Source organism: Nonomuraea sp. NPDC005983 (assembly GCF_040614375.1).
Lineage (GTDB): Bacteria > Actinomycetota > Actinomycetes > Streptosporangiales > Streptosporangiaceae > Nonomuraea.
On the sequence record NZ_JBEXUP010000047.1, the window covers coordinates 1 to 55,912 of the forward strand.

Annotated in this window: 53 protein-coding genes and 5 pseudogenes; 33 read left to right on the forward strand and 25 right to left on the reverse strand. The window is 69.2% G+C overall.

Going from position 1 to position 55,912, the window contains the following annotated elements:
* From ABZ297_RS21255 to ABZ297_RS21290, 8 genes and pseudogenes are all read left to right on the forward strand, one after another.
* Positions 1-1,076: pseudogene (locus ABZ297_RS21255) on the forward strand (hypothetical protein); the annotation flags it as partial.
* A gap of 126 nt (positions 1,077-1,202) precedes the next feature.
* Positions 1,203-3,536, forward strand: a complete 2,334-nt coding sequence (locus ABZ297_RS21260; RefSeq protein ID WP_355348636.1) for an AAA family ATPase — start codon at positions 1,203-1,205, stop codon at positions 3,534-3,536.
* Between the two features lie 88 nt (positions 3,537-3,624).
* On the forward strand, positions 3,625-4,611 hold the full coding sequence (locus ABZ297_RS21265) for an ABC transporter permease (protein ID WP_355348639.1): 987 nt from the start codon (positions 3,625-3,627) through the stop codon (positions 4,609-4,611).
* Complete coding sequence (locus ABZ297_RS21270; RefSeq protein WP_355348642.1) at positions 4,608-5,507, forward strand: ABC transporter permease; 900 nt, start codon at positions 4,608-4,610, stop codon at positions 5,505-5,507. Before ABZ297_RS21265 ends, ABZ297_RS21270 begins: the two co-directional genes overlap by 4 nt.
* Entirely contained in the window at positions 5,504-7,522 is a 2,019-nt protein-coding gene (locus ABZ297_RS21275) for an ABC transporter ATP-binding protein (protein WP_355348645.1), read from the forward strand. Before ABZ297_RS21270 ends, ABZ297_RS21275 begins: the two co-directional genes overlap by 4 nt.
* A gap of 19 nt (positions 7,523-7,541) precedes the next feature.
* Positions 7,542-9,236, forward strand: coding sequence for an ABC transporter family substrate-binding protein (locus ABZ297_RS21280; RefSeq protein WP_355348648.1), 1,695 nt, complete (start codon positions 7,542-7,544; stop codon positions 9,234-9,236).
* Between the two features lie 143 nt (positions 9,237-9,379).
* A complete protein-coding gene (locus tag ABZ297_RS21285; protein WP_355348650.1) occupies positions 9,380-10,477 on the forward strand; it encodes a winged helix DNA-binding domain-containing protein in 1,098 nt (365 codons plus the stop codon).
* Positions 10,478-10,692: 215 nt separating this feature from the next.
* A complete protein-coding gene (locus tag ABZ297_RS21290) occupies positions 10,693-11,523 on the forward strand; it encodes a PhzF family phenazine biosynthesis protein (RefSeq protein ID WP_355348653.1) in 831 nt (276 codons plus the stop codon).
* Between the two features lie 171 nt (positions 11,524-11,694).
* On the opposite strand, the gene ABZ297_RS21295 is transcribed toward ABZ297_RS21290, so the two are convergent.
* The 6 genes from ABZ297_RS21295 to ABZ297_RS21320 form a co-directional block, all read right to left on the reverse strand.
* On the reverse strand, positions 11,695-12,627 hold the full coding sequence (locus ABZ297_RS21295; protein WP_355348656.1) for a biotin-dependent carboxyltransferase family protein: 933 nt from the start codon (positions 12,625-12,627) through the stop codon (positions 11,695-11,697).
* Positions 12,624-13,247, reverse strand: a complete 624-nt coding sequence (locus ABZ297_RS21300; RefSeq protein ID WP_355348659.1) for an allophanate hydrolase subunit 1 — start codon at positions 13,245-13,247, stop codon at positions 12,624-12,626. Before ABZ297_RS21300 ends, ABZ297_RS21295 begins: the two co-directional genes overlap by 4 nt.
* A 61-nt stretch (positions 13,248-13,308) precedes the next feature.
* The gene (locus ABZ297_RS21305; protein WP_350807128.1) at positions 13,309-14,064 is read right to left on the reverse strand and encodes a 5-oxoprolinase subunit PxpA; all 756 of its coding nucleotides are present in this window, start codon (positions 14,062-14,064) and stop codon (positions 13,309-13,311) included.
* Between the two features lie 22 nt (positions 14,065-14,086).
* Positions 14,087-14,845 carry a thioesterase family protein gene (locus ABZ297_RS21310; RefSeq protein WP_355348663.1) on the reverse strand — a complete coding sequence of 253 codons (759 nt, stop codon included), beginning with the start codon at positions 14,843-14,845 and terminating at the stop codon, positions 14,087-14,089.
* An 11-nt stretch (positions 14,846-14,856) separates the two neighbouring features.
* Complete coding sequence (locus tag ABZ297_RS21315) at positions 14,857-16,350, reverse strand: hypothetical protein (protein WP_355348781.1); 1,494 nt, start codon at positions 16,348-16,350, stop codon at positions 14,857-14,859.
* A 123-nt stretch (positions 16,351-16,473) separates the two neighbouring features.
* Positions 16,474-16,698, reverse strand: coding sequence for a hypothetical protein (locus ABZ297_RS21320; protein ID WP_350807131.1), 225 nt, complete (start codon positions 16,696-16,698; stop codon positions 16,474-16,476).
* Positions 16,699-16,851: 153 nt separating this feature from the next.
* Here ABZ297_RS21320 and ABZ297_RS21325 point away from each other — a divergent pair, with 153 nt between their 5' ends.
* From ABZ297_RS21325 to ABZ297_RS21340, 4 genes and pseudogenes are all read left to right on the forward strand, one after another.
* The gene (locus tag ABZ297_RS21325; protein ID WP_355348666.1) at positions 16,852-17,421 is read left to right on the forward strand and encodes an HhH-GPD-type base excision DNA repair protein; all 570 of its coding nucleotides are present in this window, start codon (positions 16,852-16,854) and stop codon (positions 17,419-17,421) included.
* Between the two features lie 236 nt (positions 17,422-17,657).
* Positions 17,658-19,709 carry a SpoIIE family protein phosphatase gene (locus ABZ297_RS21330; RefSeq protein ID WP_355348669.1) on the forward strand — a complete coding sequence of 684 codons (2,052 nt, stop codon included), beginning with the start codon at positions 17,658-17,660 and terminating at the stop codon, positions 19,707-19,709.
* A gap of 242 nt (positions 19,710-19,951) precedes the next feature.
* Positions 19,952-21,598: an RNA polymerase sigma factor gene (locus ABZ297_RS21335; protein ID WP_355348784.1), complete on the forward strand. Its 1,647-nt coding sequence runs from the start codon at positions 19,952-19,954 to the stop codon at positions 21,596-21,598.
* Positions 21,599-21,698: 100 nt separating this feature from the next.
* Positions 21,699-21,887: pseudogene (locus tag ABZ297_RS21340) on the forward strand (LuxR C-terminal-related transcriptional regulator); the annotation flags it as partial.
* A 54-nt stretch (positions 21,888-21,941) separates the two neighbouring features.
* Here ABZ297_RS21340 and ABZ297_RS21345 read toward each other — a convergent pair.
* Positions 21,942-22,418 carry a MarR family transcriptional regulator gene (locus ABZ297_RS21345; RefSeq protein WP_355348672.1) on the reverse strand — a complete coding sequence of 159 codons (477 nt, stop codon included), beginning with the start codon at positions 22,416-22,418 and terminating at the stop codon, positions 21,942-21,944.
* Positions 22,419-22,630: 212 nt separating this feature from the next.
* Here ABZ297_RS21345 and ABZ297_RS21350 point away from each other — a divergent pair, with 212 nt between their 5' ends.
* The gene (locus ABZ297_RS21350; RefSeq protein ID WP_355348675.1) at positions 22,631-23,452 is read left to right on the forward strand and encodes an NAD(P)H-binding protein; all 822 of its coding nucleotides are present in this window, start codon (positions 22,631-22,633) and stop codon (positions 23,450-23,452) included.
* Positions 23,453-23,564: 112 nt separating this feature from the next.
* On the opposite strand, the gene ABZ297_RS21355 is transcribed toward ABZ297_RS21350, so the two are convergent.
* Positions 23,565-24,320 carry a peroxide stress protein YaaA gene (locus ABZ297_RS21355; protein ID WP_355348678.1) on the reverse strand — a complete coding sequence of 252 codons (756 nt, stop codon included), beginning with the start codon at positions 24,318-24,320 and terminating at the stop codon, positions 23,565-23,567.
* Positions 24,321-24,383: 63 nt separating this feature from the next.
* Here ABZ297_RS21355 and ABZ297_RS21360 point away from each other — a divergent pair, with 63 nt between their 5' ends.
* Complete coding sequence (locus ABZ297_RS21360) at positions 24,384-25,082, forward strand: GNAT family N-acetyltransferase (RefSeq protein WP_355348680.1); 699 nt, start codon at positions 24,384-24,386, stop codon at positions 25,080-25,082.
* A 405-nt stretch (positions 25,083-25,487) separates the two neighbouring features.
* Here ABZ297_RS21360 and ABZ297_RS21365 read toward each other — a convergent pair whose 3' ends face one another.
* Complete coding sequence (locus ABZ297_RS21365) at positions 25,488-25,718, reverse strand: hypothetical protein (protein ID WP_355348683.1); 231 nt, start codon at positions 25,716-25,718, stop codon at positions 25,488-25,490.
* Positions 25,719-25,965: 247 nt separating this feature from the next.
* On the opposite strand from ABZ297_RS21365, the gene ABZ297_RS21370 reads away from it, so the two are divergent.
* A complete protein-coding gene (locus ABZ297_RS21370) occupies positions 25,966-28,020 on the forward strand; it encodes a DNA topoisomerase IV subunit B (protein ID WP_355348685.1) in 2,055 nt (684 codons plus the stop codon).
* Between the two features lie 162 nt (positions 28,021-28,182).
* Here ABZ297_RS21370 and ABZ297_RS21375 read toward each other — a convergent pair whose 3' ends face one another.
* The gene (locus tag ABZ297_RS21375; RefSeq protein ID WP_350807145.1) at positions 28,183-28,557 is read right to left on the reverse strand and encodes an ester cyclase; all 375 of its coding nucleotides are present in this window, start codon (positions 28,555-28,557) and stop codon (positions 28,183-28,185) included.
* Between the two features lie 87 nt (positions 28,558-28,644).
* Between ABZ297_RS21375 and ABZ297_RS21380 the strand changes: the two genes are divergently transcribed.
* On the forward strand, positions 28,645-29,112 hold the full coding sequence (locus ABZ297_RS21380) for a MarR family transcriptional regulator (RefSeq protein ID WP_355348689.1): 468 nt from the start codon (positions 28,645-28,647) through the stop codon (positions 29,110-29,112).
* Between the two features lie 356 nt (positions 29,113-29,468).
* On the opposite strand, the gene ABZ297_RS21385 is transcribed toward ABZ297_RS21380, so the two are convergent.
* Together ABZ297_RS21385 and ABZ297_RS21390 are read right to left on the reverse strand one after the other, a co-directional pair.
* Positions 29,469-30,890, reverse strand: coding sequence for a DNRLRE domain-containing protein (locus ABZ297_RS21385; protein ID WP_355348692.1), 1,422 nt, complete (start codon positions 30,888-30,890; stop codon positions 29,469-29,471).
* A 285-nt stretch (positions 30,891-31,175) separates the two neighbouring features.
* Complete coding sequence (locus ABZ297_RS21390; protein ID WP_355348695.1) at positions 31,176-31,670, reverse strand: carbonic anhydrase; 495 nt, start codon at positions 31,668-31,670, stop codon at positions 31,176-31,178.
* A 139-nt stretch (positions 31,671-31,809) separates the two neighbouring features.
* Between ABZ297_RS21390 and ABZ297_RS21395 the strand changes: the two genes are divergently transcribed.
* Positions 31,810-32,124 (forward strand): hypothetical protein, encoded by a 315-nt coding sequence (locus ABZ297_RS21395; protein ID WP_355348698.1) that lies wholly within the window; start codon positions 31,810-31,812, stop codon positions 32,122-32,124.
* An 85-nt stretch (positions 32,125-32,209) separates the two neighbouring features.
* Here ABZ297_RS21395 and ABZ297_RS21400 read toward each other — a convergent pair whose 3' ends face one another.
* Complete coding sequence (locus ABZ297_RS21400; RefSeq protein WP_355348701.1) at positions 32,210-32,773, reverse strand: thioredoxin family protein; 564 nt, start codon at positions 32,771-32,773, stop codon at positions 32,210-32,212.
* 50 nt (positions 32,774-32,823) lie between these two features.
* Between ABZ297_RS21400 and ABZ297_RS21405 the strand changes: the two genes are divergently transcribed.
* Positions 32,824-33,198, forward strand: coding sequence for a VOC family protein (locus ABZ297_RS21405; RefSeq protein ID WP_355348704.1), 375 nt, complete (start codon positions 32,824-32,826; stop codon positions 33,196-33,198).
* A gap of 278 nt (positions 33,199-33,476) precedes the next feature.
* Here ABZ297_RS21405 and ABZ297_RS21410 read toward each other — a convergent pair whose 3' ends face one another.
* The 3 genes and pseudogenes from ABZ297_RS21410 to ABZ297_RS21420 all read right to left on the reverse strand — a co-directional run.
* Positions 33,477-34,697 carry an MFS transporter gene (locus ABZ297_RS21410; RefSeq protein WP_355348707.1) on the reverse strand — a complete coding sequence of 407 codons (1,221 nt, stop codon included), beginning with the start codon at positions 34,695-34,697 and terminating at the stop codon, positions 33,477-33,479.
* A gap of 476 nt (positions 34,698-35,173) precedes the next feature.
* Positions 35,174-35,318, reverse strand: a pseudogene (locus tag ABZ297_RS21415) (IS630 family transposase); the annotation flags it as partial.
* Positions 35,319-35,518: 200 nt separating this feature from the next.
* Positions 35,519-35,893 (reverse strand): annotated as a pseudogene (locus ABZ297_RS21420) (class I SAM-dependent methyltransferase); the annotation flags it as partial.
* 272 nt (positions 35,894-36,165) lie between these two features.
* On the opposite strand from ABZ297_RS21420, the gene ABZ297_RS21425 reads away from it, so the two are divergent.
* Entirely contained in the window at positions 36,166-37,290 is a 1,125-nt protein-coding gene (locus tag ABZ297_RS21425; protein WP_355348710.1) for a hypothetical protein, read from the forward strand.
* 358 nt (positions 37,291-37,648) lie between these two features.
* On the opposite strand, the gene ABZ297_RS21430 is transcribed toward ABZ297_RS21425, so the two are convergent.
* Positions 37,649-37,819, reverse strand: a complete 171-nt coding sequence (locus tag ABZ297_RS21430) for a hypothetical protein (protein WP_355348712.1) — start codon at positions 37,817-37,819, stop codon at positions 37,649-37,651.
* A gap of 80 nt (positions 37,820-37,899) precedes the next feature.
* Between ABZ297_RS21430 and ABZ297_RS21435 the strand changes: the two genes are divergently transcribed.
* The 9 genes from ABZ297_RS21435 (at position 37,900) to ABZ297_RS21475 (ending at position 45,978) form a co-directional block, all read left to right on the forward strand.
* On the forward strand, positions 37,900-38,904 hold the full coding sequence (locus tag ABZ297_RS21435; RefSeq protein WP_355348715.1) for a pentapeptide repeat-containing protein: 1,005 nt from the start codon (positions 37,900-37,902) through the stop codon (positions 38,902-38,904).
* A 479-nt stretch (positions 38,905-39,383) separates the two neighbouring features.
* Positions 39,384-40,181, forward strand: coding sequence for an IclR family transcriptional regulator (locus tag ABZ297_RS21440; RefSeq protein WP_355348718.1), 798 nt, complete (start codon positions 39,384-39,386; stop codon positions 40,179-40,181).
* 90 nt (positions 40,182-40,271) lie between these two features.
* Positions 40,272-40,775: a RidA family protein gene (locus ABZ297_RS21445; protein WP_355348720.1), complete on the forward strand. Its 504-nt coding sequence runs from the start codon at positions 40,272-40,274 to the stop codon at positions 40,773-40,775.
* Positions 40,765-41,955 (forward strand): PLP-dependent transferase, encoded by a 1,191-nt coding sequence (locus tag ABZ297_RS21450; RefSeq protein WP_355348723.1) that lies wholly within the window; start codon positions 40,765-40,767, stop codon positions 41,953-41,955. Before ABZ297_RS21445 ends, ABZ297_RS21450 begins: the two co-directional genes overlap by 11 nt.
* Positions 41,956-41,991: 36 nt before the next feature.
* The gene (locus ABZ297_RS21455; protein WP_355348726.1) at positions 41,992-42,783 is read left to right on the forward strand and encodes a fumarylacetoacetate hydrolase family protein; all 792 of its coding nucleotides are present in this window, start codon (positions 41,992-41,994) and stop codon (positions 42,781-42,783) included.
* Positions 42,780-43,712, forward strand: coding sequence for an acetaldehyde dehydrogenase (acetylating) (locus ABZ297_RS21460; protein WP_355348729.1), 933 nt, complete (start codon positions 42,780-42,782; stop codon positions 43,710-43,712). The genes ABZ297_RS21455 and ABZ297_RS21460 overlap by 4 nt, the downstream gene beginning before the upstream one ends.
* Complete coding sequence (dmpG, locus tag ABZ297_RS21465; RefSeq protein WP_355348732.1) at positions 43,709-44,848, forward strand: 4-hydroxy-2-oxovalerate aldolase; 1,140 nt, start codon at positions 43,709-43,711, stop codon at positions 44,846-44,848. Before ABZ297_RS21460 ends, dmpG begins: the two co-directional genes overlap by 4 nt.
* Complete coding sequence (locus tag ABZ297_RS21470) at positions 44,829-45,641, forward strand: hypothetical protein (protein WP_355348735.1); 813 nt, start codon at positions 44,829-44,831, stop codon at positions 45,639-45,641. Before dmpG ends, ABZ297_RS21470 begins: the two co-directional genes overlap by 20 nt.
* A 64-nt stretch (positions 45,642-45,705) precedes the next feature.
* Positions 45,706-45,978 carry a helix-turn-helix transcriptional regulator gene (locus tag ABZ297_RS21475; RefSeq protein ID WP_355348738.1) on the forward strand — a complete coding sequence of 91 codons (273 nt, stop codon included), beginning with the start codon at positions 45,706-45,708 and terminating at the stop codon, positions 45,976-45,978.
* A gap of 113 nt (positions 45,979-46,091) precedes the next feature.
* On the opposite strand, the gene ABZ297_RS21480 is transcribed toward ABZ297_RS21475, so the two are convergent.
* Complete coding sequence (locus ABZ297_RS21480) at positions 46,092-47,450, reverse strand: HAMP domain-containing sensor histidine kinase (RefSeq protein WP_355348741.1); 1,359 nt, start codon at positions 47,448-47,450, stop codon at positions 46,092-46,094.
* A 722-nt stretch (positions 47,451-48,172) separates the two neighbouring features.
* On the opposite strand from ABZ297_RS21480, the gene ABZ297_RS21485 reads away from it, so the two are divergent.
* Positions 48,173-48,643, forward strand: coding sequence for a hypothetical protein (locus tag ABZ297_RS21485; RefSeq protein WP_355348744.1), 471 nt, complete (start codon positions 48,173-48,175; stop codon positions 48,641-48,643).
* A gap of 282 nt (positions 48,644-48,925) precedes the next feature.
* Here ABZ297_RS21485 and ABZ297_RS21490 read toward each other — a convergent pair whose 3' ends face one another.
* Positions 48,926-49,279, reverse strand: a complete 354-nt coding sequence (locus tag ABZ297_RS21490; RefSeq protein WP_355348747.1) for a helix-turn-helix domain-containing protein — start codon at positions 49,277-49,279, stop codon at positions 48,926-48,928.
* 133 nt (positions 49,280-49,412) lie between these two features.
* On the opposite strand from ABZ297_RS21490, the gene ABZ297_RS21495 reads away from it, so the two are divergent.
* Positions 49,413-50,882: an MFS transporter gene (locus ABZ297_RS21495; RefSeq protein WP_355348749.1), complete on the forward strand. Its 1,470-nt coding sequence runs from the start codon at positions 49,413-49,415 to the stop codon at positions 50,880-50,882.
* A gap of 38 nt (positions 50,883-50,920) precedes the next feature.
* A pseudogene (locus tag ABZ297_RS21500) lies at positions 50,921-51,157 on the forward strand (hypothetical protein); the annotation flags it as partial.
* Between the two features lie 381 nt (positions 51,158-51,538).
* On the opposite strand, the gene ABZ297_RS21505 reads toward ABZ297_RS21500, so the two are convergent.
* The 4 genes from ABZ297_RS21505 to ABZ297_RS21520 all read right to left on the reverse strand — a co-directional run bounded on the left by ABZ297_RS21505 (position 51,539) and on the right by ABZ297_RS21520 (position 52,769).
* The gene (locus tag ABZ297_RS21505) at positions 51,539-51,712 is read right to left on the reverse strand and encodes a hypothetical protein (RefSeq protein ID WP_355348752.1); all 174 of its coding nucleotides are present in this window, start codon (positions 51,710-51,712) and stop codon (positions 51,539-51,541) included.
* Between the two features lie 291 nt (positions 51,713-52,003).
* Positions 52,004-52,282, reverse strand: a complete 279-nt coding sequence (locus ABZ297_RS21510) for a helix-turn-helix domain-containing protein (protein ID WP_355348787.1) — start codon at positions 52,280-52,282, stop codon at positions 52,004-52,006.
* A complete protein-coding gene (locus ABZ297_RS21515; RefSeq protein WP_355348789.1) occupies positions 52,279-52,458 on the reverse strand; it encodes a hypothetical protein in 180 nt (59 codons plus the stop codon). Before ABZ297_RS21515 ends, ABZ297_RS21510 begins: the two co-directional genes overlap by 4 nt.
* On the reverse strand, positions 52,452-52,769 hold the full coding sequence (locus ABZ297_RS21520) for a DJ-1/PfpI family protein (protein ID WP_355348755.1): 318 nt from the start codon (positions 52,767-52,769) through the stop codon (positions 52,452-52,454). The genes ABZ297_RS21515 and ABZ297_RS21520 overlap by 7 nt, the downstream gene beginning before the upstream one ends.
* Before the next feature lie 199 nt (positions 52,770-52,968).
* Here ABZ297_RS21520 and ABZ297_RS21525 point away from each other — a divergent pair, with 199 nt between their 5' ends.
* On the forward strand, positions 52,969-53,295 hold the full coding sequence (locus tag ABZ297_RS21525) for an HD domain-containing protein (RefSeq protein ID WP_355348758.1): 327 nt from the start codon (positions 52,969-52,971) through the stop codon (positions 53,293-53,295).
* A gap of 138 nt (positions 53,296-53,433) precedes the next feature.
* A complete protein-coding gene (locus ABZ297_RS21530) occupies positions 53,434-53,616 on the forward strand; it encodes a hypothetical protein (protein ID WP_355348761.1) in 183 nt (60 codons plus the stop codon).
* A 473-nt stretch (positions 53,617-54,089) separates the two neighbouring features.
* Here the strand turns inward: ABZ297_RS21530 and ABZ297_RS21535 are convergent, their stop codons facing one another.
* Together ABZ297_RS21535 and ABZ297_RS21540 are read right to left on the reverse strand one after the other, a co-directional pair.
* A complete protein-coding gene (locus ABZ297_RS21535; protein WP_355348763.1) occupies positions 54,090-55,319 on the reverse strand; it encodes an SGNH/GDSL hydrolase family protein in 1,230 nt (409 codons plus the stop codon).
* Positions 55,320-55,329: 10 nt separating this feature from the next.
* Positions 55,330-55,875, reverse strand: a complete 546-nt coding sequence (locus tag ABZ297_RS21540; RefSeq protein ID WP_355348766.1) for a YceI family protein — start codon at positions 55,873-55,875, stop codon at positions 55,330-55,332.
* Positions 55,876-55,912: the final 37 nt, after the last annotated feature.

The window sequence follows — 55,912 nt, forward strand, 5'->3', positions numbered from 1 at the left end:
CCCTCGACAGGGGCGGCGCCGCCCAGCTGGGCGGCCTCGCCGCGCTCCTGCTGCTCGTCCCGCTGACCGTCAGGCAGGCGCGCAGGGTGCGGGTCTGGGCGTACGTGCCCGCCATGCTGGGGCGCGACCCCTGGCTGGGGGCCGCCGTGGCGTCGGCGGCCCTGTCGGTCACGGCGTTCGCCGCCTGGCTGGCGCTGGGCGCGACGCCCGCCGTCACCTCGTCGCTCGGCCCCGTGTGGACGGGGCTGGCCGGGATCGCGGTGCTCGGCTGGCCCGCGCTGGCCGCGCTGCGGGCGCTGGCCGACACCTGGCGCGGGCGCCCGCTGCGCGCCCTGGACCAGTTCGCGCGGGCCGCCGCCGAGCGCACGGCCAGGCGGAACGCGGGGGTGACGCTCTGGATCCTGCTCGGCAGGACCTGGACGACGCTGGTGCCGCTGGTGTGCCTGGCGCTGGTGGTGCAGCCGAGAGCGGCGATGGCCGCGGTGGTGGTGCCGTACCCGCTGCTGCGCGCCTACCGGCGGGGGCCGTGGCGGGAGGACCGCTGGCTGCTCGCCGCGACCTCCCTGACGGCCCTGGGCGCGGCGGGCTGCGCGGCCGGCGGCGCCCTGGGGGACGTCTGGACGTACCGGGCCGGGCTGGCCGCGCTCGCGGCGGTGGCGGCCGTGTTCGGGGCGCGGGCGGCGCGCGCGTGGTGGCGCGGCGGCCCGGGTCCGTGGCGGACGTCACTGATCATGAGCGACCTGCCGATGGGGGCCGCGCCGTCGGTGGAGCTGAGCCCCGAGGTGCGCCAGGCGTTCAGGTACGCCAGGAGCGTCGTGCTGTCGTACGCCGGCCGCGACGGGCCCAGGGCGGTCGGGGCGACGGCGACCGTCAGCCCGTCGGGGGAGCTGCGGCTGGTCGCGGAGGCCGACGGGCCGGACGGGGACCCGCGGGTGGCCGTGTTCGCGGTGGACCCGCTGCGACAGCGGTTCTGGGTGGAGGTGCGGGGCGTCGCGGTGCCCGGCTCGGACGTCCTGAGCGTCACACCCACCCAGGTCAGCGTGGGCCGCTTCCCCGGGCGGCACCAGCGGCGGTAGCCGGAATCCCGGGTCGCCCGCCGGTGACGGTCCGCATCGCCGTGTACGCCGGGCACACCCAGCGTGTCAGGTCCGCCCAATCCCCGGTTCGGTGCGGTATAACCGGGGGCGGACCGGGGAGGCGTGATGCGTGAGTCCGACAGGGTCCGAGCTGCGGGGCGGGGTGCGGCGCGGGATCTGTTTGAGCAGGTGCGGCTGCGGTATTTCCAGCTTCCCCCCGCCGTCCGGCGGGTGCTGTACGTCGTGGTGCTGGTCGGCGCGGTCGGCCTCGGCGCCGCAGTCGGCTGGGAACTGCTCCGCACCTTCCTCATCACCCTGGTGGCGCTCGGCTTCGTCGCGCTGACCCTGCGCTTCCCCCGCGCCGCCGCGACCGTCCTGGTGCTCGCCGCCTGGGGAGCGCTCGCGCCGCTGTTCGCCGCGCTGTTCCCGCCGCACTCGGTGGCCCCGATCCTGCTGGCGCTGCTCGGCCTGCCCGTCGCCGCCGCCGCCCACCTCATCCGCTGGGTGCCGCCGTGGCAGAGCGCGCTGATGGCGCTGGTGCCGGCCGGGATGCTCGCCGCCGCCCTGGCCCTGGTCTCCGACGCCGTCGCCGTCTGGGTCGCCTACGGCGCGGCCGCGGCGGTCCTCGTCTACCGCTTCTTCGTCGCCCGCAGGGCCAGGGCCGAGATGGCCGTCGAGGAGCAGGTCCGGGTCCGGGTGCGCGAGGGCAGGGCGGAGGTCGGGTCCGACAAGCAGGCGGCGCCGCCGCAGATCTCCGTCGAGGACGCGCTCGGCGAACTGGAGAGCATGATCGGGCTGGCACCGGTGAAGGAGCAGGTCCGCTCGATCGCCGCGTCCATCGAGGCGTCCAGGCTGCGGGCCGAGGCCGGCTACACCACCGGCCGTCCCACCAGGCACTTCGTCTTCGTCGGGCCGCCCGGCACGGGCAAGACCAGCGTCGCCCGCACCCTCGCGAAGATCTTCTACGCGTTCGGGCTGCTCGAGACGCCGTACGTGGTCGAGGCGCAGCGGGCCGACCTGGTGGGCGAGTTCCTGGGCGCGACCGCGATCAAGACCAACGAGCTGGTCGACCGGGCCCTCGGCGGCGTGCTGTTCATCGACGAGGCGTACGGGCTGGTCAACTCCTCCGACGGCCAGCCCGACAGGTTCGGCGCCGAGGCCGTGCAGACCCTGCTCAAGCGGGCCGAGGACGACCGCGACCGGCTGATCATCATCCTGGCGGGCTACGAGCAGGAGATGACCTCGTTCCTGTCCTCCAACCCCGGCCTGGCCAGCAGGTTTGCCACCAGGGTCCGCTTTCCCAGCTACTCGCCCGCCGAGCTGGCCGAGATCACCGAGCTGCTCCAGCGCCGCAGGGGCGACACCATGGCGCCCGACACCCGCCAGGCGCTGCTCGGCCAGTTCGAGGACGTCCAGCGGCGCGGCCTGGTCGACGAACTGGGCAACGCCCGGTTCGCGCGCAGCCTGGTCGAGGCCGCCGCGACGGCCCGCGACGTGCGCGTGGTCGGCGCGGGGGGCACCCCCTCGACCCAGGACCTCGTGACCACCACCACCGCCGACGTGACCAAGGCGTTCGGCGAGCTGACCGCCCGCTTCCGCGGCTACGCCGACACCCCCATCCTGGAGGACGCGCTCGCCGACCTCGACGCGATGGCCGGGCTCGAACCGGTCAAACGGCAGGTCCACGCCATCGCCGCCCAGCTCCAGGTGGCGCGGATGCGCCAGGAGCGCGGCCTGCCCACGCCGCCGCAGATGCGCCACTTCGTGTTCGCCGGCCCGCCCGGCACCGGCAAGACCACCGTCGCCAGGGTGGTCGGCCGGATCTTCGCCGCGCTCGGCCTGCTGGCCAGGCCCGACGTGGTCGAGGCGCAGCGGGCCGACCTGGTCGGCCAGCACCTCGGCGCGACCGCGATCAAGACCAACGAGCTGGTCGACCGGGCCCTCGGCGGCGTGCTGTTCATCGACGAGGCGTACAGCCTGGTCAACCCGGGCTACTCCGGTGGCGACGCCTTCGGCGCCGAGGCCGTGCAGACCCTGCTCAAGCGCGCCGAGGACGACCGCGACAGGCTCGTCGTCGTCCTCGCCGGCTACGAGCGCGAGATGGACGACTTCCTCGCCACCAACCCCGGCCTGGCCAGCAGGTTCAACCAGCGCGTGGGCTTCCCCAGCTACTCCCGGAGCGAGCTGTCGGAGATCGCCGTGCTGCTGGCCGAGCAGGCGGGCGACCGCTTCGACGAGGACGCGCTGCGCGACCTCGACGAGGTCTTCGCGTGGGTGTGCGAAGAGCGGCTGATCGACGGCCTGGGCAACGGCCGTTTCGCCAGGTCGCTCTTCGAGCGCGCCGCCATGCGCCGCGACGTCCGGCTGGCGGGGCTGGGCGAGTCGGCCAGCTCGGCCGAGCTGACCACGATCACCAGCGAAGACGTCCGCACCGCCGTGGACGAACTTTCCGGACGCTAATCACACTCCTCTTTGGCACTTTGGTGCATCCTCGTACTCGCATGGTGTAGCAATATGGCTACACATCGTGCGTGTCGGAGGGGGGACGATGGCGGGGTTCCTGGCCCGCAGACTGCTCAACTACGTCGTGCTCGTGGCCGTCGCGTCCAGCCTCGCCTACCTGCTCGCGGCCAGCGCGCTCGACCCCCGCTCGAACTACGCAGAACGCACGCCCAAGCCGCCGCCCGCCGTCGTCGACGCCCAGCTCACCGCGCTCAACCTGAACGACAAGACCCCGCTCATCCAGCGGTACGCCACCTGGGCCACCGGGGTGCTGCACGGCGACTTCGGCAAGACCGTCACGGGCAGCCCGGTGAACGAGGACCTCAAGCGGCGCATGGGCGTCACGTTCCGGCTCGTGATACTCGGGCTGGTCTTCGGCAGCCTGCTCGGCGTCCTGCTGGGCGCCTTCGCCGCGGTCAGGCAGTACGGCCTGTTCGACCGGCTCTCCACCGGGCTGTCGTTCGTGGTGCTCGCCGTGCCCGTCGTCGTGCTCGCCAACATGCTGATCCTGCTCGGCACGTGGGCCAACGACCAGCTCTTCGGCACCCAGGTGTTCCTGGTCAGCGGCGAGTACAGCGTCGGGCTCGACACCGGGTTCTGGGGCGGCCTGCTCGACCGGCTGCAGCACCTGATCCTGCCCACGGTCTCGTTGTCGCTCGGACTGATCGCCGTCTTCAGCCGCTACCAGCGCAACATGATGCTGGACGTGGTCGGCGCCGACTTCGTCCGCACCGCCATGGCCAAGGGGCTGAGCAGGCGCAGCGCGCTCACCCGGCACGCCCTGCGCACCGCGCTGATCCCCGTCGTGACGTACTTCGCGTTCACCTTCGGCACCCTGCTCACCGGGGCCACCTTCACCGAGAAGATCTTCGGCTGGCACGGGCTGGGCGAGCAGATCATCAACTCGATCTTCACCAACGACGTCAACACCGTCGCGGCCATCTCCTTGATCGCCGCGATCGCCGTGCTCTTCGCCTCGCTCGCCTCCGACCTGCTGCACGCCGCGCTCGACCCGAGGGTGAGGGCCGGATGACGCTGTCGGAGGAGGAGCTGGCGGAGGAGCTCCTCGAGCTCAGGGCGCCCTCCAGGGGGAAGGTCGTCGCCAGGCGGTTCTTCGAGTCGCGGCAGGGGCAGGCGGGCTTCGCCGTGCTCGCGCTGATGTTCCTGCTCGCCTTCGCCGGGCCGCTGTTCAGCCAGTGGACCTACACCGACAAGGACTTCACCGCCTTCATGCAGCCGCCGTCCGCCCGCCACTGGTTCGGAACGCTCCAAACCGGCGCCGACGTGTTCGCGGTGACGCTGCGCGGCATGCAGAAGTCGCTGATCGTCGGCCTGCTCGCGGCCCTGGTGTCCACCGCGCTGGCCGCCGTCGTCGGCGCGTTCGCCGGGTACTTCCTCGGCTGGACCGACCGGGCGCTCACCTGGCTCACCGACCTGCTGCTCGTGCTGCCCGCGTTCCTCATCCTGGCGATCATGTCGCCGCTGTTCGGCCCCGGCGACTGGGTGCTGTTCGTGATCATGCTGGCGCTGTTCCTGTGGATGGTCACCTCGAAGATCGTCCGTGGGATGACGATCTCGCTGAAGCAGCGGGAGTATGTCCAGGCCGCCCGGTTCATGGGCGTCCCGGCGGTGCGGATCATCTTCAGGCACGTGATCCCCAACCTGTCGTCGCTGCTGATCGTCGACGCCACGCTGAACGTCAGCGCCGCCATCCTCACCGAGACCTCCCTGTCGTACTTCGGCTTCGGCATCCAGCCGCCCGACGTCTCCTTCGGCACGCTCATCGCCGACGGCTCCAGAACCGCCCTCTACGCGCCCTGGACGTTCTGGTTCGTCGCCGGGCTGCTGATCGTCACGGTCCTCGCGGTCAACCTCGTCGGCGACGCGCTGCGCGACGCGTTCGACCCCGGCGCGAAGAGGTCGCGATGACGCCCGTGCTGGAGGTCACCGACCTGCGCGTCAGCTTCGGCGACGTGCCCGCCGTGCGCGGAGTGAGCTACGCCGTGCGGCAGGGCGAGGTCCTGGGCATCGTCGGCGAGTCGGGGTCGGGCAAGTCGGTCACCTCGGCCGCGGTCATGGGCCTGCTGCCGCCCAGCGCGAGGGTCACCGGGTCGGTCAGGCTGCACGGCAGAGAGCTGCTCGGGGCGCCGGAACGGGAGCTGACGGCCTTCCGCGGCAAGACCATGTCGATGGTCTTCCAGGACCCCCTGTCGGCCCTCACCCCCGTCTACCGGGTCGGCGACCAGATCGCCGAGGCCGTGCGCGTCCACCAGAAGGTGACCAAGGAGCAGGCCGCGGTCAAGGCCGTCGCCCTGCTCGACCTGGTCGGCATCCCCGAGCCGGCGAAGAGGGCCTTGGCCTTCCCGCACGAGTTCTCCGGCGGCATGCGGCAGCGCGCCGTGATCGCGATGGCCATCGCCAACGACCCCGACGTGATCATCTGCGACGAGCCGACCACCGCGCTCGACGTCACCATCCAGGCACAGGTGCTGGAGGTGCTGAAGAAGGCGCAGCAGGAGACCGGCGCCGCGATCATCCTGATCACCCATGACCTGGGGGTGGTCGCCGGGTTCGCCGACCGGGTGCTGGTGATGTACGCGGGCCGCCCGGTCGAGGTCGGGGCCGTCGACGACGTCTTCTACCGCACGCGCATGCCGTACACGGCGGGGCTGCTCAGTTCGGTGCCGCGCGTCGACAGGGGCGAGCGGCAGCCGCTCGTGCCCATCGAGGGCCAGCCGCCTTCGCCCGCCGCGCTGCCGCCCGGCTGCCCGTTCGCGCCGCGCTGCCCGATGAAGGTCGACGCCTGCGACGACGGCGAGCCGCCGCTGTTCGACGTCGGGCCCGGCCACCAGGCGGCGTGCATCCGCTGGGAGGAGGTCAGGCCGCGCATGCCCGCCGAGCACGTCGGCCGCGCCAAGGCGCCCGCGGGCGCGCCGCGACGGCAGCAGGTGCTCCTGGTCGACGGCCTGGTCAAGGAGTTCCCGCTGATGCGCGGCACGGTGTTCAGGCACCGGATCGGCACCGTCCATGCGGTGGCGGGCGTCAGCTTCGACATCGGCGAGGGCGAGACGCTCGGGCTGGTCGGCGAGTCCGGCTCGGGCAAGACCACCACGCTGATGGAGATCCTCGAGTTGGCCAGGCCGCAGCAGGGCCGCATCGAGCTGTTCGGCCACGACACCGGGCGGCTGTCGGGCGCCTCCCGCATGGCGATCAGGCGCGACCTCCAGGTCGTCTTCCAGGACCCGCTCGCCTCGCTCGACCCGCGCATGACCGTCTACGACATCCTGGCCGAGCCGCTGCGCGCCCACGGCACGCGACGCCCCGGCAAGCGGATCGGCGAGCTGCTCGCGCTGGTCGGGCTCGACCCGTCGCACGCCGCCCGCTACCCGCAGGACTTCTCCGGCGGCCAGCGCCAGCGCATCGGCATCGCCCGCGCCCTCGCCCTGGAACCCCGGCTGGTCGCGCTCGACGAGCCCGTCTCCGCGCTCGACGTGTCGATCCAGGCAGGCGTGATCAACCTGCTCGACGCGCTCAAGGTCAAGCTCGGGCTGTCGTACCTGTTCGTGGCGCACGATCTGGCCGTGGTCAGGCACATCGCCGACCGGGTGGCCGTGATGTACCTGGGCAGGATCGCCGAGATCGGGCAGGTCGACGCCGTCTACGACACCCCCATGCACCCGTACACGCAGGCGCTGCTGTCGGCGATCCCGATACCCGACCCGGTACGCGAACGGTCGCGCACCCGGATCCTGCTCGAAGGAGACCTCCCCAGCCCCGCCGACCCGCCGTCGGGCTGCCGGTTCCGTACCCGATGCCCCCTGTTCAGATCCGGCCTGACCGACGACGAGCGGAAGGCGTGCGTCACGGTCGAGCCCGAGGTGCGCCCGCTCGGCGAGGACCACGGCGCGGCCTGCCACTACGCCGAGAAGCTCGAAGTCATCTAGATCTGGAGGGATCCGCTCGATGAAGGCATCACGTCTGGTGGTGACCGCCCTGGCACTCACGGCGGTCATCCCGCCGCTGGCCGGCTGCGGCACCCAAACCGGCCGCGGCAACACCGGCAGCCCTTCAGGGAACGTGGCGATGAAGGCGTTCGACATCAACCCGCAGCCCCGCGAGAAGGTCAAGGACGGAGGCACGCTGCGCTGGGGCATCAGCGAGTTCCCCAGCCAGTGGAACAGGAACCATGTCGACGGCAACCTGGCGATGGCCGCCGTGGTCAGCAACGCGCTGCTGCCGTCGCCGTTCATCTCCAACGAGAAGGCCGAGATCTCCCCCAACAAGGACTACCTGATCGACGCCACGATCACCGCGCAGAGCCCCAAGCAGGTGGTCACCTACACGCTCAACCCCAAGGCCAAGTGGTCCACCGGCCAGCCGATCACCTGGGCCGACTACCAGGCCCAGTGGCACGCCCTGAACGGCCGCGACCGCCGCTTCCACATCGTCTCCTCCACCGGCTACCAGGACATCCAGAAGGTCGAGCGGGGCAAGGACGACTACCAGGTGGTCGTCACGTTCGCCAGGCCGTTCAGCGACTGGCAGTCGCTCTTCGGCCCGCTGCTGCCCGCCTCCACCAACAAGACCCCCGACGCCTTCAACAACGCCTGGCTGAACAAGATCCCGGTGACCTCCGGGCCGTTCACGTTCAAGAGCTTCGACCAGACCGCCAAGACCATCACGATCGTCCGCGACGACCGCTGGTGGGGCGACCGGGCCAAGCTCGACCAGATCATCTACCGGGCGTCCGAGCAGGACGCGATGATCAGCGCGTTCAGCAACGGCGAGCTGGACCTCGCCGACGTCGGCCCGTCGGCCCCCGACTACGCCCGCGCCAAGGCCACCCCCGGCGCGCAGGTCAGGCAGGCGGCGGGCCCGGACTTCCGCCACTTCACCTTCAACGGCTCCAGCGACGATCTCAAGGACGTCCGGGTGCGCCAGGCGATCCAGATGGGCATCAACCGGCAGGCCATCGCCCAGTCGGACCTGCAGGGCCTCGACTGGCCGATCACGCTGCTGAACAACCACTTCTTCATGAACACCCAGGACGGCTACCAGGACAACGCCGGTCAGTACGGCGTGTACAACCCGCAGCGGGCCAAACAGCTGCTGGACGAGGCGGGCTGGCGACTGAACGGGAACGTCCGCCAGAAGGACGGCAAGAGCCTCGACCTGCGCTTCGTTGTCCCCTCAGGGGTCCAGGTCAGCAAGGCGGAAGGGGAGCTGGCGCAGAGCATGCTCTCCCAGATCGGGGTCAAGCTCACGATCCAGGCCGTGCCCAGCGACGACTTCTTCACCAAGTACGTCATCCCCGGCAACTTCGACATCACGCCTTTCTCTTACATAGGCACGCCGTTCCCGGTGTCGAGCAGCTACGGCATCTACGCGAACGCCCCTGACGGCAAGACCTGGAACGCCAACTTCGGCCGTACCGGGTCGGCGGCCATCGACCAGGCCATGAGCAAGGCCATCCAGAACCTCGACCCGGCCCAGGCCCACGCGGACGCCAACCGGGCCGACGTGCTGATCTGGGAGCTGGTGAACGTCCTGCCGCTGTACCAGCGGCCGCAGAACGTGGCGGCCAAGGCGACACTCGCCAACGTCGGCGCCAGAGGCTTCCAGGACCTGCGGTACCAGGACATCGGCTTCACCAGCTGACCGGCCGCCCCCACCGGCCCGGCCGCGGCCACGTGCGTCAGCGGCGTCAAGAGTGGTGTCCGGGAGGCCGGTTCGGGGGCGTCTGGAGTCGTCGGTCCATGGCCCGTCCGGGGTTGTCGGCGGCGGCGTGTAGAAGTGGACGCGTGACGATTCAGCTGACCTGGCCCCAGATCCTCGCCTGGCGCCTGCGCAGGCAGTTCGTGAGCCCCGCCGGCGGGGCCGACGCGGTGGCGGTCGCGCGCAGGCTGTGCGGCGTGCAGGCCCAGGTGAGCTCGTCGGCGCTGCTGGCCGTGGCCGTCCGCAGCGCCGAACCCGACCCCGGCGGCATCGACCGGGCGCTCTGGCACGAACGCACGCTGGTCAAGACCTGGATCATGCGGGGCACCCTGCACCTCCTGCCCTCCGACGAGCTGGCCGGCTACTGCGCCGCCCTGGCCACGCTGCGGTTCTGGGAGAAGGGCTCGTGGCAGCGCGGCCACGGCGTCACCGCCGCCGAGATCTCGGCGATCATCGAGGCCGTCCCGCACGCGCTGGGGGAGCAGCCGCTCACCCGCGAGGAGCTGGTCGAGGCGGTCGTCCAGGTCACCGGCGACGCCCACCTCAGGCAGGCGCTCACCTCCGGCTGGGGAGCCCTGCTCAAGCCGCTCAGCCGCCTGGGCGAGCTGTGCTACGGCCCGCCACGCGACGGCAGGGTGACCTTCACGGCCCCGCGCCACTGGCTTCCCGGCTGGGGCGCGGCACTCCCGCCGTCGGAGGAGGCGGGTGTGCGGCTGGCCCGCGCCTACCTCGGCGCGCACGGCCCGGCGACGCCCGAGATGTTCGACACCTGGCTGTTCGGCGGGGTGGCGAGGAAGGCCGTGCTCAAGGGCTGGTTCCGCGACCTCGGGCCGGAGCTGACGGAGGTCGAGACCGACGACGGCCGCACCCTGCTCGCCCTCACCGAGCAGCTCGACGACCTCGCGGCCACCCGGCCGTGCGGCGAGGTCCATCTGCTACCGGGGTTCGACCAGTACATCCTCGGCGCCCCGCGCAACCTGGAGCCCCTCATTCCGGCGCCGGTGAAGCCCAAGGTCAGTCGTCAGGCGGGCTGGATCTCGCCGGTGGTGGTGCACGAGGGGCGTGTCGCGGGCGTCTGGGAGCCCAAGAACACCCGGGTCGCCCTCGAACTCTTCGAAGACGTCCCGCAGGAAGCCCTCCAGACGGCGGTGGAACGCATCGAATCCCTCCTGGCCATGAAGTAGTTCAGAGCCCCGCGAGGTCGAGCGCATCGAGTGAGTAGCCCGGAGTCTCCCGCCCCGCTCACGCCGCCCGTCGTCGGCCGCTGGGGCCGGGTGGTGGTGCCACCGTGAGAACGTGTCGGCTTGCTTCACGGTGGTCGCGGGAGCTTCGCGCCTCCTGGCGGTCGTGGGGGCGAGTGGCTCCGGGCGTTCTGACAGCGTTCTGCGAGACTTGGGGCATGTCGCGCGAATTTCGTCAGGTCGATGTGTTCACCACCACGCCTTACCACGGGAACCCGCTCGCGGTCGTGCTCGAAGCCGACGGGCTGACCACCGAGGAGATGCAGCGCTTCGCCCACTGGACGAACCTGTCCGAGACCACGTTCGTGCTACCGCCCACCACACCCGACGCCGACTACCGGGTGCGGATCTTCACCACCACGTCGGAGCTGCCCTTCGCCGGGCATCCGACGCTCGGCACCTGCCACGCCTGGCTGGAGGCGGGAGGCGTGCCGCGAGAGGCGGACACGATCGTGCAGGAGTGCGGGGCGGGGCTGGTGCGGGTGCGTAAGACCGGCGACGGGCTCGCGTTCGCCGCGCCGCCGCTGCTGCGGTCCGGGACGGTGGAGGAGCCGCTGGTCGAGCAGGTCGCGGAGGTGCTGGGCGTCGAACGGGGTGAGATCGTCGACATCGAGTGGGCCGACAACGGGCCCGGCTGGGTGGCCGTGCTGCTCAAGGACGCCGACGCGGTGCTCGCACTGCGCCCCGGCAGGACGGAGCTGTCCATCGGGGTGGTGGGGCCGTACCCGGCGGGGGCGCCGCACGCGTTCGAGGTCCGGGCGTTCTGCCCGTCCGAGGGCGGCATGGTCGAGGACCCGGTCACGGGCAGCCTCAACGCCTCCGTGGCCCAATGGCTGCTCCGCACCGGCCGCGCCAGCGCACCGTACGTGGCCGCCCAGGGCACCGTGCTCGGGCGCGCGGGCCGCGTCCGCGTCTCCACCGACGCCGACCAGAACGTCTGGGTGGGCGGCGGGGCGGTGACCTGCATCAGCGGCCAGGTGGAACTGTGACGGAAACGGGCTCCCACGGCGCCCGGTAGCGACCCGTCGGCCCCGGCGGCGGGCAGCGGCGTGCGCGTTCGGCAGGGGTGGAGCCTGCCGGTCGCGTCGGGATCCCGGGGGAGGGCAGAGCGGAGCGTTCAGCGGTGGTTCCGTTGGCGTACGGGGTCCTGGCGATTCGGGTCAGTGGCGGGTGGTGAAGCGGATCTCGTCGCCTGGGCGCAGCTGGGCGGCGATCGGCAGGTTCGCCGTGGCCAGTACGCCGATCACCGGGTAGCCGCCCGTCGGAGGGTGGTCGGCGAGGAAGATGATCGGCTGGCCGCTCGGCGGCACCTGCACCGCTCCGGCGACCATGCCCTCGCTGGGCAGCTCGCCGCCCCTGGCCCGCGCCAGCTCCCGCCCGGACAGCCGCACGCCGACCCGGTTGCTGTCCTGGCTCACCTGGTACGGGCCGGCGCACAGGTCAGCCAGCGCCCCCGGGACGAACCAGTCATCGCGCGGCCCCGGCAGCACTCTGAGCACCGCCGGACGTGCGTCGCGTGGCGGGGCCAGGTCGACGGTGATCGGCGGCAGCGCCCGCACGTCGCCCACGGGAAGGAGAGCCCCCGAGCGCAGCGGCTCCGGGCCGAGCCCGGACAGCGAATCGGTGGAGCGGCTGCCGAGCACCGGCTCCACGGCGACCCCGCCGCGCACGGCCAGGTAGGTCCGCAGGCCCCACGTGGGCCTCCCGAGCCGCAGCTCGGCGCCCGCAGCGACCCAGAACGGCACCCCCATCCCAGCTCCGCCGACGCTGACCGGCCACCCACTCCCGCCCAAGCCCCCGGCACGGGCAGCCCGACCACCTGCCGCCTGACCCGCGGCTGCGGCTGGGTGGACGTCCACGGGGCAGGGGGCGCCGGTGAGAGCGATCCAGGCGCCCGTCCGGAACCGGAGCGCGGCCAGCCCGAACGTCAGCTCGATCCCGGCCGCCCCCTCCGGGTTGCCGACGAGCCGGTTGGCCAGCCGCAGGCTCTCCGCGTCGGCCGCCCCCGAGGAGGGGACGCCCAGGTGGGCGTAGCCGTGCCGGCCGAGGTCCTGGACGGTCGCGTACGGGCCGGGCGACAGCACCTCGATCATGCCGCCTCGAACCGCACGCGCGTGCCGGGCCGGAACAGCGACGGCGGGTCGGCGTCGACGTCCCAGACCGGCAGGGAGGTGCGTCCCAGCAGTCGCCAGCCGCCCGGAGACGCCGTGGGGTAGACCGCCGAGTACGGCCCCGCGATCGCCACGGAGCCGGCGGGGACGGAGGTGCGTGGCGTGTCGAGCCGGGGGACGTGCAGCGTCTCGTCCAGCCCGGTGAGGTAGGCGAACCCCGGCGCGAACCCCAGCCACCCCACCACCAGCTCGCGCCCTGTGTGCCTGGCGATGACCTCGCCGGTCGGGATCCCGGCCAGCTCGGCCACGGCCGGCAGGTCCTCGCCGTCGTAGACGACCGGGATGGTCACCACGGCATCGCCGGCCGTGCGCGCGGTCGAAGGCGCGCAAGGCCGCTCGCACGTGGCGAGGAGCGCGGTCAGCTGGGCGCGCAGCCGTTGCTGGTCGGCCCCCGGAGCGATCACCAGCACCGTCTCGGGGCCTGGGACGATCTCGACGACGCCTTGGGGCCGATCGGCGCGCAGGAGAGCGTCGAGGCGGTGCGAGAGGGCGAGCGCGCCGGTCTCCACGAGCAGCCCGTGCTCTCCGGCCGTCCGGATCACCCCGGCACCGCCGTTCCAGCGCTCGCCGCGGCTTGTGGACCCCGCCGGCGGCGTGTGCGGTTCATGCGAACGCCTGGAGGACCACGTCGGCCTCCAGGAGCCCGTCGCGGACGGCCTGCGCCAGACGGACGGCGTCCGGCGTGTCGCCGTGGACGCAGATGGAGCGGGCCTGGACCGGCACCTGGCTGCCGTCGACGGCCGTCACCGTGCCCTCGACGGCCATCCGGACGGCCCGCGCCGGCACCGCCGCCGGGTCGTGGATGACGGCGCCCGGCTCGCGGCGCGACACCAGCGCCCCGGCCGGGGTGTAGGCGCGGTCGGCGAACGCCTCCGTGACCGTGCGCACCCCCTGCGCGGCCGCCACCGTGTGGACGACCGACCCCGGCAGCGTGAGAACGGGAAGGGACGGGTCGTAGTCGGCCACGGCGTCGATCACCGCCGCCGCCTGCTCCTCGTCGCGGCAGATGCGGTTGTAGAGCGCCCCGTGCGGCTTGACATACGAGACCCGCCCGCCCATGGCGCGCGCGATGCCGTCGACGGCGGCGAGCTGGTAGAGAACCTCCGCGCACAGCTCTTCCGGGTCGGCGTCCATCTCCCTGCGCCCGAAGTGGGCCAGGTCGCGGTAGGACACCTGCGCCCCGATCGACACCCCGCGGTCGACCGCCGCCGCGCAGGTGCGCCTGATGGTCACCGGGTCTCCGGCGTGGAAGCCGCAGGCGACGTTGGCGCTGGTGACGATGTCCAGCAGCGCCAGGTCGTCGCCGAGCCGCCAGACGCCGAAGCCTTCGCCGAGGTCCGCGTTGAGGTCGATCACCATGCTTCCATCATCGCGCGGACGGCTACCTCGGCGCGACGAAGAGTGTCTGGGTGGCGGCGCCGACCTCGCCGTCCTGGTCGAACAGGGTGGACCGGGTCAGGCCGCGTCCGGAGGGGCCGATGACGGTGGCGGCGTCCATGCAGACCCACTCGCCGGCGGGCGCGCGGAACAGCGAGATCGTCAGGTCGACGTTGACGAACATGTGGGTGGCGAAGTCCAGGACCTGGCTGACGCCGTTGCCGCTGTCGGCGAACAGCGCCAGGCGCTCCATCGGGGTGATCTCCTCGCCCTCGACGAGCGGCATCAGGACCCTGCCCCAGACGGTGGCGGGCCCGGTCGCTCCGGCCGTGCCGCTGACGAACCGCCAGTCGATGGCCTTGCCGTAGCCGAACCCGGTCGAGAGCCACGAATCGGTGGCCGCCGGCGGGATCGGGGGAGGGGCGAGCGTGGGGGTGGCAGGGGTGCCGGCCTCGCGGATGCGCCAGGCGGTGGCCCTGGCCTGCTCGCGCCCACCGGAGGAGACGGTGGCCGCCAGGCACTGGACGCGTTTGCCGTCGCGGATCACCTCGGTGCGGACCTCCAGCTCGCCGATCGGCACCGGGCCGAAGACGTCCACGGCGAGCCTCGACAGTTCGAGCCCGGCCCTGGGGGCGGTCTGCGCGAGTTCGTGCATGATCAGCGCGGTGACCGGGCCCATGTGCTGGGTCGCGGGGTCCCACGGCCCCTGGGTGTGCTCGGACGCCAGGTAGCGGCCCGCCGCCAGCCGGGTGTACATCGACATAGAACGAAATTCTAGATCTCGTCGGGGATGTCGGCGATGTCGTCCAGGGCGGAGGCGAGCTCCTCGGGGTCGTCGCCGATGCGCTCGGCGATCTCGATGAGGACGTGCAGCACCTCGTGGCGGTCGTGGCCGAGGTCGAGCAGGCGCTGTGCCGCCTCCCACAGCTGCGGCGGATCGCCCTCCCACAGCCGGGTGGCGATCTCCTCGTGCCAGGCCAGGTGCTCCTCGTCGAGCTCGCCGACGTGGTCGATCTCCAGCAGCGCCCGCCGGTCGGCCTCGTCAGCGGGGTTGAGCCGGTCGAGGTCGACGCCGTTGTGCACGCCCTGCAGGAACGGGAACGCGAACACCCGCCTCGCCAGCGCCGACAGGTCGCCGTCGGGCAGCAGCCGTTCGAGCAGCGGACGGTCGAGCCCGAACGACGTCGGGTCGCGGTAGGCCTCGGGGAACTTGCCGGTCGCCTCCCACACCGCGTCCAGCGTGGCCTTCAGGCCCTGCTCGGGCAGGCCGGTGCGGCGCGCCGCGAAACGGACCCAGGCCGACAGCACGTGCGGCATGGCCTCCTGCTCGGCCACGCTGAGCATCACCTTGCGGGGCAGCCAGTCGAGCAGGAACGTCTCGCACTTGGTCGGGCTCACCCGCAGCGGCCTGCTGAAGTCCTGCTCGCAGCCGTAGTCGATGATGTGGTCGGCGCAGCGCGAGGCCGCGGACGGGTCGGACAGGTGCTCGGCCGCGTCGGAGGCGAGGAACTCGGCCGCCAGCATGGCCCGCCGCTCGCGGCTGTAGGGGGCCTCGATGCGCAAGGGGGCGGGACGCTTACGGCCGGGCGGCAGCGCCTTCAGCCTGGCCCGGGCGAACGCGTGGTAGGCGCTGTAGCTCTCGCTGACCGGCGGCGGCGTCTTGGGCTCGCCGGTGGCCTTCATCGCCGACTCCAGCAGCGCCCTGGCCTGCTGGGGCTCGATCTCCGCGAACAGCAGCATCGAGTTGCCGGCGGCCTCGGCGCGCGCCTGCTCCAGCAGCTTGTCGACGTGGGACGACACCCAGGCGTCGCGCGCCATGCCCGACATGTTGTGGTCGACGACCACGACCAGCGCGTGCGAGTCGGTGCTCTGGCCCGCCTCGTCGTTCCATCGGTAGGCGAACGTGCAGATGACGGTGTCCTGGTCGCCGTAGGCGTCGCGGGAGACGTAGCAGCCGGTGGGTTTGACGGCGCCGACCCGGTCGGCCCAGCCGGGCCTGGCCACGCCCGACTCCATCATCGCCAGCGCCGCGCCCTCCGCCTTGGCGCCCTGGCGGGCCGTTCCGAGATAGGCGAGGCAGATCAGCAGCGTCAACGACGCCGGGGTTCCGGCCTTGGCCGCGTAGTCGACCAACCCCTCGCCGAGAACCTGTTCGACGTCGCCACCTCTGACGCGCCTGCCCCACCAGGCTCCGATCATGTCGGAGACCATCAGTTCGGCGTCGAGGGGACTGCGCACGGCCAGCAACTCGCGTGCCGCCTGCACCATCTCCTTGAACACGTCGTCTGGCGGGGTGCTCTCCCGGGGATCTCGTCGGTGTCGGCGCACGCCCTCACTCTCTCGCATTCCAGGCGCAAACGGTGCGTAGAACGCGGCCTGGTTTCCCCGATGTTATCGGGGACTCCGGGGCGGCGGTGCGGAGTTCACGATCGCGAGCAGATGCTCACGTGCGATGCGCTCCACGATCTCCGGGGTCGCCTTGATGCCGAGATGCTGCGCGCACGCGCACACGTCGGCCACGCAGCGGTCGATCGTGTCCACGGGCACGGTCAGGAACTCTTCGGCCAGCCTGAGACTGACCGGCTCCCTGAGGAAGCGTGTGGCCAGAGCGAGCATAGATGTGAGATTCCTCTGGTGGCCTGGGGCAAACCCCCAGGATTGGACTCAGGGCGACTTGCGCTCTCATTTCATCTTTTCTCGTGCTCGTGTCAAGCCTCTGCGACGCCTGTGTTCACTTCTCGCGGGCGGCTTTCGTGCGAAGCTGTTCCCATGCGCATCCAGCTCGCCCAGCGGACGGAGGCCGACGAGCTGCTCGGCCGCAGCCCGCTCGCCCTCCTCGTCGGCATGCTGCTCGATCAGCAGATCCCGATGGAATGGGCGTTCACGGGGCCCTACACCATCTCCGAGCGGCTCGGGCACGACCTCACGGCCGAAGAGATCGCCTCCTGCGAACCGGAGGCGTTCGCCGCGCTGCTCGCCGAGAAGCCGGCCGTCCACCGGTACCCGAAGAGCATGGCCGCGCGGGTGCAGCAGCTGGCCGCCTATCTTGTCGAGCACTACGACGGAGCGCCGGAGAAGATCTGGGCCGACGCGGCCGACGGCAAGGAAGTGCTCAAGCGGCTCCTCGAACTTCCCGGGTACGGCAAGCAGAAGGCCCAGATATTTTTGGCGTTGCTGGGCAAGCAGCTCGGCGTCCAGCCGCCCGGGTGGCGCGAGGCCGCGGGCCTGTACGGCGAGGAGGGGTCGTTCCGGTCGGTCGCCGATGTGATCGACGCCGACAGCCTGGGTCGGGTGCGGGCCACCAAACAGGAGGCCAAGCGCACGGCGAAGGCCAAGTAGCCTGATCTTGCTGCGCAACGTGGAGCGATTTTGACAGGATGCGATGACCGTATGGCGGCCGGGGCTTCCGTCCGCGCCTGCCCATCGCCGATGATGTACTGCAGGATCCGGTCGCCCGGAGCTGCGCTACGCCGATACATAGTTATGGAGATGTGCCGCGTGGGAGACCCTGGCACGCGACGGAGGTGCCGACCGTGAGCGCCGAGACCTCCGTTCCTCGTCCCCGGGAGTCGGATGTGGACATCTCAGACTCCGCCCTCTTCAGAGGCATGCTCTCGGAGGCGGAGTTCGCTTTCGCCTTCTTCGATCCCGACGGCCTCGTCCAGCGGGTCAACGACGTCTTCACCGAGGTGGTCGGCGTCCCGGCCGACCGGCTGATCGGCCGTCCGCCGGTGGAGACCCTCACGGCCGACCTCAGCCAGGTCATCACCCACGCTGTGCAGGCCGTCATCGCGAGCGACGGCCCGGTCACCGAGAGCAGGGTGCGGGTGCGCTCGTCCGAGGGCGACACGCGCCACTGGTCGCTGTCGTTCTCGCCGGTCCACGACGAGGCGGGCGGGCTCAAGGCGGTCGCGCTGGTCGGCCTGGACGTGACCGAGAGCCGCCAGACCGAGGAGGACCTGCGGCGCAGCGAGGAGCGCTACCGCTCGCTGGTCGAGGCCCAGTCGCAGCTGGTCTGGATCACCTCCCCGACCGGCACGGTCGTCGAGGACGCGCCGCAGTGGCGCGCCATCACCGGCCAGGGCCTGGAGGAGTACCTCGCGCACGGCTGGCTGGAGGCCGTCCACCCGGATGAGCGCCCGCAGACCGAGGAGGCGTGGCGGGAGGCGCTGCGCGGCCGGACCATGTTCGAGTGGAACTACCGCGTCCGCACCCGGGCCAGCGGCTACCGGCACTTCGAGGTCCGGGCCGTCCCGATCATCAGGCACGGCAGGGTCGTCGAGTGGGTCGGCGCGAACACCGACGTGACGCCGCAGCGCGAGGCCGAGGAGATGCGCGGCAGGCTGACCGACCAGCTCGGCGCCGCCGCCCTGCGCACCGCGCGGCTGCAGGGCGCGACCGCGATCCTCGCGGAGGCGCTCACGGTCGAGCAAGTGGTGCAGGTCATCATCGACGTCGGCCGCACCGCGCTCGCCGCCGACCGTTCGGCGGTCGCGCTGCTCGACCCCGACCGCGCCGCGCTCAAGCTGATCAACGGCGAGGGCGTCCCCGAGGCGTCCGGCACCGCGGGCGAGGAGATCCCGCTGGCCAACTCCAGCGTGATGACCATGGCGGTCAACAGCCGCAGGCCCGTCTTCGCCGAGTCGCCCGAGAGCCTCAAGGCGCAACTTCTCGAGGCCGGCGGAGACGAGCAGGTGCTCGACAACTACCTCACGCACAGTGACGAGCGCGCCTGGGTGGGCCTGCCGCTGCTCGCGGCCGGACGCGCGCTGGGAGCGCTCCGCTTCTCGTTCACGAGGCCGCAGAAGATCTCTCAGGAGGACGGCGTCTTCCTGGAGGCGCTCGCCGGGCAGTGCGCGCTGGCGGTCGAGCGGGCCACCCTGTTCGAGCGCGAGCACCGCACGGCCGAAACGCTCCAGCGCAGCCTGCTGCCCGACCGCCTGCCGGTGGTGAAGGGGCTGGTGCTGGCCCAGCGGTTCCGCTCGGGCAGCCGCCACGTGCAGGTCGGCGGCGACTGGTACGACGCGTTCGTGCTGCAGGACGGACGGGTCGCGGCGGTCGTCGGCGACGTCATGGGCAAGGGCGTCAAGGCCGCGGCGGGCATGGGGCGCATCCGCAACGCCATGCGGGCGCTGGCGCTGACCAATCCACCGCCCGCGGCCGTGCTGACCGGCCTCGACAGGGTCTTCGACGCGACCGAGGAAGAGGAGCAGGTCACGACGCTGGCGTACATGGTGGTGGAGCCCGTCACGGGTGAGGGGACCCTGGCGCTGGCCGGTCACCCGCCGCCCGTGCTGGTTTCGCCGCAGGGCACGGCGATCCTCTGCGACGCGGAGCCGGGCACTCCGCTAGGCTGGCCGACCAGCCGCAGGCAGTTCCGGTTCGTGGTGCCGCCCGGCCATACCGCCGTGCTCTACTCCGACGGTCTGGTCGAGAACAGGAAGCGTGGGCTGGATGCAGGGCTCGCCGAGCTTTGCAGTGTTGTGACCGAAGCGCCGCCTGAGGTCGTCAGTAATCCGCACATGTTGCTGGATTTCCTGGTTGACCGGATGTTGTCTGGATATGAACAAGATGATGACGTTACCGCCCTGGCCATCCACGTGCCGCCCGCCACGAAGAGTGACTGAATGAAACAGTCATAAGGGTTGCTTTCGGGTATCAGTGGCGCGCTTACGTACGCACTACTGTCTTGGTCGGCCTAGGGTGGAGGTCAACCGCCGGGAGGTGGCCGTACTGAGTGCGAGGTCGTGCCAGAATGCTGGGCAGGTCCGTCGCGGTCCGCACGGCCTCACCGATCTCCGAGAGAGGCAACAGCCCCCCAGCGGGCATCTGGGTCCATTGTCGCCACGCGTTCGTTCGAGAGGTGTTCGTGTCGCCTGCAAGTTCGACTCGCTCGAAGCCACAAGAGCTGAACGAGCCCGTCATTCAGCGACTGCTCGAGCGTGGGCGCTCGCAGGGTTTCCTCGAGTCTGAGGATGTCCGTCAAGCCTTCGAGGAGGCGGACATCCCCATGTCGCACGCCGCCGCGTTCTTGCGGAACCTCAGCAAAGAGGGCGTGACCGTGGTGGTGACCGCCGCGGATTCGGCTGCGCCCAAGAAGTCTCGTGGTCCAGCAAAGCGCCGTACCGCTGCCCCCGTCAAGACCAAGACGGCAGCGGCCGCCAAAGAGCAGCAGCCCGAGACCGTGACCGCGGTCGTCGGCGCCGCTGAAGCCGAGCCCGCCGCCAAGAAGGCGGCTCCCGCGAAGAAGGCCGCTCCCGCGGCCAAGAAGGCGGCCGCGCCGGCCGCGCCCGCCAAGAAGGCCAAGCCAGAAAGCGCTGGGCCTGCCGAGACCAAGCCCAAGGGCCCCGAGGGCGTCGACGACGACGAGGAGATCGAGCTCGACGGCGATGTCGAGCTGGAAGACCTCGAAGACATCGAGGTCGACGACGACGAGATCACCGCTGAGGGTGACTCCGAGGCCGAGGGCGACGACGAGTCCGACGACGAGCCCAAGGCCGCCGACGCGGCCGCGGCCGCCGCGGCGAAGAGCGAAGACGAAGTCCTCATCCTGTCCGACGACGACGACGACGCGCCGGTCGCGCAGGTCGCCGCCGCGGGCGCCACCGCCGACCCGGTGAAGGACTACCTCAAGCAGATCGGCAAGGTTCCCCTGCTCAACGCCGAGCAGGAGGTCGAGCTGGCCAAGCGCATCGAGGCGGGCCTGTTCGCCGAGGAGCAGCTGGGCGGCGGCGAGACCGACAGCCTGCCGGTCGACGTCCGTGCCGAGCTCGAGTGGATCGCCGAAGACGGCCGCCGGGCCAAGAACCACCTGCTGGAGGCCAACCTCCGCCTGGTGGTCTCGCTGGCCAAGCGCTACACGGGTCGCGGCATGCTGTTCCTGGACCTCATCCAGGAGGGCAACCTCGGCCTGATCCGCGCGGTCGAGAAGTTCGACTACACCAAGGGCTACAAGTTCTCCACCTACGCCACGTGGTGGATCCGGCAGGCGATCACGCGTGCCATGGCCGACCAGGCGCGCACGATCCGCATCCCGGTCCACATGGTCGAAGTGATCAACAAGCTGGCCCGGGTCCAGCGGCAGATGCTGCAGGATCTCGGCCGCGAGCCCACGCCGGAAGAGCTGGCCCGCGAGCTGGACATGACCCCCGAGAAGGTGGTCGAGGTCCAGAAGTATGGCCGCGAGCCGATCTCCCTGCACACCCCGCTGGGTGAGGAGGGCGACAGCGAGTTCGGTGACCTGATCGAAGACTCCGAGGCCATCGTCCCGGCCGACGCCGTCAGCTTCACGCTGCTGCAGGAGCAGCTGCACTCCGTTCTCGACACGTTGTCGGAACGCGAGGCGGGCGTGGTGTCGATGCGATTCGGCCTCACCGACGGGCAGCCGAAGACGCTCGACGAGATCGGCAAGGTGTACGGGGTGACGCGCGAGCGCATCCGGCAGATCGAGTCGAAGACGATGTCCAAGCTGCGGCACCCGTCACGGTCCCAGGTGCTGCGCGACTACCTGGACTGACGCCGTTCCACCCGAGCCCCGCACAGGCCCCCTGTGCGGGGCTCGGTGCGTTCCTGGGCCACGTCGAGCTCGTCCCAGGATGCGCGCCCCTGCAGCCGAGTCGCTGACGCCTCGCGAGGGCCAGGTGCTGGCCTTGGCAGCCAAGGGCATGACCAACGCGGAGATCGGCCGGTCACTGTCGATCAGCGAGACCACGGTCAAGACCCATCTGATGCGGATCTTCGGCAAGCTGGGCGTCTCCGACCGGACGGCGGCCGTGACCACGGCCATGGACCGGGGCCTTGTCTGATGATGGTTCTGCTGCTGTTGAGTAGACGGCTTGAACCTGCGTCGACGCTGGGGTTCAGGGGTGGGGGTGGCTCTGTGAGGTGATCCGCTCCGCCTGTTCGCGTCCCACGTCGGCCGCCCGGCGAAGGTAGTCGGCGATGACCGCCAGTTCGCGGTCGTCGTAGCTCTCCAGCACCTGCGAGAAGGCCTTTCCCGGCTCGTCCCAGGCCGCTCCGATGCGGGCGTTCGCCTCGGGGGCCAGGGCGACCAGTGCCCGCCTGCGGTCCGCAGGGTCGGCGTGCCGCACCACCAGACCCGCCTTCTCCAGGCGATCGACCAGGCGCGTCGCGGACCCGGGCGTCAGGCCCGTCAGCTTCGCGATCTCGCCCGTGCTGACAGGGCCGGACTCCAGGTCGAGCAGCGCCACGCACTGCAGGTCGGTGGAGTGGATGCCCAAACTGTCGGCCATCGCCTGGTTGAACAGCACGTACGCGGCGTAGTGCCGCTGGCTCTCGGCGAGGATCCGCTTCAGCCTCTCCGCTCGGGTTGACATCGGCCGCTCCGTACCTCACATTTATGTGCGTCATGCAATCTTTGCGTGACGCAGCTTTTGTGTCACGCTCTACATCGTAGCCGTTCGGCCCGGCCACCTGCCAAGGGCCTCCAGCGTCTTCGCGGAGGCTGCGCGTCTGCCGCCGGCCTCGTCCGAGCCGGGCTGTCGTCGGCGAGCTCCGTCCCCCCCGAATCGATAGGACATTTACTGATATGACCATCCTCGTTACCGGCGCCCGCGGGGCAGTCGCCAGGAACCTCACCACTCTCCTGCGGCAGCGCGGCCTGCAGGTCCGCCTGGGCTCCAAGGGCCCCGACGACCCCGCGATCGTCCGCTGCGACCTCGGCGACCCGAGCTCCTTCCCCGCCGCGCTGGAAGGCGTGACCTCGGTCTTCCTCTACGCCGAGGCCTCCCACATCGACGCGTTCGTCAAGGAGGCGGTCCGAGCCGGGGTCGAGCACGTCGTGCTGCTCTCCTCGTCCTCCGTGCTCGCCCCGGACGCCGAGGCCAGCCCCTTGGCCGGCTCGCACCTGGAGGTGGAGTGGGCCCTGACCGCCTCGTCCCTTCGTGCGACGCTGCTGCGTCCGGGGTCCTTCGCGGGGAACGCCCTGGCGTGGGCCTGGTCCATCAAGTCCGGCCATCCGGTCAGCCTGCCCTTCCCCAACTCCCACACCGAGCCCATCCACGAGGCGGACGTGGCCGAGTCGGCTCTCGCCGTGCTCGCCGACCCCGAGCGGGGTGGCAGGGCGTACACGCTGACCGGGCCGCAGTCGCTGACCTTCGCCGAGCAGATCGACACCCTCGCCAGGGTGACCGGCAGGCCCGTCACGATGAAGCCCGTCACCAGGGAGGAGTGGAAGGCGGAGATGGCCGAATACATCCCGGACCGCTTCGCCGACGCGCTCCTGGACTGGTGGCAGTCCAACGACGGCACGCCCGTCGAGATCACTTCGGCGGTGCAGGAACTGACCGGCCACCCCGCCCGCCCCTTCACCACCTGGGCGCAGGATCACGTGGACGACTTCAGGGGGTGACGGGCGACCGCCCCACCGGGCGCCGCCGGCCAGGTGCCCGTCGCCCTGCTCGCCCCGTACCGGACGCTCGCCGGCCGTCGGCCGTTCGGGGTCCGCGCGGGCAGGGCGCGAGTCAGCGAGCCGGGGCCGGCTCGCCGACCTCCACATCGAGGGTCCAGGGGCGCCCGGTGCGCGGGGGCTCGGTGAGGTGGACGGCGTGGCCGAGGTCCGAGAGGACCTTGGCCAGTTGGTCGGGCGTGGCGGGGTCGGCTCCGGTTTGCAGGAGGGTTCGGGCGATCTCGCCGCGAGTCGCCTTCGCCATGTGGCTGACGACCTTGCCGTCACGGAACACCCGTACCGCCACCGACCGCTCACCCGGCTGCCACGCGCCCGCGTAGGTACCCGAGCGCAGGTCCACCACCAGCCCCGGGAGCCGGTCCAGCTCCTTGGAGATCGCGGGACGCCAGAAAGCCGCCAGCGCCCCCACGGGCGGCAGATTCACGCCCATGGAGAGCCGGTATGGCGGGACGCGGTCGGTGATCCGGAGCACACCCCACAGCCCGGAGAAGATGAGGACGCACTCCTCTGCCCGCCTCCTCGCCTCGCCCTCCAGGGTGCCGAGATCGAGATTGTCGTAGAGGACGCCGGTGTAGAGGTCGGCGGCGGGGAGGGCGGGGGCGGTCCTGAGCGCCAGGTTCTTGGCCAGCTCGCCTGCCAGGCCGGGTGTCAGGCCCAGGACGTCCAGGGCGTCACGCCGCCTGGACGCTTTGACGAGGGCGGCCAGCACCCGCTTGCGCGGCTTGTCGAGGGCAGGGAAGGACAGGTCGCCGAAAGGGGGACCGCTTCCCTCCGGCGCCTTGCCTTCGGAGGGCGGCAGCAGGATCAGCACAACGCCACAGCCTATAAGCACTGGTCAGCGAGGGCCGACCGGTACGTGGGCTAGGCTGCGGCGATGGATTTCGACCTGCTCGTTCACGAGGCCTGGCCCGCCTACGACCAGCAGCCCCTGGACGGCTGGATCCTGCGCCACGCCGGAGGCGTGACCAAGCGTGCCAACTCCGTCCTCGCCCTGAGCGCCCCCGCCGACCTCGACGGCGCGATCGCCGCCGCCGAGGCCTTCTACGCCGAGCGCGGAGAGCGCTGCGTCTTCTCCATCGGGCCCCGGACACCTGAGGGGCTCGACAGCGAGCTGGCGTCCAGGGGGTACGAGCTGGTGGACCCGACCGTCATCATGGCGGCCACTCCTGACGAGCTGGAGCCCGCCCACGAGGTGCGCGTCGAGGACCGTCCCTGGCCGGGGTGGCTGGAGACGTGGTGGTCGGTTGACGGACGCTACGAGCTCGGCGTCGAAGCGGCCGCGCGGATCTGCGCCGGGGTCCCCGCCTGGTACGCGGCGGTCGAGGAGGACGGCGTGGCGCTCGCCGTGGGCAGAGGCGTGCCGCAGGGCGACACGCTCGGCATCTACTGCATGGCGACACTGCCGCAGGCGCGCCGCCGCGGCCTGGCCCGCAGCGTCCTGCGAGCCCTGGTACGGCGGAGCGGCGCACGTACCGCCTACCTGTGCACCACGGCCCGGAACGAGGCCGCCCAGGCGCTGTACCGGAGCGAGGGCTTCGAACTGCGGGGTCACTACCACTACCGCCTCCGCTGACGGACGACGCCCGCCGAGCGCTCGAACGGGAAGGCCCAGCAGAGCGCTTCCGGGGCCGGGCCGGAGAACGCCGGCAGGACGCAGGCGCCTGTCCATGGGCACCGCCGGGTAAACCGCTGCGTGGCGCGTCCTCGGCGTCGCGGCCTGTGGCGAAGATGGAGTCGAGTGGCAGCTGGATCGAGGGGCGGGACGGAGTTGGGCGGTGGCTCGGAATCGGACGGCGGCGTCGCTGTGGGAGGACGACCGAAAGGTGTTCAGACAAGGACGAACCCCGCCGATGCATCGGCAGGGCGCGCCCCTGGCACTGAGGTCCAAACCGAAACGAGGACGGCGGTTCCGGGCATGCCGGAACCGCCGTCCTCGTTTCACGCGATATGCGGTTATCTCGTTACGACGAGCAGTTGATCAACGCTCGTCGTTGTGGGCAATTGCAGGGGTTTCGCTGAGCCGAGCCGACTCGTCCAGGATGTCGGCGCCCTTGTCGCGCAGCGCTGCCACGTGCTGACGCCCGTGGTGGGCGCAGAACAGCAGCTCCCCGCCGACAGGCAGGGTCGCACGAATGTATGCCTGGGCACCGCAACGGTCGCAGCGGTCGAGGGCCGTCAGCGGCTTAACGGGGGCGAGAGCTCCAGTCACGTATCGCCTTTCGGGTCACCCCCGCCGAAGCGAGGATCTGGCGTCAGTCACTTGGAACAACATCTAACCGGACGTGGACGTTCCCAATCACCCCCTCGCTACGCCCAGAGCAGAATGTGTCCGTAAGTAATGGTGATCAGCCGCTTGGTAACGGTAAACGCGCCGTCATGGCAAGCTAGTACGCGCGCACAAGGGAAGAGCGGTAAGCTGCGCACACGTGTTCGATGGCGAGAACAGAGGAGCGGGCGTGACGCTAGTGGAGACGGGTTACACGGCTCGTCACCTGTCGGTGCTTGAGGGCCTCGAGGCCGTCCGCAAGCGGCCCGGCATGTACATCGGGTCCACCGACAGCCGCGGGCTCATGCACTGCCTCTGGGAGATCGTCGACAACGGCGTCGACGAGGCGCTGGCGGGCCACTGCGACCGCATCGAGGTCGAGCTCTACGCCGACGGCTCGATCGAGGTGCGCGACAACGGCCGCGGCATTCCCGTCGACATCGAGCCCAAGAGCGGCCTGGCCGGCGTCGAGCTCGTGTACACCAAGCTGCACGCCGGCGGCAAGTTCGGCGGCGGCTCCTACGGCGCGTCCGGCGGCCTGCACGGTGTGGGCGCGTCCGTCGTGAACGCCCTGTCCTCGCGTCTCGATGTCGAGACGCGAGGACACGAGATCAGCTTCCGCCGCGGCGTGCCCGGCGTGTTCGACGGCGATGGGCCCACCGCCAAGTTCAAGAAGAAGTCCGGCCTGCGCGACGGCGGCAAGCTGCGCGAGAACGTCACGGGCACCCGGGTCCGGTTCTGGGCCGACAAGCAGATCTTCCTGCCCGACGCCGAGGTCTCGGTCGACGAGATCCACGTTCGCCTCCGCCAGACCGCCTTCCTGGTGCCAGGCCTGACCCTGGTGGTCATCGACAGCAGGCACGAGGAGCGCGTCGAGGACGAGTTCCACTTCGACGGCGGAATCTCCGAGTTCACCGAGTTCCTGGCCCGCGACGAGCCCGTCTGCGACGTCCTTAGGATGCAGGGGGTCGGCCACTTCCACGAGACCGTGCCCGTCCTCGACGACCAGGGGCACATGACCCCCACCGAGGTGCAGCGCGAGCTGTCCGTCGACGTGGCCGTGCGCTGGGGCAAGGGGTACGAGTCGACCGTCCGCTCGTTCGTGAACGTGATCGCCACCCCGAAGGGCGGCACGCACCTCACCGGGTTCGAGCGCGGCCTGGTCCGCACCATCAACGAGTTGCTGCGCGAGACGCGCCTGCTGAAGAACGGCGACGATCCGGTCACCAAGGAGGACATCCACGAGGGGCTCACCGGCGTCGTCACCGTCCGGGTGTCGGAGCCGCAGTTCGAGGGCCAGACCAAGGAGGTCCTCGGCACCTCGGCGGCCACCCGGATCGTCTCCCACGTGGTGTCGCGCGAGCTCAAGGAGCTGTTCGCGAACCCGCCGCGCGGCTACAAGCAGCCGCTGCGGGCCGTCCTGGAGAAGATCGTCGCCGCCGCCAAGGCGCGTATCGCGGCCCGCGAGCACCGCGACAACCAGCGCCGCAAGAGCGCGCTGGAGAACTCGGCGCTCCCGGCCAAGCTGGTCGACTGCCGCAACGACGACGTCGACCGCAGTGAGCTGTTCATCGTCGAGGGAGACTCCGCGCTCGGCACCGCCAAGCTGGCCCGCGACTCCGAGTTCCAGGCTCTGCTGCCGATCCGGGGCAAGATCCTCAACGTGCAGAAGGCGTCCGTGAGCGACATGCTCAAGAACGCCGAGTGCGCGGCCATCATCCAGGTCGTCGGGGCCGGCTCGGGCCGCTCGTTCGACATCGAGGCGGCCAGGTACGGCAAGGTCATCCTGATGGCCGACGCCGATGTCGACGGCGCCCACATCCGCTGCCTGCTGCTGACGCTCTTCCACCGTTACATGCGTCCCATGGTGGAGGCCGGGCGGGTGTTCGCGGCCGTCCCGCCGCTGCACCGCATCGAGCTCACCAACCCCGGCAGGGGCAGAGAGAAGTACATCTACTGCTACTCCGACGCCGAGCTGCAGAAGGTGCTGCGCGACCTGGAGCGCCGGGGCAGGCGCTGGAAGGACCCGGTGCAGCGCTACAAGGGCCTCGGCGAGATGGACGCCGACCAGCTGGCCGAGACGACGATGGACCCGCGCCACCGCATCCTGCGCCGCGTCCGCATCGAGGACGCCGAAGGGGCGGAGAAGATCTTCAGCCTGCTGATGGGCAGCGACGTGGCGCCTCGCCGCGAGTTCATCGTGAGCAGCGCCGCCGAGGTCGACCGCGACGCCATCGACGCGTGAGCACCTGGTAACCGACCGGAAGGGCCCATAAGCCGTGGGCCCTTCCGCCCAGTGGGCCTGGGCAGGACGGCGGGTTCGTGGGTTGGGCCCGAGCGGTGCGTCGCGCGTCGGTGAGTCAGGCAGCCCGTCGTGGGGTGGGCGGCCGAGTGACGGGTTCGCGGTTTAGGCGGCGCGTAGTGAGCTGGTGTCGATGACCGGCCAGAACTCGGCGATCTGGTTGTTCTCGATTCTGAAGATGACGCAGGCCCGTACCTCCACGGGACGGTTCGTGGCGGGAAGCCCGAAGAAGGCGCCGGAGTGGGTGCCCTGGAGGACCCATCTGGTGGCCACCTTGTCGCCCTCGGCCACCATGTCCTGGACGTCGAAGTGCGGTTCGGTGAGAGTCGAGCGGATGTGCTCTGAGAGCTGCTTGATTCCTTCGGGGCCCGGCCGCGCTGGGCCGGTTCCGGTGAAGGTGGGAGCGAAGATCTCGTCGACCACGTCCAGCTTGCCCTGGTTGAGCACCTCGTCGTACAGGCGCATGACGATGTCTTTCATCGTGATGTCCTTCCGATAAGCTAGTCGCTAGAGAACCATATCTCTAGCTTTCCTAGATATCTGGAACATTAAGGAGTCTGCGTCGCGATGTCAAGACGTGCGTCCCTGGTGGCCGGGCTGCTCGAGGAGTTGCGGAAGACCAACGTGCTGTCGGTCTCGATGAGCCAGGCGGCGGCGGTGCGCATCGGCATCAACACCACCGACCTGCACTGCCTGAACCTGCTGAGCGAAGGGCCGCTGACGGCCAGCGAACTGGCCCGGCGTGCCGGGATCACCACGGCGTCCGTGACCGGGGTCATCGATCGGCTGGAGTCCGTGGGGTACGTGCGGCGTGAGCGTGACGACGCCGATCGGCGCAAGGTCGTGGTGACGGTCGACGTGCAGCGGGCGGGCGCCGACGTGGCGCCGGTGTTCGCTCCGCTGATCAAGGCGTGGCGGGCGTCGCTGGGCGACTACAGCGACGAGGAGCTTGAGCTGATCATCGGCTTCCTGCGCCGGACGCAGGCCCTCTTCCAGGACGAGGTGGAACAGATGCGCTCCAAGCCGACACCCTGAGCGGTCGGCGGCAGCGCCCCTGAGCGGTCGGGCTCCTGCGCCGTGCGTCGCGGGCTGCGCGGCTATCACTGCCCTGGCGGCGAACGCCCCCAGCGGGCGGCGGCGAATGCCCCAGCGGCTGGCGGCGAAGGCGCAGCGGCCGGGTGTCGCACCGGTGGCGGGGGCGCGGCAGGTGCTGTGGTCGGGTGATGATCTCCGCCGGCATGAGGAAGGGGCCGGGAATCGTCCCGGCCCCTGTGGAGCTAACTGGTCAGCCCGAGTGGGTGGCCTCGCCGGTCACCGAACGGACGGTTCAGAGCCGGTCGGTGCTGCCGAGGCGTCACTCGACAGACGTGACGTGTGTGACCTGGTGGAGGTCAGCGCCAGTAGATGACCGTGAGGGTCGGGGGCTTGACGCCCTCGTCCTTGTTCTCCGAGGCGGCGAAGGCGCGCCAGTTGGTGGCCTCCTTCTCGTCCGCCCCCTTGAGCTGGACGCCGTAGTTGGCGGCCCCCGAGGCCCAGGCCTTGGCCATCTTCGTGATCGGCCAGGACAGGTAGCCCGCGCCGCCGGGGCACGGTGCGGTCCAGGTGCGGCCGCGGCCCATGCGGTTCGTCACCTGGCCCTCTTCGGTGGTCGTGGGCTTGTTATCCCAGTTCAGGTCGGTCTCGTCCCACGCGCTCGTGATCCGCTGAGCGGTGAGGCCCGAGCCCACCCTGAGACCGCAGGCGTTCGTCTCCAGGTTCCACATCGCCATGTTCGCGAAGATGACGCGCTTGCCCGTCAGCTTGCGGGTGTCGAACTTGACCAGGCTGCGCATGATGTCGCCGCCCTGTCCGTTCTCCCACGGCATGGTCCCCGCGATGATCATCGGGTCTCCGGGGTGGGCGGCCCAGGAGGTGGCGACGTCGGTGTCGGTCACGCCCGGCAGGGTGATCACCGGGTCGACGGTCACCGGGTAGACCCGCGCCGGGTCCGCCAGGAACTTGGCGTCCGGCTTGAGCACCAGGACCTTGGTGCCGTTCTGCGTCTCGACCGCCGTGTCGATCTTCGACAGCGAGTCGCCGCGCGGCTTGCCGTGGCCCTTCGAGTCCCACATCACCGGCTGCGGCGCGGCGGCCACCACCTTGTCGTCTCCGGCCGTGCTGGTCAGCAGGAGGCGGCCCTCGGCGGACTCGGAGAGCTCCACGCCGTCCGTCTGCACGGGGATGCGGAGTTCGAGCGGGCCGGTGGGACGCTCGCGGAGCACCACGTCGTGCCGGAAGCCCGTGGGCAGCACGGTGACGACGAGGTCGGCGCCGGGGCCCGCGGCGTCGGTGAAGGTGGCGACGTTGTCCTTGACGACCGGCTTGGGCAGCGCGGTCGGCCACTTGATGGAGAAGACGCGGCCGTTGTCGTCGGTCATCTTGGCCAGCGTGCCCTCGCCGCCGTTGGAGACCTCGACCTTGGCCCGCGAGGCGCGCGGCCTGAGCACCGCGCCGTCCTCGGCGAGCGAGGTGTCGATGGGCACCCACTGGCCGTCGCGCTGGACCTGCGAGGGGCCCGAGGTGATGGTCGCGGTGAAGCTGCCGTCGGGGTTGGCGACGGTGGTGCTGGCCTCGTCGGTCAGGCTGGGCACGGGCACGGGCTTGCCCTGGGCGGCGGCCTGGGCCGAGGCGGTCTCTTCGGCGCTCTGGCCGGCGGACGGGAGAGGCGTCAAGGCCGCGGCCGAGGCCTCGAACGCGGTCGCGCCGGTGAGCACGGTCACCGTGCTCAGGCCGAGCGCCAGACGGCCGATGGAACGGTTGAGGGAATTACGCAAGTTCCGTCCTAACGTGATGAAAACGGTGCGTGGCATGCGGCCGCACCGGGTGCGGCCGCATGTCTGACCTGAGGGCGTCGAGCGGGGATGGGTCCCCGGCGACGATCACCGATCGTTAGGCGGCGCCGGATTGATGATGAACATGACGTCCCCGTTCTGTCGTAGGCGAACAAGATCGCCGACGGGTCACAGAAATATCACAGGGGAGATCACTGCTAAGTGCCATATCACATGTGTGCGATATATGTCACAAAGCGGTTGGTTATTGAATGAAGCAGAAAGTCGTCACGGGGCGACCGGCAGCAGTTTGCCCGTGCGGACGTCGTAGATGGCTCCGCCCACCGGTAGATCCGGCGGAAGGAAAGGCGACGACTTGATGCGGGTCAGGTCGTGGCGCAGGGCCGCGTTCTGGTCGGGGACGGTGTGGAAGTCCAGGCTGCGGGTGTCGACCCCGCGGCTCGTGGTGAGCGCATGGACGTCGTCGTCGGTGACCTTGGCCATGCCGCAGTCGGTGTGCGGCATCACCAGGACGCGTTCGACGCCCAGCAGGTAGACCGCCAGGACGAGGGTACGCAGGACGTCGTCGGTGACACGGGCTCCGGCGTTGCGGAGGATCTTGGCGTCTCCCGCCTTGAGCCCGAGGAGGCCGAGCGGGTCGATCCGGGAGTCCATGCAGGTCACCACGGCGAGGCCGCGGGCTGCCCGGCCAGTCAGGTCGGAGTTTCGGAACTTGGTGGCGTATTTCGCGTTGGCGGCAAACAGATCGTCGAACGCACTCATGTCAAAGATGATTCCGCATGTCGCTTTGATGATGCTTTCCGGGGGGCCGACAGGCGGGACTTGGGCAACATCCCACGATCAGCGCTTACGATGCGTGATGATGTCGTAGCCCAAAGTGTGTTACCTGAAGAAGGATGTCGTGAGTAGGTCTGAATCGCTCGCCGCATGCCTGCGCGCCCACGCCCGGCGCCGTCTCGACCGGGTGGAGTCCAACGACGGCGGTCGCAACGCCAGGTCCGCGCTGGCGCTCCTCGACGCCGCCGCCTACGCGGCCAGCCTGCCGGACGACGACCCGCTCATCGCCATGCTGGACCGGGCCGGCTGCTACGGCCCGCTGGGATGCGAGGACTTCGACCCGGGCGAGGGCGGTCACCGCCTGATCCGCCACTGGCCCGGCGGCGAGCCCCACGAACTCCTGCTCGCCCTCCCCGCCGCCGTCCACGCCTCCGCCTGACGGCTTTCGCGAAAGGCACCAGGTAGCCGCTCCCGCCGGGGTCGGGCAGGCCGCCAGGCGGGAGCGAGCCGGGTGGGGCGCGGTGTCAGGCGGGGGCGTTGCCGGGCTTCCACTTGATGCCGCAGCCCATCGACGGGGACTGGTCGGAGTTCACGGGCTCTCCCGACAGGACGGCGTCGATGGCCGCGCGGAGGGACGAACCCGTCACGGGGACGTCGTTACCGGGCCGGGCGCCGTCGAGCTCACCCCGGTAGGCGAGCTTGAAGTGGGCGTCGTACAGGAAGAAGTCGGGAGTGCACGCGGCCCGGTACGCCTTGGCCACCTCCTGCGTGTCGTCGAGCAGGTACGGGAAGGTGAACCCGGCCCTGGCCGCCTGCTCCGCCAGGTGCGTGGGGTCGTCGTCGGGATAGGTCACGCTGTCGTTGCTGCAGATGGCGACGATCGACAGCCGGGAGCCGTAGTCGGCGGCCAGACGTCCGAGGCCCTGCTCGATGTGGCGGACGTAGGGGCAGTGGTTGGACAGGAAGACCACAAGGGTGGCGGGGGAACCCTTGAGGTCCAGGAGGGAGACGCTGCCGCCGCTGATGGCGGTCAGGTCGAATCCGGGTGCGGGTGTGCCCAAGGGAACCATGAACGAGTTGGCAGCCATGAGTCCATTGTTGTCGGTGGTCGCTGATATGACTCTGCTGGAGGTGTTTCTTGAACGGCATCGCACGATTCCGTACCACTGTCCTTGACTGTCCGAACCCGCGTGAGCTGGCGGAGTTCTACTCCCAACTGCTCGGCTGGCCCGTCGCGCCGGGCGGTGACGACGACTGGATGGTGGTGACCGACGGCGGGCCGCCCAAGCGGCTGGCCTTCCAGCGGGTCGCGGATTTCCAGCCGCCGCAGTGGCCGAGCTCCGACCGTCCGCAGCAGTTGCACATTGACGTGACGGTCGACGACCTCGACAAGGCCGAGGCGCAGGTGTTGCGCATCGGCGCGGTCAAGCACGAGGTCCAGCCGAGCGAGGAGGACACTTTCCGCGTCTTCCTCGACCCGGCCGGGCACACGTTCTGCCTGTGCAGAGACTGAAGCCGCTCGCCACCACCGACCAGGACCGCGGGTTCAGCGGCGTGCGGGTGTGGCTCACGAGCTCGCCCGGTGATTGTCACGGCAAGGGCCGTGTCTCGTTAAGTTCGTGTCCTGGTTAGCCGAAGTGCTCAGTCCGACGATGACTTCGTCATGTGGGCGACCTTGTGCTTCCTGCGCCTGCCGCTCGGTGACGCAGTGCAGGACCGCGTCGTCGGCGACGAGCGGGTCGAAGGTCCCTCAGGTTCCAGCAAGTAATGCTGGGCGAGCCAGACAACGGATCACGCCCCTGGTGCGGCGACGGCGTCTGCGGGCAGGCGACGCGACAGGTGGAGCACCACGATGCTGGCCAGCGTGAGCACGGTGGCGAGCGTCAGCCACAGCAGCGACGGTGCGGTACCGAGCAGGGCCGAGAAGCCCGCAGGTGCGATGACGGCCGCCATCGCCCAGGTCTGCTGGTAGATCGCCAGGTAGCGGCCCCTTAGGGCGGCGGGCGCTGTCGCCGTCGTCAGGGCCCAGGCAGGAGTGGTGTGCATGAGCTCGCCGAGGGTTAGGGCGAGCGTGGCCGTCACCAGGCCGAAGACGCGCGGCAGGCCCGATGGAAGGAGCGCCGTCGAGGCATACGCGCCGCACGCGACGATCAGGATCACCCCGCCCAGCGCCATGGCGTGTGTACGGCGGGCGTTGCGCTGCCACCGTCGCACCCCGAGTTGTCCGGCGGCCACCAGGATGGTGTTGAGGGTGTACAGCAGGCCCAACAGCCAGGCAGGGGCGCCGAGTACTGCGACCGCGTACACGGGCAGCGCAACCGGAAGGATCATGTGCGCCAGCGTGAACGCCTGCTCGGCCGCCACCAGAGCGACGAACGGCCGGTCTGCAAGCACCCGCCGGTAGCCTCCGTGCTGTCTCGAGACGGCCTCCGCCGGTGCGTGCCGCCCCGAGAGGATTAGGCACCCGGTGGCCACGACGAAGCTGGCTGCGTTGACCAACGCGATAAGCGTGAATCCGGTGTCACCGGCGAGCGACACTGCCCACGCCGACAGCAGCCCGCCCAGCCCGAAAGCGACATTCCTGGCGGTCGCCATGAGCGCGTACAGCCGGTCCCGGGCCGCCCCCTGCGCCAGGACCGCGATGTAGCTGCCGGAGGCGGGATAGTAGGCGCGGTCGCCGACCGCAACCAAAGCTGCGACAGCGATCAACGCGGCGAAACCGTCCACGAACGGGTACGCGGCGAAGCCCAGCGCACGGAGCACATACGTCGCCATCAGCACGCGGCGCGCGTCGAACCGGTCGATCAACGCACCGGCCACCGGATTCGCAGCCAAGCCCACCGCAGCGGCGGCTGTCACTCCTAGGCCGACCGTGGTCATGGGCAGGCCGGTCACCTCATGGATGAACAGCAGGGTGAGCGGGACGTAGAGTCCGTTGCCGAGCGCGTCGACGAACATCCCGACGAGGAACGGCCGCGCCCCCGAGACGCGAGCGGTAGAGGTGACTGACATGGCGACGAGTATCCGCAGGCGCAGGCCGAAATGGATCAGCTGATAGCCCTAGACGGTCTCCGCCCATGGTCTTAGGTCAACCAGTTGAGCCACCTTCATCCTGAAGAGTAGGCCTGTCGGCGGCGACCGTGCCGGGGGGCGGCCGATGGGGAGGCAGACCTTGATGGCGGCCAGGACGGGGATGAAGCGGGAGCTGTCGGCGGCCTGCCCCGGGGTGAGCAGGAAGGGGTCCCGGTAGTAATGGCACAGGTCCAACGGATACGCCTCTGACCTGCCCTTATGCAGAGGCCTCGGGCTGGTGGGCCAGACCTGAGCTCTGCGAATCAATGCAGGTCAGAGGCGTATCTGTTGGATTTTCGGCCGAAACTACGGGGGACCCCTAGGGCATCGGCCGCTCGACGCTGGCCTTGTCGCGGGGAGCTGACGCGCTTTCGGCGCGCGTTCTACGACTCGATGAGGATCACCCGGCCGTGGACTTTCCGCAGGTAGGCAACGAGTTTGCGCAGTGACCAGCGGGTGAAGGGCTGGCCGAGTTTGGTGGGGCAGGTGGTGGGCCGTCTGGAAGACGAAGTCCTCGTCGTCACGACTGAGCAGGCGGGGACGGCCTCCCTCCCACCGAGGGCTGGTTCGTGTGGGTTGTCGAAGCCCTGGGCGGCTTTGATGCCGAGCGCCTTGATGGTCGGGTGGTACTTCATGGCCCAGGCGGCGAAGCGGGTGTAGCCGTTGAACGCGAGCTCGCCCGAAGGGAAATGGCCAGCCAGCGCGCGGGTCATCGCCTGGAAGGAGTTGCCGGGCATGAAGGGGAGCAGCCCCTCGGCGACGATCATCGCTGGCCGGTCACCGGGGATGGCTGTGAGCCAGTCGGAGCTGGTGAGGTCGGCTCCGACCAGGTGGGAACGGCTGGGCAGACATTTGTCCCGCAGGTGCACCACTTCCGGGAAGTCGATGTCGTACCAGTCGACGCCGGGCGGGGGATCACAGCGGAACATCCTGGCGCCCAGGCCGCAGCCCAGGTCGAGCACCACGCATCCGGAGTGAGCGGCGATGTAGGCGCGGACAACGTCATCCAGCTTCTTGGCGCGCAGTGCCGTGGTGAGGATGAGGTTGGGCTTGACCTTCAGCTTGCCAAAGTCGTAGTCGATGTTGCCGGCCAGGTCGGCGGAGCGCGTGTCGCCGAGAATCGGGCTGGGCAGCATGGCCTCCAGGGCTCTGGCCTGGAGAGTGAGCAGCAGCGTTTCCCTGGATCAGCCCGAGTTTGCGCCGATATCCTGCCGCCATGCGATTGATGATCACGTCTCTCATGGTCGTCCTCTCCGCATGCAGCGCTGCCGCCCCCGGGACCGCGCCCACGTCGCCCTTGGCCGACCCCGCATCCTCCACGAAGCCCGCGGCCACAAGCGCTACGTCGTCACCGTCCGACTGTCCCGCCGAGCCCGCCGATACCCCATCGCAACGAGAGAAGTACCGATTGCCCGCGCGCAACGGCTGGCGGCTGGTCGACACCTTCCCCGAGGAGGACATCAACGACATCGCGGCCACACGCGACGGCACGCTCTGGGCGATCGGCTCCCGCGAGGTCAGGCGTGCTATAACACCGGAGGTAGTGGGCGGCTGCGTGGCACGGTTTCGTGACGGCCACCAGGGCGTGGTCTTGAAGTTCAGCGCCAAAGACGCGCACCGGTCCGAAGCGGAGATCACCGCGCCCGGCTGCGCGGAAGACCTCGACCGCGGGGCGGTCGCACCGTCCGGGGAGCTTTGGGTGGCCGGGCCCGCGCCCATCGAGTCGAAGGCCGAAGCCTGCGTCGCCCGCTGGGGAGGCCGCGACTGGCGGGAGTACCCGCTGGATTTTCAGCCGCAAGACCTGGCCGTCGCCGGGGACGATGCCTGGGTCATCGCACCTGTCGATTCGCCGCCGATCGTCACCCAGGTGACGCCCGCGGGGAGCCGCGCGCATCGTCTCAGCATGAAGCCGATGGCGGTAGCAGCCGTCAGCCCCACCTCGGTCTGGGTGGCCGGGATGCACCCACACGGCGACAAGATCATGGTCAACCGCTGGAACGGCCGATCCTGGCAGGCCATCCCCTCTCCCGCACCGGACATCAGGGTGGGCGTGCGGCCCGACAAGCTCGACTCCGTTGAGGTGTCCGACCTGCTGGCTCTCGGCCCGCGCGACATCTGGCTGAACGTCACGATCGAGGTCTATCCGCCCGGCCCCGACGATGACGCCACGTTCACGAAGGAGCTGCTGGCGCACTGGGACGGGGCCTCGTGGTCCTGGTCATGGCAGCCGGGCAGGCGTCGTATGAGTGTCATGCCAGAGCTCGGCTCCGACGGCCGGGGCGGGATCTGGCTGTCCGGCGTCGGCGTCTACGATGGCGCAGGCGAGATCGCCCACGTCTCGGGCGGCCGTTGGACGCCGATCACGCTGCCAGGAGACCTGGCCGAGGGGTATGCCGTCACCATGCGCCCCGGCACGAGCAGAGCCTGGGTGGCCGGGTACTTCGCCGTCGATCGGGACGTCGACAACATGGAGGGGACCGCGATATCCGCCCTCTGGACGACAGACGGACCGCCTCGCCGTAAATCAGGATAAGTGAGCTGCGGCTTTGCGGCACGACAGCGTTTCGTGAAGCCGTGAGCTCACAGGGGGGCGTCACGGAGCAGCCGTCAAGGGTGGCGTACCTGTCGGTCGCTGATGAGGTGGGCGGCGCACAGTTCTTCGACGGCGAGCGCGGCGTACTGGTGAGCGCCGTATTCGGACAGGTGGACTGTTGGTGGAGGGAGCGGGAGGTCACCGATGCGCTGGCGGATCTGCTGATCGCCACGGTGCACCGGATACCTTCCTGTAAGGGTGTGCCCTTCACAGTGCTCGCGGCGACATCTGTCACGCGGGTTCGGTGCGGCCCTGCCGCCCCGGTGGGCGGAGGGGCCGTGACCTGCTGGGAACCGATCTATCCGAGCACCGGGTAGTTCGCGCGGAGCACGTTGTGCGGATCACGGGCCCGCTTGATCTCCCGCAGCCGCGCGAGCGCGCAGCCGGAGAAGGACTTCGCCGCCGTGTCACCGGGGGACAGCAGGGTGTACGGCTTGCGGCCGCTGATGTAGGCCTCCAGGTCGGCCACGACCTCGGCCTGCTTGGCGCGCGTCGCATCGGCCGCGTGCGTGGTGGATTGTCCCAGCTGCCCTGCTGGTCGGTGGCACCGTGACCGCGGTGGCCTGGTGGCTGCTGGGCAGTCTTCCCCCGCTCAAGACAGCTGAGCAGATCGCCGCCCGTCATGGCGCGCTGCAGATCGCGCTGGGTGCCGGTGCTGGGATCGGCGCCGCCATCACAGTTATGCTGGCCTTCCGCCGTCAGCGCCACCAGGAACTCGCCGCGCTGATCACCAGCAAACATGCCGAGCGCACCGCCGAACTCGCCGAACGCGTCGCCGAACAAAACCGGCAGGACGCGACCGAGCGGCGCGTGACCGAGCTCTACACCAAGGCCGTCGAGCAACTCGGTCACGCCAAGGCCGCCGTCCGCCTGGGCGGCTTCTACGCGCTAGAGCGCCTGGCCCAGGACAACCCCGGCCACCGGCAGACCATCGTCAACGTCATCTGCGCCTACCTGCGCATGCCATACACCCCGCCACCGGCTCCCGACCCGGCCGGGACCGCGCGGAGGCCCTACGTAGCGCCCCGGCGCCGCCATCAGGCCCTGCGCACCGCCGTCCGAGGAAGCGGTGCTCCCCAGGTCGGCAAGTCCGACGCCCCTAGCCCCGGCCAGGACGCCGAAGGCGAACGCCAGGTCCGGTTCACCGCCCAGCGCATCTTGGCCAACCACCTACGCGACGACCGCACCATTGCGCAGCGAGAAAGCGAACCCGCCAATGCGCGATTCTGGCCAGGTATGGACATCGACCTGGCCGGCGCCACTCTTATCGACCTGAATTTCGACCTTTGCCATATCACCCGTGCCAACTTCACCAGGGCAGTCTTCGCGGGGGACGCCTGGTTCGACGGGGCGACCTTCACCGGGAACGCCGAGTTCGACGACGCGATCGTCGTGGTTCCAGATGCTGACCATGTTTGGCCTGCCGGTTGGGCGGTCGAGGTACAGCGTGACGGTACGGGGCGGCTGAAGCGGCCGACGGCTTTGTTGAGTTCTGGGTGCTGGCCGGTCTTGCTCGGGGATGCAGACGTTGCCCACCGCCAACCCCGTACGTGAGGGCCACAACAGGAAACAGCGGGCGAAGCGCGCCACCGAACACGCCGCGGAGAAGGCTTTCAAGGAAGACCCGACGGGCGCCAACGCCCCGATCGCCACTCCCGCGCCCCGTCCCGGAAATGTCACTGAGCGCGCCTTTGAGGACGCCTGCGGCGTAGCCGTAAGCGTCCGCATCAAGCATCACCATGTCCTGGTCCTCGATGTCCAGGCCGCGGAAACCGGGTGGGAACGGCACGGCCATGTGCTCGGCCATCATCTGCGCGAGCGCGTCGAGCTTCTCTTCGAACATGCGGGAGATCTTGCCAGGGCACGCGGGCGTCCCCACGTGCGGTTCGCGTCATTGGATCGGATGTCCCGACACTCAAACGCGTGCCCCAACCCGGTGGGTGAACCTATACGGTCAGAGCACTAGCGAGACGCCGTGCAGCGGGACGATGCGGCGCCCGGCCCAGAATCCGATATGCACGCGGAGTGCCGTCATGACCGACCAATATCCACAGGCAACCGGCCAGACCCGATTCGAGTACACGGCAACGACTGCTGTCATCGGCAAGATGTTCGCAGTACTCGACCACGTGGCTGCAGCCGGCGGTCAGTCAACGCTGGCACGCATTGCGGCAGCGACGGGGCTGCCGAAGCCGACGGTCCACCGGCTCGTCAAGGATCTCAAGAGCTGGGGAGCCCTCGAGGCTGGCGGTGACTGGCTGAGACTGGGGCCCCGGCTTTTCGAACTCGGCCAACTCGTCCCCCACACCCGGAACCTGCGCTCAGCCGCGCTGCCGTTCATGCAGGACCTCTACGAAGCAACACACGAAACCATTCACCTCGGAGTGCTGACCGGCGGACACGTGGTCTACATCGAAAAGATCACAGGCCACCATTCCGGCGCCACCCCCACACGCGTCGGAGGCCGCATGCCGGCTCCCTACACCGGCATCGGCAAGGTCTTGCTCGCCTATTTGCCCGGAGATGCAGTCGACGTGGCCGTTCGAGCCGCCGGCCCGCCTCGCACCCCCACCTCGATCTCGTCACGCGACGTTCTGAGCCAGGCGCTGGCCACGGTCCGTGAACGCGGTGTCGCCTTCGATCAGGAGGAATCACAGCCAGGGCTGGTGTGTGTGGCCGCGCCGGTCTTCGATCGGGCTGGCGCCGTCGTCGCCGGCCTCTCCGTCGCCGGCCCGGCGGGCCGCTTCACGCCTGCGCGCTTCGAAGCAGCTGTCCTCACCGCCGCACACGGCGTCCGCCGCACTCTCCGCGCCGCCCCAGCTGGCGGTTGATCCGCGTCCTGCCTGATCCACCCAACCGGGTTTCACATCATGGAACGCTCGCCTGGCTCAGAAAGTCGCCACTGGTTCACAATTCCCACCATGACGGACACACGCCACACCAAGAGCGCTTCTACGGCTAAGTCGGGAGAAGCGCGGGCAAAGCTTGCCGAACTCGGACTGGAACTGCTGGATCACCCTGCAGCCGGTTCCTACAAGCCCCTCGTGATCGACGGTGACCTTGCCTTCGTCTCCGGTCACGTCGGATGGAGGAACGGCGGCGCCTCCGCCGTAGGCATGCTCGGCGACGATTTTACCGTGGAGAACGGGCAGTTCGCGGCCCGCGACGCTGCCCTCGCTCTGCTCGGCACACTCGAGAAGGAACTCGGCACCCTGGACCGCATCGCGGGCGTACCTCGTCTGTTCGGAATGGTGCGCGCGCTGCCCACGTTCACGCAGCATCCCGCGGTGATCAACGGTGCCTCTCAGCTCCTCCTGGACGTACTCGGCGAGCGTGGAGAGCACAGCCGCTCGGCGGTCGGAATGACCTCGCTGCCGTTCGGCGCCGCGGTCGAGATCGAAGCGGTGGTCCGTCTTGCCTGGTAGAGAGCGCGACCTCGCCCACGTCACCTTACATCCCAGACGTGCTGCGGCGCCTGTCAACCAGCCCGTGGCTCACCCGATCTACCAGACGTCGGCCTGGCAGTTCTCCGATCTGGAGCAGATGGACGCAATTTTCGGTGGCAAGGTGGCCAACGGAGCCACATACGGCACCATCGGTCTGCCCAACAACCTCACTCTCGAGGCCGCTGTCAGCGACATGGAGGGCACGGAAGCAGCAGTGGCCGGCAACACCGGAATGGCCGTCATTGCGGCTTCTTTGCTCACTGCACTGAAGCCCAGCGACCGGGTGATCGTGAGCGGGGAAGGCTTCGGATGGACTCTTGGACTGCTGCGTGACCTCCAGCAGTGGGGCATCGAGCACGTCATGGTCGACCTCACGTCTGCGGAGCAGGTGACCGCGGAACTGCGGCGCGGGGCGGCTCTGCTCATCGCTGAGTCCATCTCCAACCCCCGCCTGCGGGTACCGGACCTCCCCCTGCTCATCGAGCTTTCGCATCAATACGGGACGAGGGTCTTGGTGGACAACACGTTCGCCAGCCCATACCACTGCCGGCCCGCGGACTGCGGTGCGGATCTCGTGGTGGAAAGTGCTACCAAGTTCCTCGCAGGCCACGGGGACACCGTTCTCGGTGTCGTGTCCGGATCAACCCAGGACATCGAGCGCATCCGAGACCGCATGGTCCGTCTTGGATCGATCGCTGCCCCGATGGACAGCTGGCTTGTTCTGCGGGGGCTGCAGACACTGACCCTCCGCATGACACGAGCCACGCACACTGCAGCGGTGTTGGCCGACTGGCTGGCCGAGCAGCCACAGATTCACCGGGTCCTCTACCCCGGCCGCAGTGATCACCCCGACCACCAGGCGGCGGAGAAGGTACTCGACCAGGGCTACGGCCCGATGCTCTCCTTCGAGCTTGCGCCCGACTTCGCCGCAGCCAACCGCTTCACCCGTGACCTGGAAATCATTCGGCTTGTGCACTCGCTGGGTGCGGCCCAGACGACGCTCTCCCACCCGGCCAGTTCGACCCACCGCCTGTTGTCGGCACCCGAACTGAAGACTGCCGGTCTCCACCCGGGATTCCTCCGCATGTCTGTGGGCCTGGAGAGCCCTGACGACCTGATCGACGACCTAGACCGGGCTTTGAAGAACGTGCCGGCCTAGCGTTCGCCAGTGTTTCCGGGAAAGGATCCGAACCTGTTGAATGAGAAGATCGCTGCCGCAGCCCACCGGCTGCGTGCGGCAGCAGAGCGGGGAACGCCATGTGCCCCTGTGCGTGATCTGATCGGCTCAAACGACCTCGAAGCCGCATATGGCGTTCAGGCTGTGAACGTGGCGGCCGCTGTCCGCAGCGGACGCACCCTCGTGGGCCGGAAGATCGGGCTCACTTCCCCTGCCGTCCAAGAACAGCTCGGAGTAGATCAGCCTGATTTCGGTTCTCTGTTCGACGACATGCGCCTGGTGGGTGAATCGACACCGATGCAGCGCTTGCTGCAGCCACGCATCGAAGCAGAGGTCGTCTTCGTCCTGGGCAGCGACCTCGACGCGCCCGAGATCGACGAAGCCATGGTCCGCCAGGCCGTGGCGGGTATGTACGCCGGACTGGAGATCGTCGACAGCCGGATCACCGACTGGGACATCACCATTTGCGACACCATCGCAGACAACGCCTCCTGCGGCCTGTTCGTGGTGGGCAGCCAGAAGGTCCAGCTCAAGGACATCGACCCCGCCGAGGTGGCCATGACCATGACGATCAATGGCGGTCTCGTCTCCACCGGGACCGGCGCCGCCTGCCTCGGCAGTCCTCTCAACGCCCTGCTATGGCTGGCACGGAAGGCCGCCGATCTCGGTCAGCCCCTGCAAGCAGGGGAGCTCGTCCTGTCAGGTGCCCTGGGCCCCATGGCGATGGTCAACCCCGGCGACGTCATCGAGGCGTACATCAGTGGGCTCGGCTATGTCACCACTCGCATGACCTCCAAGGACGAATCATGACTGTGACCAACGTGGCGGTCATCGGGTCGGGCAACATCGGAACAGATCTCATGGTGAAAATCATGAGATCGCCTCACCTGCACCTCTCGGCACTGGTGGGCATCGATCCTGCATCCGAGGGTCTGGCCCGAGCACGCAAGCTCGGCGTGACCGCATTGAGCACAGGCGTGAATGGGCTGCTGAGCCAAGAAGACTTCAGCAGCATCCAGTTGGTCTACGATGCAACGTCCGCTTCCGCACACCTCGCCAACACATCTGCCCTTGCGGGAACCCAGGTGACGTTCATCGACCTGACACCTGCTGCCATCGGACCGTATGTCGTACCGCCGGTCAATCTCGACCAGCACCTGACCGCCAACAACCTGAACATGGTGACCTGCGGCGGCCAGGCCACGGTACCCATCGTGGCAGCCGTGTCTCAGGTTGCCCGGGTGCGGTACGCCGAGATTGTCGCGTCGATTGCTTCGCGGTCGGCCGGCCCCGGCACCCGTGCCAACATCGACGAGTTCACAGAGACGACCTCGCGCGCACTGGAGACGGTCGGAGGAGCCGACCATGGCAAGGCCATCATCATCCTCAATCCCGCCAAGCCCGCCCTTGTCATGCGTGACACCGTCCAGTGCATCGTTGACGACTGCGATCCCGAGCTGATCGCTCAGTCGGTAGGCAGGATGGTGGAGGCCGTACGACAGTACGTTCCCGGCTACCGGCTGAAGCAGGAGGTTCAGTTCCGGCGTCTGGACCACGGCGCCGCGGAGCAAGCGCTCATCAGCGAGGCGCCAGCCGGCCCACGTTGGGCAGTCAGCGTGTTCCTCGAGGTAGAGGGTGCGGGGGACTATCTGCCGCCCTTCGCCGGCAACCTCGACATCATGACTGCGGCCGCGGTGCGCATCGGCGAGCGTCTGAGCGAGAAGGCGGTGGCCTCATGAGCCAGCCCAACCTGTACATCCAGGATGTCACTCTCCGAGATGGCATGCATGCCGTACAGCACCGGTACAGCACCGACCAGATCCGGCAAATCGCAGCAGCTCTCGATACTGCAGGTGTCAGTGCGATCGAGGTAAGTCATGGTGACGGGCTGGGAGGCAGCAGCCTCACCTACGGCGCGGGTGCCCACACAGACCTGGAATGGTTGTCAGCTGCCGCAGAAGTGGTGAAGAACGCCCGTCTGACCACCCTCCTTCTCCCCGGCATCGGCACCGTCGACGACCTGAAGCGTGCTCATTACCACGGAGCCACCTCCGTACGCATCGCTACGCATGCCACGGAGGCCGATGTCGCGATCCAGCACATCCGCGCTGCCCGTGATCTCGGCATGGACGTCTCCGGATTCTTGATGATGTCGCATATGGCTGAGCCCTCCCACCTCGCCGATCAGGCACGGGTCATGGAAGAGGCTGGAGCGGTGTGCGTCTATGTCACCGACTCCGGCGGCCACTTGACCATGGACGCTGTCCGCGACCGAGTACGCGCCTACCGCGACGTACTGCAGCCAGATACCGAGATCGGCATCCACGCCCACCACAATCTCGGGCTCGGTGTCGCCAACTCGGTTGTGGCTGTGCAGGAAGGTGTGACTCGCATCGACGCCTCCCTGGCAGGCCAGGGCGCGGGTGCGGGCAACTGCCCCATCGAGGCTTTCATCGCCGTGGCGGATGTCCTCGGCTGGAGCCATAGCTGTGATCTGTTCCGGCTGATGGACGCGGCCGATGACCTGGTCCGCCCTTTGCAGGACCGCCCCGTGCAAGTCGATCGCGAGACCTTGACGCTCGGGTACGCCGGGGTCTACTCCAGCTTCCTCCGACATGCCGAAACCGCAGCACAGCGGCACGACCTCGACACCCGCTCCATCCTCGTCGAAGTCGGGCGCCGTCAACTGGTAGGGGGCCAGGAGGACCTCATCCAGGACATCGCGCTTGACCTCCTTGCCCGTCACCAGGCCAAACTCACACACCACTTCCGTGGACGCAACCCAACTGCGGCGATTCGCGCGGTTCACGAACGAGTATCCGTGGAACTGGATGGCGTCACACATGGACGAGTGGATGACATCCTTGATCAGTGAGAAGGGGCTGGCTCACTCAACGCTGCGGTCCGACCAGTTAACGGTCCGTTTGTTCTGCGACTTCCTGATCAGCTCGGCTTACGGGTGGGCCGCCGAGCGTGAGAAGCGGTTCGGTGCACATCCGATCCAGGTCTGCCACCAGTGGAACACCGCTCAGCACCTGACCGGCTACGAGGGCCAGGGCGAGAGGCGGCCGTTCACCCGCGAGGAACTGCAGAAGTTCTTCGACTACTGCGACGACCGGGTTGACCAGGCGGCCCGCAGCGGCCGGAAGGGCGCCCTGGCGGCCTATCGGGACGCGACCCTGTTCAAGGTCCTGTACGCCTGGGGCCCGCGCCGGACTGAGGGCTGCCAGCTCGACTGTCGGACTTCGACCGCAACGCCGCGGCACCTGAGCTGGGTCGGCACGGGATGCTGCAGGTCCGCCGGGGCAAGCGGACGAAGGGGCTCTCCACCACGTCGGCGGAACGTCGCCAGCGTGATGCCCTGGGCGGTGAAGGCGGTCGAAGACTACGTGGTGAACATCCGGCCGAGGTTCGGCTCTCCAGATCATCCGGCCCTGTGGTTGACCGAGCGGCAAGGCTGGCTTCAGCCGCGCGAGGTCAACGACCGCTTCACCGCCTACCGCGACGCCATCGGCCTGCCGCCGGAACTCACGCCCACTCACTGCGGCACAGCCACGTCACGCACTAGATCGAGGACGGTGTCGACCCGAAATTCCTTCAGGACCAGGTCGGGCACCGCTACGCGAGCACGACCGCGATCTACACGGCGGTCAGCGGGGACTTCATGAACACGATGATGCGCAAGGCCCTGGGCCGGGCCTTCGAACAGGACACGAACCTGGGAGATACCAGATGATGGCCAAGCTGGACTACACCTGGCGCCTAAGGGAGACCATGGCCGAGCAGGGCATGTTCACCACCGCAGCCCTGCAACCGATGCTGGCCGAGCGCGGGGTGAAGCTCTCCACCAGCCAGGTCTACCGGCTGGCGACCCAGAAGCCGGAGAGGCTCAGCCTCAAGGTACTGATGGCACTGATCGACATCTTCAGCCGCCCCATGGACGACCTCATCAGGCCGGCCACCTCGCCTTCACCCTCACAGCAAGACGAACGACCAGGACGATAGACCTTCAGAGTCCCCGAAATCTCATCAACGTCCGCAGAAGCCGGAGCACCAGCAGATACGCCCAGGTCCTGGCGCTAGAGAGGCCAAAGAAGCCCAGTGGAACTCAAGGGTTATTAGCTATTCAGCAGCGGCAGGCGCAGGACGAAGCGTGCGCCTCGCGGAGAGTCATCGATCTCCAGGGTCCCGTGGTGGGCTGTGGCGATCGCTCGGCTGATGGCGAGGCCCAAACCGGTGCCTGTGGGGTCCTTGCGGTGCCCTTCTTCCAGGCGCACGAAGGGCTGGAACACGCGCTCTCGATCTTCGAAGGCGATGCCGTCCCCGTCATCGCTCACTGTCACCACGGCCTGGTCATCCTCGCGGCCGGCGTTGACCTCGACGCTGGTTGCGGCGTGCCGCTGGGCGTTGACTACCAGGTTGTTCAACACTCCGATCAGCTGCATATGGTTGCCGAGAACCGTCACCTCGCCCGTCACACGCGTGCGCACCGGCACGTCCCGAGTCGTGGTGACCAGCTCATCGTGCACCAGCGCGCCGAGATCGACCGGCTCCGGGGGCTCGGGAGTGGCCGTGCGGATCCGGGCGAACACCATGGTGTCATCGATCAGCGCTCGTAGTCGTTCCGTCGTCGCCAGCCCTGTTTTGATCGTTTTGCGAGGATCGACGTCGTCCGGATACAGCACCGCTTCCTCGAGTTGGGTCTGGAGACCGGCCACGGGGGTCTTGAGTTCGTGGGAGACAATTGATGCGAATTGCCGTTGCTGTTGCACTGCCGTCTCCAGCTGGGACAGGGTCTGGTTGGCGGTGCGTGCCAGCTGTCCGATCTCGTCACCGCCCGGTGGTTCCGGCACCCGGAGGCTCAGATCGGTGACGCTTATCTCCGACATTCTCTCGCGGATCGCTGCTACCGGTCGTAGTGCCCGCCTGACCGCAGCCCAGGTGATCCATGTGGCGAACCCGGTCGCCAGCAGGGCTGTGGCCAGCGTGCTGAACTCGAGGATGTGGGTGGACAGGGCGGTCGGCTCCATCGTTCCGGCGTAGACGACGTGGGGCTCTCCCCTCCAGAGGAGTGAGGCCTCCTGGGGTGAGACGCGGACGGACGTGAGCACGATGCATTCACTGTGGGAGCACTCTGTGAGGTGGATGATCCGGTCGTCATGGGGCGGCCGGACAGCGCTCAGCGGGGGCATGCCCGCGGCCGCGGGACTGGCGGCCACCACTTGGCCGCGGGAGTCGACGAGTTGCAGGGGGTTGACGGCGGTTGTGGGAATCGGGCTCGGGATGCGGCCGGGCTTCATGGACGCGATCCAGCCGGTCGCCACCCGCTGCGGGTCACCGAAAAGCTGGTCCCGGACCCTGTTGCGGATCACGAGGTCGAGACCGATGGCGATCAGCGTAAAGAAGATCAGGGACCGCGCCGCCGCGGCCGCTGTGAAACGTGTTTGAATTGACCAATAACGAAAGAGGCATCTCACCCATGCGCTCCCCGTGACTCTCGCCGCACTCACCAAGTCCATCCATGCACTGGTGGAAGCAAAGTCCGTTGTTACGATCTGGGATGAGTTTGGCGTGGCACGGCATTCAGCGCCGGATCACCGCCACTGGCCTGCGATAACAATGCTCCCGCGTACGCCCTATCTCCTACAGGGTTACCACAGCGGGGCATCTACTCCGTCCGCCCGGACCTTGGCCGACCTGCGGTGCCAGGTGTTCGATGTGCGGTTGTGCCCGGGTGCTGGGCGGGCTCGCCTCCAACTGAGCCCCGGCTGGAGCGATGACGCAATTTTCCAACCTGTATACCGTCAACCTGCAGTAATAACGGTCACGGTAGGGTCGCGAGCTGGCGCGGTTGTTTCTCCTGGTGGTAGGACCTGAGGCCTTCGATGCCGCCGGTTTCCCGGACGGGTATGCCACCCCAGTGGCCATGACCAGGTCCTTCACCGACGGCATTCGGCCGTTGCCCGGCTCTGCCGCAAGGCCGGCGTCCCGGTTGCCGACGTCCGCGAGAACATCACCAGCCACCGGGCCCGCCCCACCATCGCCAGCCAGCTCTACTACGCCAAGGAGCCGATGACGCTGTTCGAGCTGCAAGCCTGGCCCGGCAACCGCTCCCCGCAGTCCACCCCCGTACTACGCCAAGATCGCCCCGACGACGCTGGCGCGGCCCTACACCGACGCCGGATACTTCGAACGCAACGTGCGCACCATCGAGGTCCTCACCGACAAGGGCGAGGCACCCGCGCGAGCGGCGCGTCTGACCTGTCTGATCGCCGAGCAGACCGTTGGCCTGACCCGGCAAGGATTGAGCACGCTGGTACTGTCCGCCGAGACGGGATCCCGCCGGGCCGGCGAACTTGGCACGATCCGCGCTGGCCTGGCGGAAGAAACGGCAGAGGCCAGCGGACCAGATGAGCGTGAGGCGTTGAGCGGCCATCTCATCGCGGCACTCGTGAAGTCGATGCAGGCCAAGCGCGCACGTAGTTCCGCGAAGTCTGCGACCGTGAGGGTGGCCATGTACAGAGTGTTGGCGTCGATCACCACGACTCCGTCCAGCGCCACGAACGGCTGCCACCTCGGCGTCGAAGCGCTCGGGATCTGCCTGGCCTTCGGGGATGCAGCCGGCCGCTCGCGGATGCCGATCGCCGAGCGAGGCCGCGTACGGGCGTGACGCGCTGTCGCTGCTGCGGAGCACGTTTCCGGCGTCGAGGGACCGTGCCTGCCCTATTCGTGAACACCCCGGGACAGAGGCGCAACGGGACATTCGTCGCGAGCGTGAGGGCCAGGTCACAGCCTGTCGGCAATGGCGGATCGCTGAAGGCGAGCGGCTGATGAGCGGTGGTCACTGTTCGGCCAGGCAGCCGTGCAGGCGGCTGAAGCCGATGCCCAGGCGGGGAAGTTCCGGCTGGCTGACTCGCCGTTGGCGTTGTTGAGGAGTGGGGCGGCCAGTCGGTCAGGCGGCCGAGCCAGCGCGTTCGCGGCGCTGGAGGGCGTCGTCGGCGCGGGCGCCGGACAGGATGGCGTCGAGCAACCCGGGATAGCGGGCGTCCAGATCCTCGCGCCGCAGGACGAGCAGGTTCTCCCGTCCCGAGGGTTGCTGCCAGATGACGCCACTGTCCCGCAGTACCCGCCAGTGATGGGTCATGGTCGACTTCGCGGTGATCCCCAGGGTGTTCAGGACGCTGGTGCAGTTGTGCTCACCGCCGACGTCGAGTACGCGTACGACGGCCAGGCGCACGCCGTTGCCGAGCGCCGACAGCACGTCTTCGATCCGGATCTGGTCGCGGTCGGGATGACGGAAAGCCATGGTTGCACTGTACCGCGATTGTCGAACAGTCGCCTTTCGCTCTGGCATAGTACTACTGTACGTAAATCTGCGTACGATCGTTTGGTGTGCGGGCTTCCGCATGCCCGCCACCGGTCCCTCCGAAGGGCGTTCCATGTCCACACCATCCGCGCTGCCCGCAACCTCCACGGGCGACGCCAAGCCGCGACTCGGCTGGACCCTGGCGCTACTTGCCCTGGCCCAGCTCATCTACGCGCTCGACCTCAACATCGTGTTCGTCGCGCTTCCCCAGATCGGCACCGACCTGGGCTTCCCCGGCCAGACCCAGCAGCTCGTGGTCAGCGCGTACGTGGTCTTCGCCGGTGGCTTCCTGCTGCTCGGCGGGCGGGCGGCCGACCTGCTCGGCCGCCGCCGCATGTTCGTGCTCGCCCTGGCTCTCTACGCCGTCTCCTCGCTGGCGGGCGGGCTTGCCGACGGTCCTGGCATCATCATCATCGCCCGCGCCGTCCAGGGCATCGGTGGCGCGCTGCTGCTGCCCTCCACGCTGGCGCTGCTCAACAGCCTGTTCGCCGAAGGCCCGCAACGTAACCGCGCCCTGGCGGTCTGGGGCGGCGCGGGCGCCAGCGGGCTGACCATCGGCGCACTGCTCGGCGGCCTGCTCACCCAGAACTTCGGCTGGCCCGCCGTCTTCTTCGTCAACGTCCCCCTGGCCGGGCTGGTCGCGCTGGCCGCCCTGGCCGTCATCCCGCGCGACCCCGCCAGACGGGAGCGGCGCAAGTTCGACATACCGGGAGCGATGAGCGTCACCGCCGGATCGACCCTGCTGGTCTTCGCCCTGGTCGAGGGACCCGAACAGGGCTGGAGCAGCCCCCTGGTGATCGCCGCCTTCGTGCTGGCCGCCGTACTACTGGGGATCTTCGCGCTGGTCGAAGCCCGCACCGCCGACCCGCTCATGCCTTTCCGGCTCTTCCGCAACCGCAGCCTGACCGTCGGCATGCTGGTCACCTTCATCTACATGGCCACCTTCGGCGTCCTGCCGTACTTCCTCACCGTGCTGCTGCAGAGCATCCATGGTTACAGCGCCCTGCAGACAGGTTTGGCCTTCCTCATCCCCTCACTGGCCATCGCCGCCGGCACCCAACTCGGCGAACGCCTGGCCACCCGGATCGGCACCCGCGCCACCCTGCTGATCGGCTTCGCCATCGGCGTGGTCGGCACCGCCGTCCTGGCCCTCGGCTTCGACGCCGAGGCCGGGTACGGACTGCTGGTGCCCGGCCTCATCGTCTCCGGCCTCGGCCAGGGCATCGTCTGGACCGCCATGTGGATCGCCGCCGCCACCGGCACCGCCACCCACGAACAGGGCGTGGCCAACGGCATCGCCTCCACCGCACTCAACATCGGCAACGCCATCGGCCTGGCCGTCTTCACCGTCATCGCCGACATCGGCACCGAGGGCAAGACCGGCCAGGCACTGCGTGCTGCCACGGCCAATGGCGAGTTCCTCGTCGTCCTGCTCACCGCGGCCGCGATGATCGTCGGCCTCCTGATCACGCTCGCCCTGCCACGCCCCAGCCGCGAGGACACCAGCACCGCCCTGCATGACAGGTCCCACACGGCCGGCTGATCACACGAGCGCGGCGAACGACGCCAACAGCCGCAGCGGCCAAGATCCAGAACGCCGCCACCTTCACCGCGTTCTTCTCACGCTCGACCAGGGCGTCCACCCGCCGCCGTCGGCGTACGAGGCGTGGTCCCTGTCGGCTGCCCACGACGACGAGGCGCCCAGCCGCGTCGCCGAGAAGCTACCTGCAGCGGGCGAAGGCGGCCGCGGCGGTAAGCCTCGATTGGAACGGCGGCCTCCGCACAGAGGACAGGCAAGCGGGCAGGCCCTGCCGGTAAGTGGCAGGGCCGCTCACCCTGTGGAGCCGGGCTCACGCCCCTGATGGGTCCATTGGCAGGGGCCGACAATCGAGTGCTCTGTATTCCTTTCTGATCGCCAACGCGTCACCGTTCGAGGTCACCGAGGACCGAGGCGTAGCGACTCCACGGGCCTCCGGCCGCTGTGGCGAGACCGGCGGCGGTGTCTCCGTCGTAGGCGAGCATGCCGACGACCACGGATGCGAGGGTTTGCAGGGCGAGTCGACGGATCGCGACCGAGCGTCCCGCCACTACCAGTCAGACGGCTCATCGACTCGGCGCAGCGGACACGGCGGCGCTGGTAGGCGGAGGCTCATCACGCTGACCGGCAGGCGGTGGTTGCTGCGCCGGCCCGCCCGGCGCTCAGCGCCGACGCGTGAGTGCAGCCGGTCCCGTGGTCGCGCTCTCCGACGCCATATCGATCACTTCGTCCAGGACATCGCGGGAGCGAACCAGATCGATGATCATGCGGTTGATGCGGACGCGTTCCGCGGTGAGCTCGTCGACCAGCATCGAGATCAGCTGCTCGTCCGACACCGTGCCCGAAGCAGCCCCAGCCGGCCCCTCCACCGACTCGCGCTCGGTCGTCGTCTCACTCGCTTGGCGTCTCTCCCATGATCAGCGGATCCGCCGTTAGTTTTACAGTCCCGTCGTCGGCGGCTTCCATCTCGCCCACGAATCCATGGACCTGCCCGCCGACAACCTCACCCTCGTGGCGTGCGGCACCGAACCCGGCACGGCCGCCATTGGCGCCGGCTACCGGTCCGTAGTGGAGGTGCGATCTCCGCTGCCGGTGGTGGGGTGGAACGTGTCGCGATAGACGCTGGGCTAGACGCCGACGTGCTCTTTGAACAGCTTGCGGAACTTGGCCGATGTGGCGAGGGCGCAACGCCGCGCCACGCCTTCCACTGTGAGGTCGGTGAACTCCAGCAACTCCCGCGCGTGGCTGAGCCTGGCCTCCAGCAGCCAACGCATGGGCGGTTGCCCGGTCTCGGTGTTGAAGCGGCGGATGAGGGTCCGCTGGGACATACCGGTCTGCCGCGCCAACTGGTCCATGGTGAGTGGTTGATGCAGGTTGAGCAGCGCCCACAGATACAGCTGCGTCAGCCTCCGGAACGTCTGGGCCGCACGGGCAGGTCGATGTACTGGGCCTGACCGCCGGTGCGATGAGGGGCGGTGACGAGCATGCGGGCCCGCTGGTTCGCCGCGCGGGCCCCGAAGTCGCGACGGATGAGATGCAGGCACAGATCCAGTCCTGCGGCGACTCCGGCCGAGGTCAGCACCTTCGGCTCAACTTTGACCTGAGGGTACTGACCGCCAGCGATGCCGCGTGCTGCCAGTGCGTCGTGGCACGACGTTTGTCGAGCAGGCCGGCGGCGGCGAGGGTGAACGCGCCTGTGCAGGTGGCCACCATGCGGGGACCCCGGGCTGCCGACGCCGCCAGAGCGTCGCGGACCGCGACGGAGGGCGGCCCCGGGTCGGACTGGCCGGGGACGATGACGGTGTCGGCGGACCCCAGACGGTTCAGCCCGTACTCGACGGATAGTGCTGGACTGCCGTGCACCGGGACGAGTCCCGGCCGTTCGGCGCACACCGTCAGCCTGTACGGCCCGTCCCCCAACTGCCGAAGACCTGCAAGGGAATCCCTAGGTCCAGCGCGAGAACGTTCGGGAGGGCCAGCACGACCACATGATGCGGAACGCCGGATGTCCGACCAGGCATGGCACGATCCTATCGACGCATGGCACGTGTGCCACTGACGGTGCCTGCGCGCCCGCGCTTACGGTCGCATCGTGAACACCTCCCACCGCATCCCGGCACTGCCCCACAGTCCTGTGGCCTGTCACGCCGTCGAGCACGTCCGGTCCTGCGAGAGCGAGCCCGTCGCCAACCACAGCATCCGCAGCTATCTGTTCGCCATCCTGCTCGCCGAACACGAAGGGCTGAAGGCCAGCACCGACTTCGACGCCGACCTTCTCTTCCACGCCTGCATCCTGCACGGCCTCGGCACCTCGCCGTCGGCCCCCGGCAAACAGCGCTTCGAGGTCGAAGGCGCCAACATGGCCGCCGAGTTCCTCACCGGGCACGGCTACGGCGTGCGCGAGACAGACGCGGTCTGAGAGGCGATAGCGCTGCACACGTCGCCGGGGATCGCCGAACGCCGAGGAGCGCTGGCCTACCTCACCCGAAGCGGCGTTGGCGCCGACTTCGGCATCGGGGTCGAATTCGTAACCGACGCGCAGGGTGAGGCCGTCCACATGCGCTACCTCAGGCTGAACATCGTCACCGCCCTGGTCGACGACATCGTCCGGCACGCCGCACGCGCCCCTCACTCCGCTGCCCGCTACACCCCCGCATACGAACTCACCCGGGAACGAGGCGGACTCGGCACCCCGACGACTCTGGAACTCGCGGCAAGCGCCTCACGCTGGGGAGCGTGAGCAAGCGCTGGTGAACCCCATCAGGAGGTGACGTGCTCTCTGGCCACGCTGCGCCCGGCAATTGGTCCTCCAAGCTCCTTCTTCCGTCATCGCGCAGGCTCTGGGCTTCCACGACAAGACCACCACCTGGCTCGCATCCGAAGCGGCGGGACCTGGAGCCGCAACGCCCCAAACGATCACGCTCAGTGAACAGAAGCAGTGATAGGAATACGAACTCAGATCACTCGATCAACGATCTTTACCAGTCCCGGAGGCCGACTCGGTTGGGGGGCGCGGCTGCGGCCGGTCGGCCACGCATGGAGGACGACGTTCGCGCCATGGTGGTGAGCGGGAACCCCGTCCTTACTCTCGCCAGAGCGGTGGCAGAGACAAGATCTTCGGCATCCAGCGGGACCTTGTCTTCCTGCCCAGCCCCAGCCAGGGAACTGGTGAGATTCCAGTCCTGGCCGCGGCCGGTGCGGAGGGCTGGGGCGTCACAAGGTGTGGGGGTCAATGGCTTGTGCGATGACGTCGTAGCCATCGTCGTTGAGGTGTATGCCGTCGCCCGAGTCGTACTCCGGGCGCAGGGAGTCGGGGTCGGCGGGCCGCCGGACGATGGCGTCGAAGTCGACGACGTGGTCGTAGGCGCCGCTGGTGCGGATCCAGTGGTTGACCTGGTCGCGTACGGCGTCGGCTGCGGGGCTGTAGGCCAGGGCGGCGCCCTTGATGGGCATGAGGGTGGCGCCGATGACCTTGATGCCTCTGGCATGGGCGGCCCGGATCAGTTCCTTGTGGCCGTCGATGATCTGGCGGGCGGTCGCCTGGCGAGGTTTGTTCCACTCGGCCAGGTCGTTGATGCCGTCCATGATGATGACGGTTCGGACGCCGGGCCGCTCCAGGACGTCACGCCGGAAGCGAGTCAGGCCGGCGGTGCCGTACTCGGGGGAGTCCGTCAGCATGCGGTTGCCCCCGATGCCGGCGTTGACCACGCCCCAGGGGTTACCGCTGGCGATCAGGCGCTCGGCGAGCTGGTCGGTGTAGCGGTTGTCAGCGCCGACGGTGGAGCCGACGCCGTCGGTGAGGGAGTCGCCGAAGGCGGCCACGGTGCCGGTGGCGCGCGGGCTGGTGACCTCCACGCCGGTCAGGTAGTACCAGGAGTTGCTGGTGTCGGTGAACGCGCTGCCGGTGGTGTCGGCCAGGTGGTCGCCGCGGGCGCGGTAGGAGGCGGCTTGGGCGAAGTGGTGGAAGGTGGCCGGACCGGTGGGGTTGGTGAAACGCAGGGTCACGGCGAGCTTGTCCAGGGGGCGGACGGAGAGGGGTATGGGATCGCTGAGGCGTTCCTGGCCGGGCGGGATGACGGCGCGCTGCTGTCCGGCGAAGGTCATCGCGCGCGGACGATGCGTGGCGGCTCCCTGGCCGGCTTGGGCGATGGTGGCTGCGTCGATGGTCAGCGGAGCGGTGCCGTAGGCGTTGGAGAGCCTGACGCGCATGGCGGTTGCGCCGGTGGTGAGGCGGATGATTTGGCGTAGGGTTTCGGGGCCTTGTCGGGCGAAGCCTTCCTGGGACCAGTTGGGTCTGTACCAGGGGGTGCTGGGGGTGGCGGGCTGGGCGGCGTTGCCCCAGGCCGTCACCCATGGCCGTCGGGTGGCGTGGGCGGGGGCGGGGGCGGCGGTCAGGGTCAGGGCGAGGGCGGCGGTCAGGGCGGGGATGGCGAGCTTACGCATGATGCGCTTTTCAGGCGGTCTTGATGGCGGACAGGTCGAGCTCGAGCGTGATCTTGTCGGAGATCATCACGCCGCCGGTCTCCAGTACGGCGTTGTAGGTGATGTCGAAGTCCTTGCGGTTGATCACGGTGCTGCCCTCGAAGCCGACCCGGGTCAGGCCTTGGGCGTCGATGGCGGTGCCGGTGTAGTCGAGGGGGATGGTGATCTGCCGGGTCACGCCGCGGATCGTCAGGTCACCGGTGACCTCGAAGCTGTCGCCGCCCTTGTCCTTGACGGACGTAGAGTCGAAGGTGATGTGCGGGTGGGTGGCGGCGTCGAGGAAGTCGCCGGTGCGCAGGTGGTCGTCGCGGAGCTGGTTGCCGGTCTGGATGCCGGTCACGTCGAGGACCACGTGGGCGGTGGAGGCGGCGGGGTTGGCGGCGTCCAGGTGGGCGGTGGCCTCGTGGACGGGGATGTTGCCGCGCACTTTGGTCACCATTGCGTGGCGGGCGACGAAGCCGAATCGGCTGTGTGCGGGGTCGATGGTGTAGGCGCCGGTGAGCTCGTTCGGGTGCATGGTGGCGTTCTCTTTCCCATTTAGTTCAGCGCTGGAA

Excerpts from the sequence above, each read along its gene's own strand:
- ABZ297_RS21260 (WP_355348636.1), top strand. The coding sequence starts at position 1,203 with ATGCGTGAGTCCGACAGGGTCCGAGCTGCGGGGCGGGGTGCGGCGCGG.
- ABZ297_RS21265 (WP_355348639.1), top strand. The coding sequence starts at position 3,625 with ATGGCGGGGTTCCTGGCCCGCAGACTGCTCAACTACGTCGTGCTCGTG.
- ABZ297_RS21270 (WP_355348642.1), top strand. The coding sequence starts at position 4,608 with ATGACGCTGTCGGAGGAGGAGCTGGCGGAGGAGCTCCTCGAGCTCAGG.
- ABZ297_RS21275 (WP_355348645.1), top strand. The coding sequence starts at position 5,504 with ATGACGCCCGTGCTGGAGGTCACCGACCTGCGCGTCAGCTTCGGCGAC.
- ABZ297_RS21280 (WP_355348648.1), top strand. The coding sequence starts at position 7,542 with ATGAAGGCATCACGTCTGGTGGTGACCGCCCTGGCACTCACGGCGGTC.
- ABZ297_RS21290 (WP_355348653.1), top strand. The coding sequence starts at position 10,693 with ATGTCGCGCGAATTTCGTCAGGTCGATGTGTTCACCACCACGCCTTAC.
- ABZ297_RS21295 (WP_355348656.1), bottom strand. The coding sequence starts at position 12,627 with ATGATCGAGGTGCTGTCGCCCGGCCCGTACGCGACCGTCCAGGACCTC.
- ABZ297_RS21305 (WP_350807128.1), bottom strand. The coding sequence starts at position 14,064 with ATGGTGATCGACCTCAACGCGGACCTCGGCGAAGGCTTCGGCGTCTGG.
- ABZ297_RS21310 (WP_355348663.1), bottom strand. The coding sequence starts at position 14,845 with ATGTCGATGTACACCCGGCTGGCGGCGGGCCGCTACCTGGCGTCCGAG.
- ABZ297_RS21315 (WP_355348781.1), bottom strand. The coding sequence starts at position 16,350 with ATGGTGCAGGCGGCACGCGAGTTGCTGGCCGTGCGCAGTCCCCTCGAC.
- ABZ297_RS21320 (WP_350807131.1), bottom strand. The coding sequence starts at position 16,698 with ATGCTCGCTCTGGCCACACGCTTCCTCAGGGAGCCGGTCAGTCTCAGG.
- ABZ297_RS21325 (WP_355348666.1), top strand. The coding sequence starts at position 16,852 with ATGCGCATCCAGCTCGCCCAGCGGACGGAGGCCGACGAGCTGCTCGGC.
- ABZ297_RS21345 (WP_355348672.1), bottom strand. The coding sequence starts at position 22,418 with ATGTCAACCCGAGCGGAGAGGCTGAAGCGGATCCTCGCCGAGAGCCAG.
- ABZ297_RS21350 (WP_355348675.1), top strand. The coding sequence starts at position 22,631 with ATGACCATCCTCGTTACCGGCGCCCGCGGGGCAGTCGCCAGGAACCTC.
- ABZ297_RS21360 (WP_355348680.1), top strand. The coding sequence starts at position 24,384 with ATGGATTTCGACCTGCTCGTTCACGAGGCCTGGCCCGCCTACGACCAG.
- ABZ297_RS21375 (WP_350807145.1), bottom strand. The coding sequence starts at position 28,557 with ATGAAAGACATCGTCATGCGCCTGTACGACGAGGTGCTCAACCAGGGC.
- ABZ297_RS21380 (WP_355348689.1), top strand. The coding sequence starts at position 28,645 with ATGTCAAGACGTGCGTCCCTGGTGGCCGGGCTGCTCGAGGAGTTGCGG.
- ABZ297_RS21390 (WP_355348695.1), bottom strand. The coding sequence starts at position 31,670 with ATGAGTGCGTTCGACGATCTGTTTGCCGCCAACGCGAAATACGCCACC.
- ABZ297_RS21400 (WP_355348701.1), bottom strand. The coding sequence starts at position 32,773 with ATGGCTGCCAACTCGTTCATGGTTCCCTTGGGCACACCCGCACCCGGA.
- ABZ297_RS21410 (WP_355348707.1), bottom strand. The coding sequence starts at position 34,697 with ATGTCAGTCACCTCTACCGCTCGCGTCTCGGGGGCGCGGCCGTTCCTC.
- ABZ297_RS21440 (WP_355348718.1), top strand. The coding sequence starts at position 39,384 with ATGACCGACCAATATCCACAGGCAACCGGCCAGACCCGATTCGAGTAC.
- ABZ297_RS21445 (WP_355348720.1), top strand. The coding sequence starts at position 40,272 with ATGACGGACACACGCCACACCAAGAGCGCTTCTACGGCTAAGTCGGGA.
- ABZ297_RS21460 (WP_355348729.1), top strand. The coding sequence starts at position 42,780 with ATGACTGTGACCAACGTGGCGGTCATCGGGTCGGGCAACATCGGAACA.
- dmpG (WP_355348732.1), top strand. The coding sequence starts at position 43,709 with ATGAGCCAGCCCAACCTGTACATCCAGGATGTCACTCTCCGAGATGGC.
- ABZ297_RS21470 (WP_355348735.1), top strand. The coding sequence starts at position 44,829 with ATGACATCCTTGATCAGTGAGAAGGGGCTGGCTCACTCAACGCTGCGG.
- ABZ297_RS21475 (WP_355348738.1), top strand. The coding sequence starts at position 45,706 with ATGATGGCCAAGCTGGACTACACCTGGCGCCTAAGGGAGACCATGGCC.
- ABZ297_RS21490 (WP_355348747.1), bottom strand. The coding sequence starts at position 49,279 with ATGGCTTTCCGTCATCCCGACCGCGACCAGATCCGGATCGAAGACGTG.
- ABZ297_RS21495 (WP_355348749.1), top strand. The coding sequence starts at position 49,413 with ATGTCCACACCATCCGCGCTGCCCGCAACCTCCACGGGCGACGCCAAG.
- ABZ297_RS21530 (WP_355348761.1), top strand. The coding sequence starts at position 53,434 with ATGCGCTACCTCAGGCTGAACATCGTCACCGCCCTGGTCGACGACATC.
- ABZ297_RS21535 (WP_355348763.1), bottom strand. The coding sequence starts at position 55,319 with ATGCGTAAGCTCGCCATCCCCGCCCTGACCGCCGCCCTCGCCCTGACC.
- ABZ297_RS21540 (WP_355348766.1), bottom strand. The coding sequence starts at position 55,875 with ATGCACCCGAACGAGCTCACCGGCGCCTACACCATCGACCCCGCACAC.